Source organism: Streptomyces sp. NPDC002446 (assembly GCF_053595675.1).
In genome coordinates this window covers 1-55854 of the sequence record NZ_JBSFYC010000002.1, presented here as the reverse complement: position 1 = coordinate 55854, position 55854 = coordinate 1, and the positions used below count along the sequence as shown (strand labels likewise).

52 protein-coding genes (1 of these 52 only partly in view) are annotated in these 55854 nt (G+C 70.1%); 25 read left to right on the top strand and 27 right to left on the bottom strand.

The genetic code is table 11. The features are described 5' to 3' along the window. Window positions 1-1351, top strand: partial view of a glycoside hydrolase family 15 protein gene (locus tag ACWD6P_RS01940; RefSeq protein ID WP_451442025.1) — the 3' portion only. Its footprint begins 503 nt before the window's first position; 1351 of the gene's 1854 nt are visible here — the last part of the coding sequence; its start codon lies off the left edge, out of view; its stop codon occupies window positions 1349-1351. 12 nt (window positions 1352-1363) lie between these two features. Here the strand turns inward: ACWD6P_RS01940 and ACWD6P_RS01935 are convergent, their stop codons facing one another. The 7 genes from ACWD6P_RS01935 to ACWD6P_RS01905 all read right to left on the bottom strand — a co-directional run bounded on the left by ACWD6P_RS01935 (window position 1364) and on the right by ACWD6P_RS01905 (window position 10384). After that, complete coding sequence (locus ACWD6P_RS01935) at window positions 1364-3145, bottom strand: cation:proton antiporter (RefSeq protein WP_451442024.1); 1782 nt, start codon at window positions 3143-3145, stop codon at window positions 1364-1366. A 50-nt stretch (window positions 3146-3195) separates the two neighbouring features. Then, window positions 3196-4236: a cytochrome d ubiquinol oxidase subunit II gene (locus ACWD6P_RS01930; protein WP_451442023.1), complete on the bottom strand. Its 1041-nt coding sequence runs from the start codon at window positions 4234-4236 to the stop codon at window positions 3196-3198. Beyond that, window positions 4233-5699 carry a cytochrome ubiquinol oxidase subunit I gene (locus tag ACWD6P_RS01925; protein WP_451442255.1) on the bottom strand — a complete coding sequence of 489 codons (1467 nt, stop codon included), beginning with the start codon at window positions 5697-5699 and terminating at the stop codon, window positions 4233-4235. Before ACWD6P_RS01925 ends, ACWD6P_RS01930 begins: the two co-directional genes overlap by 4 nt. Window positions 5700-5777: 78 nt before the next feature. Continuing rightward, window positions 5778-6620, bottom strand: a complete 843-nt coding sequence (locus ACWD6P_RS01920) for an SDR family oxidoreductase (protein ID WP_451442022.1) — start codon at window positions 6618-6620, stop codon at window positions 5778-5780. Between the two features lie 162 nt (window positions 6621-6782). Then, complete coding sequence (locus tag ACWD6P_RS01915) at window positions 6783-8372, bottom strand: GMC oxidoreductase (RefSeq protein WP_451442021.1); 1590 nt, start codon at window positions 8370-8372, stop codon at window positions 6783-6785. Window positions 8373-8492: 120 nt separating this feature from the next. Continuing rightward, entirely contained in the window at window positions 8493-9404 is a 912-nt protein-coding gene (locus tag ACWD6P_RS01910; RefSeq protein WP_451442020.1) for a cyclase family protein, read from the bottom strand. 614 nt (window positions 9405-10018) lie between these two features. Continuing rightward, on the bottom strand, window positions 10019-10384 hold the full coding sequence (locus tag ACWD6P_RS01905) for a hypothetical protein (RefSeq protein WP_451442019.1): 366 nt from the start codon (window positions 10382-10384) through the stop codon (window positions 10019-10021). 300 nt (window positions 10385-10684) lie between these two features. Here ACWD6P_RS01905 and ACWD6P_RS01900 point away from each other — a divergent pair, with 300 nt between their 5' ends. After that, window positions 10685-11290, top strand: coding sequence for a GNAT family N-acetyltransferase (locus ACWD6P_RS01900; RefSeq protein ID WP_451442018.1), 606 nt, complete (start codon window positions 10685-10687; stop codon window positions 11288-11290). A gap of 153 nt (window positions 11291-11443) precedes the next feature. Continuing rightward, on the top strand, window positions 11444-11710 hold the full coding sequence (locus ACWD6P_RS01895; protein WP_451442017.1) for a hypothetical protein: 267 nt from the start codon (window positions 11444-11446) through the stop codon (window positions 11708-11710). A gap of 120 nt (window positions 11711-11830) precedes the next feature. On the opposite strand, the gene ACWD6P_RS01890 is transcribed toward ACWD6P_RS01895, so the two are convergent. The 3 genes from ACWD6P_RS01890 to ACWD6P_RS01880 all read right to left on the bottom strand — a co-directional run bounded on the left by ACWD6P_RS01890 (window position 11831) and on the right by ACWD6P_RS01880 (window position 15337). Beyond that, window positions 11831-13237, bottom strand: a complete 1407-nt coding sequence (locus tag ACWD6P_RS01890; RefSeq protein WP_451442016.1) for a cellulase family glycosylhydrolase — start codon at window positions 13235-13237, stop codon at window positions 11831-11833. Window positions 13238-13331: 94 nt separating this feature from the next. Beyond that, window positions 13332-14708 carry a sensor histidine kinase gene (locus ACWD6P_RS01885; RefSeq protein ID WP_451442015.1) on the bottom strand — a complete coding sequence of 459 codons (1377 nt, stop codon included), beginning with the start codon at window positions 14706-14708 and terminating at the stop codon, window positions 13332-13334. Continuing rightward, complete coding sequence (locus tag ACWD6P_RS01880; protein ID WP_451442014.1) at window positions 14612-15337, bottom strand: hypothetical protein; 726 nt, start codon at window positions 15335-15337, stop codon at window positions 14612-14614. The genes ACWD6P_RS01885 and ACWD6P_RS01880 overlap by 97 nt, the downstream gene beginning before the upstream one ends. Before the next feature lie 597 nt (window positions 15338-15934). Between ACWD6P_RS01880 and ACWD6P_RS01875 the strand changes: the two genes are divergently transcribed. Both ACWD6P_RS01875 and ACWD6P_RS01870 read left to right on the top strand, forming a co-directional pair. Continuing rightward, a complete protein-coding gene (locus tag ACWD6P_RS01875) occupies window positions 15935-17266 on the top strand; it encodes an alpha/beta fold hydrolase (RefSeq protein ID WP_451442013.1) in 1332 nt (443 codons plus the stop codon). A gap of 297 nt (window positions 17267-17563) precedes the next feature. Continuing rightward, window positions 17564-18727, top strand: a complete 1164-nt coding sequence (locus tag ACWD6P_RS01870; protein ID WP_451442012.1) for an NAD-dependent formate dehydrogenase — start codon at window positions 17564-17566, stop codon at window positions 18725-18727. A gap of 55 nt (window positions 18728-18782) precedes the next feature. Here ACWD6P_RS01870 and ACWD6P_RS01865 read toward each other — a convergent pair whose 3' ends face one another. Next, complete coding sequence (locus tag ACWD6P_RS01865) at window positions 18783-21218, bottom strand: SpoIIE family protein phosphatase (protein ID WP_451442011.1); 2436 nt, start codon at window positions 21216-21218, stop codon at window positions 18783-18785. Window positions 21219-21444: 226 nt separating this feature from the next. On the opposite strand from ACWD6P_RS01865, the gene ACWD6P_RS01860 reads away from it, so the two are divergent. Then, complete coding sequence (locus ACWD6P_RS01860) at window positions 21445-21960, top strand: hypothetical protein (RefSeq protein WP_451442010.1); 516 nt, start codon at window positions 21445-21447, stop codon at window positions 21958-21960. Window positions 21961-21982: 22 nt separating this feature from the next. Here the strand turns inward: ACWD6P_RS01860 and ACWD6P_RS01855 are convergent, their stop codons facing one another. Continuing rightward, window positions 21983-22579: an NADPH-dependent FMN reductase gene (locus ACWD6P_RS01855; RefSeq protein ID WP_451442009.1), complete on the bottom strand. Its 597-nt coding sequence runs from the start codon at window positions 22577-22579 to the stop codon at window positions 21983-21985. A gap of 112 nt (window positions 22580-22691) precedes the next feature. Here ACWD6P_RS01855 and ACWD6P_RS01850 point away from each other — a divergent pair, with 112 nt between their 5' ends. After that, window positions 22692-23528: a helix-turn-helix domain-containing protein gene (locus ACWD6P_RS01850; protein ID WP_451442008.1), complete on the top strand. Its 837-nt coding sequence runs from the start codon at window positions 22692-22694 to the stop codon at window positions 23526-23528. Window positions 23529-23701: 173 nt separating this feature from the next. Then, window positions 23702-24805 (top strand): PP2C family protein-serine/threonine phosphatase, encoded by a 1104-nt coding sequence (locus ACWD6P_RS01845; RefSeq protein ID WP_451442007.1) that lies wholly within the window; start codon window positions 23702-23704, stop codon window positions 24803-24805. Window positions 24806-24818: 13 nt separating this feature from the next. On the opposite strand, the gene ACWD6P_RS01840 is transcribed toward ACWD6P_RS01845, so the two are convergent. The 6 genes from ACWD6P_RS01840 to ACWD6P_RS01815 all read right to left on the bottom strand — a co-directional run bounded on the left by ACWD6P_RS01840 (window position 24819) and on the right by ACWD6P_RS01815 (window position 30112). Continuing rightward, window positions 24819-25667: a hypothetical protein gene (locus ACWD6P_RS01840; RefSeq protein WP_451442006.1), complete on the bottom strand. Its 849-nt coding sequence runs from the start codon at window positions 25665-25667 to the stop codon at window positions 24819-24821. Then, on the bottom strand, window positions 25654-26001 hold the full coding sequence (locus tag ACWD6P_RS01835; RefSeq protein WP_451442005.1) for a hypothetical protein: 348 nt from the start codon (window positions 25999-26001) through the stop codon (window positions 25654-25656). The genes ACWD6P_RS01840 and ACWD6P_RS01835 overlap by 14 nt, the downstream gene beginning before the upstream one ends. A gap of 4 nt (window positions 26002-26005) precedes the next feature. Then, a complete protein-coding gene (locus tag ACWD6P_RS01830; RefSeq protein WP_451442004.1) occupies window positions 26006-26686 on the bottom strand; it encodes a hypothetical protein in 681 nt (226 codons plus the stop codon). Window positions 26687-26734: 48 nt separating this feature from the next. Further along, entirely contained in the window at window positions 26735-27505 is a 771-nt protein-coding gene (locus tag ACWD6P_RS01825; protein ID WP_451442003.1) for a class I SAM-dependent methyltransferase, read from the bottom strand. Between the two features lie 8 nt (window positions 27506-27513). Next, a complete protein-coding gene (locus ACWD6P_RS01820) occupies window positions 27514-28713 on the bottom strand; it encodes a cytochrome P450 (RefSeq protein ID WP_451442002.1) in 1200 nt (399 codons plus the stop codon). 88 nt (window positions 28714-28801) lie between these two features. Next, on the bottom strand, window positions 28802-30112 hold the full coding sequence (locus ACWD6P_RS01815) for an MFS transporter (protein WP_451442001.1): 1311 nt from the start codon (window positions 30110-30112) through the stop codon (window positions 28802-28804). Between the two features lie 196 nt (window positions 30113-30308). Here ACWD6P_RS01815 and ACWD6P_RS01810 point away from each other — a divergent pair, with 196 nt between their 5' ends. Beyond that, on the top strand, window positions 30309-30560 hold the full coding sequence (locus tag ACWD6P_RS01810; RefSeq protein ID WP_451442000.1) for a hypothetical protein: 252 nt from the start codon (window positions 30309-30311) through the stop codon (window positions 30558-30560). 411 nt (window positions 30561-30971) lie between these two features. Here ACWD6P_RS01810 and ACWD6P_RS01805 read toward each other — a convergent pair whose 3' ends face one another. Then, a complete protein-coding gene (locus ACWD6P_RS01805) occupies window positions 30972-31715 on the bottom strand; it encodes a class I SAM-dependent methyltransferase (RefSeq protein WP_451442254.1) in 744 nt (247 codons plus the stop codon). Window positions 31716-31995: 280 nt separating this feature from the next. Here ACWD6P_RS01805 and ACWD6P_RS01800 point away from each other — a divergent pair, with 280 nt between their 5' ends. The 4 genes from ACWD6P_RS01800 (at window position 31996) to ACWD6P_RS01785 (ending at window position 35287) form a co-directional block, all read left to right on the top strand. Next, window positions 31996-32817, top strand: coding sequence for a MerR family transcriptional regulator (locus ACWD6P_RS01800; protein WP_451442253.1), 822 nt, complete (start codon window positions 31996-31998; stop codon window positions 32815-32817). A gap of 334 nt (window positions 32818-33151) precedes the next feature. Then, entirely contained in the window at window positions 33152-34033 is an 882-nt protein-coding gene (locus ACWD6P_RS01795; RefSeq protein WP_451441999.1) for a hypothetical protein, read from the top strand. Window positions 34034-34044: 11 nt separating this feature from the next. Beyond that, on the top strand, window positions 34045-34725 hold the full coding sequence (locus ACWD6P_RS01790; protein ID WP_451441998.1) for a hypothetical protein: 681 nt from the start codon (window positions 34045-34047) through the stop codon (window positions 34723-34725). A 16-nt stretch (window positions 34726-34741) separates the two neighbouring features. Further along, window positions 34742-35287 (top strand): Rv0361 family membrane protein, encoded by a 546-nt coding sequence (locus ACWD6P_RS01785; protein WP_451441997.1) that lies wholly within the window; start codon window positions 34742-34744, stop codon window positions 35285-35287. 70 nt (window positions 35288-35357) lie between these two features. Here ACWD6P_RS01785 and ACWD6P_RS01780 read toward each other — a convergent pair whose 3' ends face one another. After that, window positions 35358-37835, bottom strand: coding sequence for a helix-turn-helix domain-containing protein (locus tag ACWD6P_RS01780; protein ID WP_451441996.1), 2478 nt, complete (start codon window positions 37833-37835; stop codon window positions 35358-35360). A gap of 162 nt (window positions 37836-37997) precedes the next feature. On the opposite strand from ACWD6P_RS01780, the gene ACWD6P_RS01775 reads away from it, so the two are divergent. The 4 genes from ACWD6P_RS01775 (at window position 37998) to ACWD6P_RS01760 (ending at window position 43141) form a co-directional block, all read left to right on the top strand. Then, window positions 37998-39059: a BTAD domain-containing putative transcriptional regulator gene (locus ACWD6P_RS01775; protein WP_451441995.1), complete on the top strand. Its 1062-nt coding sequence runs from the start codon at window positions 37998-38000 to the stop codon at window positions 39057-39059. Further along, complete coding sequence (locus tag ACWD6P_RS01770) at window positions 39056-39799, top strand: DUF6585 family protein (RefSeq protein ID WP_451441994.1); 744 nt, start codon at window positions 39056-39058, stop codon at window positions 39797-39799. Before ACWD6P_RS01775 ends, ACWD6P_RS01770 begins: the two co-directional genes overlap by 4 nt. 178 nt (window positions 39800-39977) lie before the next feature. After that, window positions 39978-40754, top strand: coding sequence for a PE-PPE domain-containing protein (locus ACWD6P_RS01765; RefSeq protein ID WP_451441993.1), 777 nt, complete (start codon window positions 39978-39980; stop codon window positions 40752-40754). Between the two features lie 272 nt (window positions 40755-41026). Then, entirely contained in the window at window positions 41027-43141 is a 2115-nt protein-coding gene (locus tag ACWD6P_RS01760) for a SpoIIE family protein phosphatase (protein ID WP_451441992.1), read from the top strand. Here the strand turns inward: ACWD6P_RS01760 and ACWD6P_RS01755 are convergent. Continuing rightward, window positions 43098-43793 (bottom strand): TetR/AcrR family transcriptional regulator, encoded by a 696-nt coding sequence (locus tag ACWD6P_RS01755; protein ID WP_451441991.1) that lies wholly within the window; start codon window positions 43791-43793, stop codon window positions 43098-43100. The genes ACWD6P_RS01760 and ACWD6P_RS01755 overlap by 44 nt on opposite strands. Before the next feature lie 125 nt (window positions 43794-43918). Here ACWD6P_RS01755 and ACWD6P_RS01750 point away from each other — a divergent pair, with 125 nt between their 5' ends. From ACWD6P_RS01750 to ACWD6P_RS01740, 3 genes are all read left to right on the top strand, one after another. Continuing rightward, window positions 43919-44848, top strand: coding sequence for a hypothetical protein (locus tag ACWD6P_RS01750; RefSeq protein ID WP_451441990.1), 930 nt, complete (start codon window positions 43919-43921; stop codon window positions 44846-44848). After that, entirely contained in the window at window positions 44845-46167 is a 1323-nt protein-coding gene (locus ACWD6P_RS01745) for a methyltransferase family protein (protein WP_451441989.1), read from the top strand. The genes ACWD6P_RS01750 and ACWD6P_RS01745 overlap by 4 nt, the downstream gene beginning before the upstream one ends. A gap of 248 nt (window positions 46168-46415) precedes the next feature. Continuing rightward, entirely contained in the window at window positions 46416-47099 is a 684-nt protein-coding gene (locus ACWD6P_RS01740) for a DUF899 family protein (protein WP_451441988.1), read from the top strand. 163 nt (window positions 47100-47262) lie between these two features. Here the strand turns inward: ACWD6P_RS01740 and ACWD6P_RS01735 are convergent, their stop codons facing one another. Next, window positions 47263-47595 (bottom strand): DUF3574 domain-containing protein, encoded by a 333-nt coding sequence (locus ACWD6P_RS01735; protein ID WP_451441987.1) that lies wholly within the window; start codon window positions 47593-47595, stop codon window positions 47263-47265. 132 nt (window positions 47596-47727) lie between these two features. Between ACWD6P_RS01735 and ACWD6P_RS01730 the strand changes: the two genes are divergently transcribed. Then, complete coding sequence (locus ACWD6P_RS01730) at window positions 47728-48324, top strand: DinB family protein (protein WP_451441986.1); 597 nt, start codon at window positions 47728-47730, stop codon at window positions 48322-48324. 72 nt (window positions 48325-48396) lie between these two features. Here the strand turns inward: ACWD6P_RS01730 and ACWD6P_RS01725 are convergent, their stop codons facing one another. After that, the gene (locus tag ACWD6P_RS01725) at window positions 48397-49029 is read right to left on the bottom strand and encodes a DUF1266 domain-containing protein (protein WP_451441985.1); all 633 of its coding nucleotides are present in this window, start codon (window positions 49027-49029) and stop codon (window positions 48397-48399) included. 211 nt (window positions 49030-49240) lie between these two features. Then, window positions 49241-50239: a helix-turn-helix transcriptional regulator gene (locus ACWD6P_RS01720; RefSeq protein WP_451442252.1), complete on the bottom strand. Its 999-nt coding sequence runs from the start codon at window positions 50237-50239 to the stop codon at window positions 49241-49243. Between the two features lie 117 nt (window positions 50240-50356). Here ACWD6P_RS01720 and ACWD6P_RS01715 point away from each other — a divergent pair, with 117 nt between their 5' ends. Next, window positions 50357-50947 carry a DinB family protein gene (locus ACWD6P_RS01715; protein WP_451441984.1) on the top strand — a complete coding sequence of 197 codons (591 nt, stop codon included), beginning with the start codon at window positions 50357-50359 and terminating at the stop codon, window positions 50945-50947. Continuing rightward, window positions 50944-51444: a VOC family protein gene (locus ACWD6P_RS01710; protein ID WP_451441983.1), complete on the top strand. Its 501-nt coding sequence runs from the start codon at window positions 50944-50946 to the stop codon at window positions 51442-51444. The genes ACWD6P_RS01715 and ACWD6P_RS01710 overlap by 4 nt, the downstream gene beginning before the upstream one ends. A 57-nt stretch (window positions 51445-51501) precedes the next feature. Here the strand turns inward: ACWD6P_RS01710 and ACWD6P_RS01705 are convergent, their stop codons facing one another. Further along, complete coding sequence (locus tag ACWD6P_RS01705) at window positions 51502-52995, bottom strand: hypothetical protein (RefSeq protein ID WP_451441982.1); 1494 nt, start codon at window positions 52993-52995, stop codon at window positions 51502-51504. 59 nt (window positions 52996-53054) lie between these two features. Continuing rightward, entirely contained in the window at window positions 53055-53450 is a 396-nt protein-coding gene (locus ACWD6P_RS01700; protein ID WP_451441981.1) for a VOC family protein, read from the bottom strand. Between the two features lie 162 nt (window positions 53451-53612). Here ACWD6P_RS01700 and ACWD6P_RS01695 point away from each other — a divergent pair, with 162 nt between their 5' ends. Continuing rightward, complete coding sequence (locus ACWD6P_RS01695; RefSeq protein ID WP_451441980.1) at window positions 53613-54359, top strand: hypothetical protein; 747 nt, start codon at window positions 53613-53615, stop codon at window positions 54357-54359. Between the two features lie 23 nt (window positions 54360-54382). Here the strand turns inward: ACWD6P_RS01695 and ACWD6P_RS01690 are convergent, their stop codons facing one another. Continuing rightward, window positions 54383-54865 (bottom strand): MarR family winged helix-turn-helix transcriptional regulator, encoded by a 483-nt coding sequence (locus tag ACWD6P_RS01690; protein WP_451441979.1) that lies wholly within the window; start codon window positions 54863-54865, stop codon window positions 54383-54385. 108 nt (window positions 54866-54973) lie between these two features. Here ACWD6P_RS01690 and ACWD6P_RS01685 point away from each other — a divergent pair, with 108 nt between their 5' ends. Beyond that, on the top strand, window positions 54974-55720 hold the full coding sequence (locus tag ACWD6P_RS01685) for a dienelactone hydrolase family protein (protein ID WP_451441978.1): 747 nt from the start codon (window positions 54974-54976) through the stop codon (window positions 55718-55720). The last annotated feature ends 134 nt before the right edge of the window (window positions 55721-55854 follow it).

Here is a 55854-nt window from a genome sequence, read left to right as displayed (position 1 = left end):
CGCCCGGCTGGTGGACGCCCTCACGGACCGGCAGGACGATCTGCGCTTCGCGCTGACCCTGCGGGCGGGCCAGCAGCGCGGGCTGGTCCTGGAGTCGGCCGCCGACGGGCCGCCCAGGGCGATCCGACTCGCGGAATACCAGCAGCTCTTCGACGACACCGTGGCGTTCTGGCGCTCGTGGCTGGGCCAGTCACGCTACTCGGGGCGCTGGCGCGAGACGGTGGAGCGCTCCGCGATCACGCTGAAGCTCATGACCTACGCTCCCACCGGTGCCCTGGTGGCCGCCCCGACGGCGGCGCTCCCGGAGCAACTGGGCGGCGAGCGCAACTGGGACTACCGCTTCACCTGGGTCCGGGACGCCTCGTTCTCCGTGTACGCCCTGCTGGGACTGGGCTTCACCGACGAGGCCAGGGCGTTCATCGGATGGCTCGGCGACCGGGTCAAGGAGCGGGCCGGCAGCGACGGAGACTCCGGACCGCTCAACATCATGTACAAGGTCGACGGCTCCTCCGACCTGGAGGAGCAGACCCTCGACCACTGGGAAGGCTATGCGCGTTCGGCTCCGGTGCGCATCGGCAACGGTGCCGCCACACAGCTTCAGCTGGACATCTACGGCGAGGCCCTCGACAGCATCTACTTCGCGCACCGGCACGGGATCCAGGTGGGGCACCGGGGATGGACCTCGCTGCTGACGAACCTCGACTGGCTGGTCGACCACTGGGACCAGGCGGGCGAGGGCCTGTGGGAGACCCGCGGCGGCCGCAAGCACTTCACCTACGGCCGGGTGATGTCGTGGGTGGCGTTCGACCGCGCGCTGCGGCTCGCCGAGTCGAACGGCCGGCCGTCCGCGGCCACTCGCTGGCACAGCGCCCGGGACGAGATCTACGAGCAGGTCATGGCGAAGGGGTGGAGCGAGGGCCGTCAGGCGTTCGTCCAGCACTACGGCGGTGACGTACTCGACTCCTCGCTGCTGCGGATGTCGACGGTCGGGTTCATCACGTCCGACGACCCCATGTGGCGCTCCACCCTCGACGCCATGGAGCAGGAGCTGGTGAGCGACAGCCTGGTCTACCGCTACAACCCCGAGGCCTCGCCCGACGGCCTGCGCGGCTCCGAAGGCACCTTCTCCCTGTGCACGTTCATGTACGTCGATGCGCTGGCACGCGCGGGACGGCTGGACCGGTCGAGGCTGGTGTTCGAGAAGATGATGGGGTACGCCAACCATCTGGGCCTGTACTCCGAGGAGATCGAACTGACGGGACGTCAGTTGGGTAATTTTCCGCAGGCCTTCACGCATCTCGCGCTCATCGACGCGGCCATCACCCTGAACGCGGCGCTCGACCGCCGGTAGTCCGGCCCAGGTTCAGGTGCCCGGCCCCGTACGCGTCGCCGGCCCGGGTCCGAGCAGGACGAGCGTGTCGCCTTCCGCCGCGGTGACCGGCCGGGCCCCGGTGACCGGTTCCAGCCGGCCGTCGCGCCGTACGACGAACAGCGTCTCGTGTCCCGGCGGGCACGGGAGCGACGCGGGCTGTACGTGGCAGCGGGCGCCCTGCTCATGACGGGCCGCCAGGGCGTGGCGGACGAGGCCCGGGCCGAAGACGGTGTCACCGGCGGTGTAGGGGGCGACGACGCCCTGGCTGTCGGGTGGCGGGCCGACGCGGTAGACCGGGCCGTCGACGCTGTCCTGCATGACGATCGACGCCAGTGCGTTGAAGTCGTCGTCGGCGGTGAGCAGGTAGACCGAGGTCACCCCCTCCAGCCGTGCCTGCGGATCGGCGGCCACGGCCATGAGCTCCCCCACGGCCAGTTCGATTCCCGCTTCCGCGATCCGGTCCCGCTCCGCTGCGCGCCCCGCCCACATCAGCACGTCGAGTCCGGCGGTCCGCAGCGACCGGGCCAGATCGATGACCCAGGGATCGCCGCCCACCAGGAGCGGGCGGGCGCGCGTGGGGCGGGCGACGCCCAGCCTGACGGCCACCGGCCTCGCCGTCAGTGCGTAGACCACGACCGTGGCGACGATCACCAGGAAGGTGACGGGAAGGATCCTGTCGGCGCCACGCAGGCCCGCGGCGGTGAGCGAGGCGGAGAACGTCGTGGCGGTGGACGCGGCGACGATGCCGCGCGGCGCCATCCAGCCGATGAAGGCGCGTTCGCGGGCGGCGAGATCCGACCTGGTGGTGGACAGCAGGGCGACCAGGGGCCTGACCAGCAGGACGAGGACCGCGACGAGCGCGAGGGTGGGCAGCAGCACCGGGACGACGGACGTGGGCGTCACCGTCGCCGAGATGGAGATGAACAGCAGGCCGGTGATGAGCTGCACGAGCGTCTCGAAGAACGGCCGGCGTGCGGGCATGTCGAAGCCGGGCAGGTTCGCGACGGTCAGCCCGGTGACGATCGCGGCGATCAGCCCGGTGTCGTCGAAGACCATGTCGCAGCCCGCGGCCACCGCGACGACGGTGGCCAGTTGGGCCAGCGTGCCGAGCGTCTCGCCCAGTCTGAGCAGCCGGAGGGTGACCCACAGCAGCCCGGCGCCGACCGCGCCGCCCACCAGCCCGACGGCGAGGGCGGCGACGAAGGAGGCGGCCCGGAATCCGTGGCCGGTCTGGAATCCGCCGGAGACGATGGAGTGGAAGACGACGGCGCCGAGGATGGCGCCGACGGGATCGATCAGCGACCCTTCCCACAGCAGGGCCCGGCGCACCTGGTCCGACGGCCTGACGTGGTCGAGCAGCGGACCGACGACGGTCGGCCCGGACACGACGAGGATCACGCCGGTCATGGCGGCCGCGGCGAACGGCACATGGAACAGGGCCGGCCCCAGGCCCACGACGGCACCGCAGGTCAGCAGCACACCGAGCACGATGAGCCGGACGACGACATGCCGCATCGCGCCCTTGAGGTGGCGCAGGTCCAGTCCCAGCCCGGCGTCGTAGAGGATGAGCGCCACCGCCAGCGACACCAAAGGGGGGAAGGCCGGTCCCACGAGCCTGTCGGGGTGGACGGCGTCGGTGACGGCTCCGGCGGCGAAGCCTGCCGGGAGCAGGACGATCAGGGCCGGGATCCGCAGTCGGCTCGCGAGGATCTGGGCACCGACGGCCAGGGCCACGGTCAGCCCGATGCCCAGCAGGATCTCGTCCTCGGTCACCGCTCCCTCACCCTTCGGCGTGCGCCCTGTGCTCCGTGCCCGCCACCGGGTCAGTCCTCGTCACCGGCGGCACCGCGCCGCAGGTCGGCGTCGGTGAGGCCCTCCAGCTCGCCGTGGGTGTCCAGCCAGTAGAGCAGCGCGACCGCGGGGACGATCAGCACGACCGCCACCAGCGTGACGACCGCCAGCCAGCGGAGCGTGGTGTGCGCGCCCGCGCCCTCGGCCACGGTCAGCGAGGTCGGGACGAGGTACGGGCGCTGCGCCATGCCCCAGGCCAGGACGGCGGAGGCGACCACACCGGCCGCGGTGACCCGGGACCAGGCCCCGGAGGGGCGGATCAGCGACCAGGCGGTGGCGAGCGTGCCCAGTGCCGCCACGACGACGAGGACGAGCCCCACGCCGTGCGTCAGCCCGTGCCATACGTGCGGCGCGTCCCCATGGGTGACGAACAGCGTGGTCACGGCGAGCACGGCGACGACGGCCAGGGCGCCCAGCGCCCGCCGCCGGAAGTAGCCGTCGAGATCCGGCGCGGCGAAGCGCCGGGCGTCGGCTGCCAGGAACACCGCGCCGAGCAACGCCGTGGTCGCGACGGCGAGCAGGCCGAAGAGGACCGAGGTGGGGTTGGACCAGGCCTCCGTCGATGCCGTCGTCGCCGGTGTCACCCGGCCCGAGGCCACTCCCCCGGCCGCGGCGCCGAGGAAGAACGGCGTCAGCAGCGAGGAGACGGCGAACATCGCTCCGTACAGGCGCCGGCCGGCCAGCCGTCTGACGGGCTTGCGCAGGGCGAAGCCGGCGCCGCGCAGGACGATGCCGACGGTGGCCAGTGCCAGGGGCAGCCACATGGCCGTGAACACCCGCTGGAAGAAGACGGGGAAGCCCGTCCACATGATGACCAGCACGAAGATCAGCCAGACGTTGTTGACCTCCCATACGGGAGCCATCGCATGGTCGATCAGCCAGCGGGGACGCTTGCCGCGCTCCGCTCCGCCCGCGGTCAGGTCCCAGAAGCCGGCTCCGTAGTCGGTGCCGCCGGCACAGGCATAGGCGGCGACCGCGAGCAGCAGCACAACGGCGATGACGCCGGCGATCATCCTCGTCCCCCCGTGGACGAGGAGGTTCCGTTGCCGCCCGGCCGGGACGTGTCCGCGGACGGGACGGCGGTGCGCGGCCCGTACGGGGTGTCCGTCTCCGGTGTCTCCGACGGGGTCCCCGACGGTGTCCCCGAAGGGGTCCCCCTCCCGCCCGTCGCGTCGGCGAGCCGCCAGCGGGTGCGCATCCTCAGCAGCACCGCAAGGAACGAGCCGAAGACGACGACGTACACCACGATGACCAGGCCGAACATGATCCACAGGCTGGTGGAACGCGTCGCCGTCACCGCTTCGGCGACCCGCATGTTCTCGTAGACGATCCACGGCTGGCGGCCCACCTCGGTGGTGATCCAGCCGCATTCGACGGCGACGACGGAGGCCAGGCCGGCCACGGCGGCGCACCGGAAGAACCACGGTGAGGCGGGCAGCCTGCGGCGGCGCAGCCAGACCAGGGCGTACCACAGGGCGAGCAGCACCAGCGCGGAGCCGATGCCGACCATGATGTCGAAGGCCCAGTGGGCGATGGTGGCCTGAGTGGCCGTCGGCCGCTCGCTCGCGGGGACGGAGGTCAGCCCGGTCACCTTGGTGTCCGGGTGGAAGCCGGCGAGGATGGAGTCGAGCTGCGGGATCCGGATGCCGCCGGAGATGGTCCCGTCCGGATGCAGCCGGCCGAACAGGTACTCCGGCACATGGGTGTCGGTCTTCCAGACGATCTCCATCGCGGCGAACTTCACCGGCTGCTTGTGGAAGACCTGCCGGGCGATGGAGTCGCCCAGCACGAACTGCACCGGTGTGAACACCGCGGCCAGTGTGAAGGGGATGGTGAATCCGAGCCGGTGGTAGCGGTCCCGGCGGCCGCGCAGCCAGCCGGCGGCGTAGACGCCGGCCACGACGTATCCCGCCGTCACCAGCATCGCCACGACGAAGTGCCAGTACTGCGGGCCGAACATGGGCGTGAAGATCGCGTTCCAGATCTTCACGTCGACGGGGTTGCCCGCGGAGTCGAGGGAGAAGCCCCGCGGGGTGTTCATCCAGGAGTTGGCGGCCAGGATCCCGAAGGCACCGAGCAGGGCCGCGGCGGGCAGGGGCAGTCCGAGCAGGAAGTGGGTCCGGGACGGCAGCCTCCGCCAGCCGTACAAGTAGATGGCGATCAGGACGGCTTCCAGGAAGAAGGCCCAGGCCTCGACGCCGAATCCGATGCCGAAGACATCGCCCCACCTGCCCATCATGCCCGGCCACAGCAGCCCGAACTCGAAGGACAGCACGGTGCCGGTGACGACCCCGATCGCGAACTGGACCGCCATGACAGCCGACCACCGCCGCGCCAGCAGCAGGGCGGTCGGGTCGCCGCGCCGCAGACCGTAGCCGTGCAGGATGAGCGTGATCAGCGGCAGGGCCACGCCCAGGGGCACCAGAATGATGTGGGAGGCGAGGGTGAAGGCCATCAGCGATCTGGCCGGGAGCATCTGCGCGGGCGCGTCCGCCAGCAACGAAACCGTGGTCTGCAAGTGAGTCTCCCCGGAGGCCGACGCGAGTGAGGTGGGTCAGCCGCCGGTGGCGAAGCCGGGGAAGAGGGTCATCCCGCCGTCCACGTAGACGGTGGTGCCCACGACGTAGTCCATGAGGTCGGAGGCGAGGCCGACGGCCGCGTGGGCGATGTCCTCGGGGTCGCCGATGCGGTCGTAGGGGATCAGCCGCAGGAGATCCTGCCGGGCCTCCGGGGTGTCCCAGGCGTCGCGGTTGATGGGGGTCTTGATGGCTCCCGGGGCGATGGCGTTCACGCGGATCTTCTGCGGGGCGAGTTCCTGGGCCAGCGTCTCCATCATCATCTGTACGCCGCCCTTGGACGCCGCGTAGTTGACGTGCCCGGCCCACGGGATGATCTGGTGCACCGAGCTCATACAGATGATCTTCCCGGCCGCGCGCGACACCTCGGGGACGACCCCGCGTCGCAGGAACTCCTTGGTCGCCTCGCGGGCGCAGAGGAACTGCCCGGTGAGGTTCACGTCGAGGACCTTCTGCCACTGGGCGAGGGTCATCTCGGCGAACGGGGCGTCCCGCTGCAGTCCGGCGTTGGCGACGAGGATGTCGATCGTGCCGAATTCCCGGACCATCCGGTCCGTCATGGCGACGACCTGGTCCTCGTCGGACACATCCGCCTCGTAGGCCGCCGCCCGCACCCCGAAGGACGCGATCTCCTCGACCACCTTGTCGGCTTCCGCACGGCCCGCCACGTAGTTCACGACCACATCGGCTCCGGCCCGGCCGAGCGCGACGGCCGTCGCCCTGCCGATTCCCGAGTTCGCGCCGGTGACCAGCGCCTTCTGCCCCTTCAGCAGATGCGCGGGGATCACGTCCTGAGGTACGCCCTCGGGGGAACTCACCATGACTCTCTCCTCCACCGGGCGAGCCGGGTCAGCCGGACCGTGGCCCGGAAGTGCAGCCGTCACACAATCACCGTGGCGGGGCGGGGCCGCGTCGCAATGACCGGCTTTGCGCTGCCCGGCTGACGATCTTCCCCCGGTCGGAGGTGCGCCGCCGCACACCGGTCAGCCGAGCCGCGCCAGGAGGTGGTCGCCCACCCGAAGGGCGTTCGCGATGGCCGTCAAGGACGGATTGACGGCGCCGATGCTCGGGAAGAAGCTCGTGTCGACGACGTACAGGTTGTCCAGGTCATGGGCCTTGCAGTCGACGTCCAGGGCCGAGGACGCCGGGTCGTCGCCGAACCGCACCGTGCCCGCCTGGTGCGCGGTGGCGCCGATCGGCATGCCCTTGTGCAGGTAGATGCTGCGGGACAGCAGATGGTGCTCGTGCATGCCCAGGTGGCCGAGCATCTGCTGGAGCTTGTGCCGCAGACGGTTGAGGCCGGCGATGTTGTTGGTCTCGTCGAGCGTGAGGTGAATGCGGCCGTCGCCGTCCAGCGTGACCCGGTTGCCGGGCTGCGGGAGGTCCTCTCCGCACAGCCAGAAGTCGACGGCGTGATGGGCCAGGACCTCGAAGGGCATGTCCGGTACCACCGCTCCGGCCCAGCGCGGGGCCTCGCCGTGGATCTGCTCGGCATCCGACTTGCCGAGCATCTGGATCCCACCGAGGGGGTGGTCCCAGTCGTCCGCACCCAGGTACCAGTCGTGCAGGGCGAGGGTCTTCTGGAACTGGGTGTCGTTGGGCTCCTTCGAAATGGCCATCAGCGCGAGGTTGTTGTGCCGCATGTAGTGCCGGCCGACCACGTCCGAGCTGTTCGCCAGGCCTCGGGGGTGCCGGTCGTTCGCCGAAGCGAGCAGCAGGGCGGCGGAGTTGACCGCCCCGCAGGCCACGACCACGATGTCCGCGGAGAACCGGGCCTCCTCCTCGCCCGGGAGCCGGGCGACGACCGCCGTGACGCTGCGCCCCGTGGGATCGGTCTCCAGCCTCGTCACCCGGGCGTGCAGGACGAGTTCGACATTGGGGTGCCGCAGTGCCGGTTCCACACAGATCACCTGGGCGTCGGACTTGCCGCGGACCAGGCACGGGAAGCCGTCCACCCGGTTGCAGCGGATGCAGACACTGGAGTGGGTCGCCTGCCCGTGCTCGTCCTGGTCGAGGTTGACCCCGATGGGCAGGTGGAAGGGGTGCAGTCCCTGCTTCTCCAGGTCGTCGCTCAACTGCTGGATGCGCGGCTCGTGTTCGACCGGCGGGTAGGCGTACGGTCCGCTGCAGGGCCCTTCCCAGGGGTCCTCGCCGTGCCGGCCGTGCACCAGATAGAGGTGTTCCGCCTGGGTGTAGTACGGCTCCAGGTCCTCGTAGCGGATCGGCCAGGCGGGAGACACCCCGTCGTGGTGGCGTAGTTCGCCGAAGTCCTCGGGGCGCAGCCGGAACAGCGCCGCGCCGTAGAACTTGGTGTTGCCGCCGACGTAGTAGTTGACCTCGGGCGGGAACTCGTTGCCGTGTTTGTCGAGCCAGAACTCCGGAGCCCGGTACTTCGCCCTGACGAACACGGCGGTGGAGTCCCAGTTGTCGCGTTCACGCGGCAGGAAGCCACCGCGTTCGAGGATGAGCACCCGCTTGCCCGAGGGGGCGAGCCGGTGGGCGAGCGTGCCACCGCCGGCGCCGCTGCCGATGATGATGACGTCGTAGTGGGAGGAGCCGCCCACGGCGACCACCGTCCTTGCCTTTGCGGTCCTCGTCCGTTGCCGGGACTGCCGGGACCTGCCAGCGCACTTTCCCTCTTCGAACGTATACGCCCGGCGGCAGCGCGGCACCTGGAACGGCGCCCGGCGCGGTCACAGGACGGCGATCGGGTTCACCGGAGAGCCGGTGGCCGCCGGGAGCCGCAGGGGGGCGACCACGCACAGGAAGTGCCAACGGCGCAGCTGTTCGCACGCCGGGACCAGTTCCTCGAAGTCCAGGTAGTCCATCAGGTGCACCCCCATGGCGTGCATGGCCAGCACATGCACCGGAAAGGCGACCCCGGTCACCACACTGGGGGCCGTGTCGTTGTTGCCGTCCGAGCCCAGGACGGCCACCCGCCGCTCGGCCAGGAAGCGCATCGCTGCCGGATGCAGGCCCGCGCGGGCCTGCGCCGCGTTCCAGGCGCCGAGGCTGCGGCGCCGACGACGGTGCCCGACCCGCACGAAGAGCAGATCGCCCGGTCCGACCGTGACGTCCTGGGCGTTCTCGGCCGCCACGAGATCGTCGGCGGTCACACAGTCGCCGGGTTCGAGCCACGGCACTCGGCGCAGCCGCGGGATGTCCAGGAGGACGCCGCGGCCGACGATGCCGTCTCGGACCAGGTCCAGCGTGAGCGCGCCGGCGCCGTCCGGTGTCACGCTGCTCGCCGGGAGACCGCCGTAGAGTTCGCCGTCGAACATCACGTGGCACAGCGCGTCGAGGTGGCTGTCGGCGTCCCCGTGCACGTTCATGGCGAACCGGTCGAGGGCGAACCGCAGCCCGTGGGCAGCGGCCTCCCGCTGCGCCGGTGCGGTCATCCGGTGGGACGCCGGCTGCGGATTGTCCGGACCCGGACGGGTCTCGATGGTGGCGGCAAGCGAGACCGTACGTCCGCACCGGACCTCGGCGGCGGCCACCACACGCTCGGGAGTGAGCCGGCTCAGCGCTCCGCGCCGGCGGTCCGTGCCGTCCAGGGCCTCGTCACGCAGCTGACGGTACAGGGACCGGAAGGCCGCCTCGGGCATGACGGGCGGCGCCGCGGGAGGCGACGGTGGGCGACGCGGGTGCGAGCTGACGGTGACCACCCTGTCCGGGCCGGAGACGGAGCGCCGCGGCTCACCGGGACGGGATACGGAACGCCGGTTCGTCTCCGTTCGTACGCTCCGTCACGTGAGCTCCTCCTCATGCGGCGCGGGGCTCTGGTTCCACTGTCGGCCTCCACTGGGCGCCACGCATCCCGGGCCTTGCGCGAGGCGCCGTCCAGCGGCGGAACCAGTGACCGCCGTGCACGCCCGCTACTGCTCCGGCGGCCTCACCACGGTCGGCGGAACGTGATGCCGAGGTGCTGGCAGAGCCCTTCGCGCTGGTCGGCTGTGGCAAGGACCATGACGTCGTCGATGGAGACGGTGACTCTGCCGCCGGTGAGGGCTGCGGCCTCGTTGGAGATCTTCCCCGGGGCGGCTCAGCCGAAGTGCTCGCTTGCGCAGGCGGGTTCACCTGACAGGTGCGGGCCTCCAGGCGTGGTACCGGGCTTCCCCGAGAGCCCGGTACCACGGCCTTTCAGCTCAACCGCAAGACGAGAAGGGGCAATGCCGGGTCCCGGCGGCCGGCCTGTGGCTCGGACACCGGGACCCGTTTCTCAGTCCTTGTCTTCCTTCTCGTCCATGTCCCCCTTACCTTCCATGTCCCCGTGGTCTTCCTTGCCTCCCTTGTCGTCCTTGCCGCCGTTGCTGAAGCTGTTGTTGCAGCCCATGGACGAGCCGATCTTGGTGTCCTGAGCACCCGGGGCACCCTCGCCGCCGAGCGCGTTGCCCAGCAGGCCGTTGAGGATCCCGACCTCGCCGAGGACGTCGACGTTCAGGTCGTGCGACCGACAGGAGCTGCCCTGCTTGATGTCGTACCGGCTGCCACCCTTGCCGCCGTCGGCGTGGGCAGTGCCTGCGCCGAGGATGGCGATGCTGCCGAGTGCGGCGGCCACGACGGCAGCCCTGCGAAGCTTGCGCATTACATCTCCGATAGATTGAGCGGATACGATCAGTAAATGATCGACTTCGTACAGTAATCAAAGGGTAATGTGCTATATCCCGCACTGTTCGGCGACGCGCCGGTGCCAGGAGCAGGTAACTCGCCCAGGGTTTCGGCCAGGAGCTCGCCGCCGGGGCGGGCGAACGCGGCGAGTCCCGCACCCCGGTACGGGCCGGTCTCCTCACGCCAACCGGCCTGACTGCCGGTGCGGTTCGGCTCGCCGCGAGCAGACCGGGACCCCGCGCCGCCACCCAAGATCACCGGGTGCAGAATGACCCGTATGTCGATAGCAAACATTCCGAAGGCGACGACGATCGACGATGCTCCGCTGATCAGCCGCATACTGGCCCGCGCCTTCGACGACGACCCGATGATGCGCCGTTTCTTCCCCGACGACGCCTCGCGCGCGGCAGGGCTGGGCCGCTACTTCACCACGATCTTCACCCGGCAGTACGTCCACCACGCCATCTGCGAGAACACGGAGGCCGCGGCCGCGTTCTGGGTACCGCCGGAGGCGCAGGCCAAGACCGTTCCCGACGCGGAGACCATTGCCGAGCTCCAGGACATCCTCGGCGACCGGGCACCCCTGTTCAGGGACACCGTCGAGGCGGCGGCCAAGCACACGCCGCAGGAGCCGCACTGGTACCTGGCGCTGATCGGCGCCGACCCGGCCGCCCAGGGGCAGGGGCACGGGGCCGCCCTGCTGCGCTCGGGGCTGGCCAAGGCCGATGCGGCGGGCCTCCCCGCCTATCTGGAGTCCTCCAAACCGTCCAACCTCCCCTTCTACGAGCACTTCGGCTTCACCGTGCGTCAGGAGCTGCGGCCGGAGGACGGGCCGGTGCTGTGGGCGATGTGGCGCGAGCCGCGCCACCCGGCCGACGCCTGAGCCCCACTCATGCCCGGGAACCGTCCGTGAAGTTCCACTCCCGGCAGGGCCGTCACCACGACGGAGTAACGCAGCGTGATCAACCTGTTGCTGCTTCGTTATGGCGGTGATCCCGGTGCACGACCGGGACCAGGACAGGAAGGAAGTTCCGTCGTGGGTAAGGCAATGCGGATGTTCGCGGGCGCTCTCGGGGCCGGTGCGCTGCTGCTGTCGGCAGCCGGCACGGCCAGCGCAAAGGGCTGGGTTGACGAGATCTTCGAGCAGGACATTCGGTGCGCGGCGTCGTTCAGCCTCCTGCTCCCCCCGGACGGTTGCGTCACGAACGTCTTCATCGACAACCACAAGAGGGTCGACATCGTCAAGCAGCGTGCCGGGGGCGACATCGACGACACCGTCGTCACCCGGCGAGGCGGCCGCTGACACCGGCGCCGCACCCCGGGGCGGAATGCTCCGGGGTGCGGCGTCGCGCCCCGCACCGTCGCGACTCGTATGCCTGCCCGCCAGTTCCGCTGGCGGGCAGTTCGCGTCCGCCGCGCGCGCCTACCCCCGTGGCGAGACCGTCACCGTGACCCTGCCGGAGGCACCGGGATTGGTCCACACCCGTACCGTTCCCCGCTCCCCCGCCGGCACGGTACGCGGCCAGGCCACCGCCGGGCCCTGGACCGACACCCGCCATCCCACGGCCGTGGGCGGGGTCGACAGCTCGCTGACGCCGGGCCGCCCCGGGGAGTCGTAGACCAGGCGGAGGGCGCGCGCCGCAGGATCATAGGCCTGCTCGCGCACCGTGCCTGCGACGGCAGGGGCGTAAGGGCGCGCGGTCTGCTCCTTGTTGGGGCGGAAGCGGCCGTCCTCGCCGACGGCGCAGTATCCGCCGCCGTAGCACCACACATAGCCCGCCCAGCCGGAGCTGTAGCGGTCGAGGGAGGCGAGGGCATCGCCGTAGAAGCGCGCCATGTGGGGCAGCGAGCTGTCCCGGGGGCCCCACTCGCCCACGACGACCGGTATGTGCTGGGCACTCGGGTAGCGGGTGACGGTGTTCTCGTAGGCCTCGATCCAGCGCGCCGAGGGGTCGTAGTCGCCGCCCGCTTCCATGGCGGCGTTGTAGAAGTGCGGCGCGTAGACGACCTTGGGGTCGTGGATGCGGCCGAGGCCGGTGGGCAGGCCCTCGCCGACGATCGGGGTCGGTTCGACGAACAGCCTGCTGTGGCGGTCGACCGTGCGGATGGCGTCCGCGATCCGGTTGTACATCGGCGTCAACTGCTCGGACTCGATGCGGTGGGCGGCCGCCGGAAGGTCCTCGCCCTCGCGGAGCCGCCCCATGGGCTCGTTGATCAGGTCGTAGCCGTACACGGCGGGGTGGTCGGCCAGGCGCCGGGCGAGCACCTGCCACATACGGGCCTGCGCCCGCTGGAGGTCGCGGTCCTCGTAGAGGTGCTCGAAGGCGGCCTGCACCGCCGGTTCGAAGTACTCCGCGAACCAGTCCCCCGGGTGCGGGGTGAAGGGCAGCCCGTCGGTGCGGGTCGCCCACTCGGGAATGCCGCGGTGGCCGAACTCCGGCCCGAAGACGTCCTGGTGGGCGTCGATGACGACCTGGATGCGCCAGCGGTGGGCCCAGTCCAGGATCCGTTCGATCTTCCGGAGGTAGCGCGCGCTGTAGTGTCCGGGCCGCGGTTCCAGGTCGTCCCAGAAGACCAGCAGACGCGCGAAGTTGAAACCCTGGTCGTGCATGTCACGGAAGTGCCGCTCCGTGACGGCGCTGAGCGCATCGGCGCCGCGGTGCGTCTTGTCCTCGACGTTCCAGCCGCGCAGGGTGAGCGTGCGCCCGCGGTCGTCGGTGAGCGGGGCCGGTGCAGGCGGCGCATCCGCCCGTGCCGTGCCCGGTGACAGCAGCGCGAGGACGACCGCCAGGGTCACTCCCGCCTTGAACGCGAATCCGCAACCGGTCATGGCCCCCACGCTTCACACCGACACCGACATGCCCTCCCGAACAGATGACCGTCAGCCCTTCCGCTGAAACCCGAGGCGGCCTCGGGGGCTCGTTTCACACTTCGTTCGGGAGGCGGAGCGTGGCGACGGCTCCGCCCTCGGGGGAATTGGAGAAGTGCAGGGTGGCGCCGAGGACGTGCGCTTGGCCGGCGGCGATCGTCAGGCCCAGGCCGTGTCCGGTCTTCTTGCCGCCGTCGTGCCCCGACTGGCTCCTGAACCGCTGGGGGCCCTGCTCCAGGAGGTACGGGGGGTACCCGTCGCCGTGGTCCCGTACGGTGATCACCGGGCCGTCGAGGGATACCACCACCGGCGGAGCGCCGTGCTTGTGGGCGTTGGCGACGAGGTTGCCCAGTACGCGCTCCAGCCTGCGCCGGTCGGTCTCCACGCGCGCGTCCTTGACGACGCGGACCTCGGTCGTCGTCCCCGTGGCACGCACCGCGCGCTCCACCAGCCGGCCGAGCTGGTGGACGTCCAGGTCTGCCTGTTCGACCTGCGCGTCGAGCCGCGAGATCTCCAGCAGGTCCTCGGTCAGCCGGCGCATGGTCCCGACGCGGTCACGCACCATGTCCGTGGGTCGGCCGGGCGGCAGCAGCTCGGCCGCGGCGTGGAGTCCGGCGAGCGGGGTGCGCAGTTCGTGGGAGACGTCGGCGGTGAAGCGCTGTTCGCTGTGGAGTTTGCCCTGCAGGGTGGCGGCCATCGCGTCGAGTGCGGCCGCCACGGCGGCCGGCTCGTCCTGGGCCTGGTCGGGGCACCGGGCGCGGGGGTCGTTCACTCGTGCGTCGAGATCGCCGGCGCTGATGCGTCGGGCGACCAGGGCGGTGCGGTGCAGGCGGCGGGTGACGCGGGAGACCGCGATCAGTCCGACGACGAGGGTGACGGCGATCGCGGCGGCCGAGGAGCCGATGATTGCCTGGTCCAGCCCACGGAGGGCAGCGGCCCGGGCGCTGTAGTCCAGGCGCACGGCCAGGACCTTGCCCCCGTCGGCGGGGGTGCTGGCCCACATCGTCGGGCGGCCGTCGTGGTCGGCGAGTTCGGTGCCGCGCTCCTGGCGGCGCACGGCCATCTCGCGGAGCGGCGCGGGCAGGTCCGGCGGGTCCACCGCGGCGTTGCGGCCGAGGGGTTCCCCGGCGACGTACGCGGTCACCGCCCTGTCCAGTTCGTCCAGGGCCGCGCTCCTGGCCCGGTCCTCGGTCTGCCTGCCGACCAGCACGTGCACGAGGATGCCGAGCAGCGCCGCGAGCAGGCAGCACATGACGGTGATGAAGACGGCGGACCTGCCGTAGAGGGTCGCGGCCCAGGTGGGCAGGAGCCGCGGTGGCCGCGGCCGTCGGGGGCTCACCGGGTTCGCTCCGACTTCGGCGCGGCGGAGGAGGTCGTCCGCCGGTCGAACTCCGTGGCCCGGAGCACCATGATCTGGTATCGCGCGTCCCATGAGTGCACCGTGCGGATCTCGTACCCGGGCGAGTCCGTGGGCTCCCGCATGATCAGGTCACCGTTCGCCACGTCCACCGACGTCGGAGTTCCGGCGGTGTCCAGGATCCGGTTCACCACCCCGCGCTTGAGCACATAGACCCACACGGCCAGGATGTGCTCCTCGCCCTCGACGCCGACGATCAGCTCGTCCTTCCCGTCGCCCGTCAGATCGTGGTACTGCGGGGCCCGTACGGGACAGGGCTTGGGCTTGGCGGCGCACTGGGCGATCTTGCGCTCGGTGGCCTTGCTGAAGGCCGGCGCGTGGCGGCGGGCGTCCTCGGCGATCTGTGCCTGGACGACGGAGAGCGCGGACACCCTGCGGATGTCGCCGGACCGTACCGGGGGCAGTGCGCGGAGGGGCATCGGCCCGGCCTCGCCGCCACTGTCCGGTGAGGGCGGCGGCGCGGGCGGGCGCTCGGGCCACAGGGGCGCCGGAGCGGCGGCGACACGCGTGTGACCTGCGCTCTTGGGCGCCCCGGTCGCCGCACACCCGCCCAGGAGCGCCGCCGTACTCACCGCCGCGACTGCCAGGGCCGTCGCCCGTGCGGGACCGGGGGCGGGCAGGGAGCGGAGGAGCGGCACGGTCATTCCAGACAGCGGGAGGCGGCGGTGGCGTACAGGACCGATCATGTTCGTTGCCCCGCGTTGCGGCAACCCGACGATTGTGTGACGGTTCCCCATCCATGTGACGGAAGCGGGGCGGCCGCCACGGCTGTGGGCCCTCGCCCTGCGGAGCCGCGCCAAGTCCGGGCAGAACTCAGGGGTCCGAGGGCAATCCCTTAGGCGCTGCCCCTAGGGCAACCCTGGGCACGTCCCGGTGACTTCCCTGAATCCCGTCTCGCACAGTTGTGCCCACGATCGGCTCGCTGTCACCGTCGACTAGGGACAACTCCCGCGATCCATTTCGTCAGACTTCGCAGGCCTTGGAAAGACTTCGCAGGCCTTGGAAAGGACTTCATGCAACCGCTCTTCAGGGCGCTCTCCGGAGTGCTCACCGCCGGATTACTCGCCGGAGCGTCGACGCCGGGCGTGCGGGCGGCGGATGCCGGCCCTCCCGGCAGAAGCCCGACGACTCGGGACGCCATCGACTGGAAGCCGTGCCCCCAGGACGCCGCAGCGGAATGCGGGACCCTGCGGCTTCCCGTGGACTGGGCGCGCCCGGCCGGTGAAAAGTTTGGCCTTGCGGTGGCCCGTCGCAAGGCCGCTGATCCGGATCGCCGGGTCGGCGTACTGCTGGTCAACCCTGGCGGGCCGGGCGATTCAGGTGTGGACTTCGCCGTACGCCGTGCCAAGTCCCACTTCAGCGCGGAGGTCCGGGAGAAGTTCGACATCATCGGGTTCGATCCGCGGGGTGTCGGAGGCAGCCAACCGGTCAAGTGCCCGCAGAAGCTGCTGGACCAGCGTCCGTCGGCATACCCGCGCAACCAGGCGGAGTTCGACCAACTCGCCCGGTTCAACCGGACGTTACGTAAGGACTGCCGACGACACAGTGGCCCGGTCTTCGACCACGCCGACACCTTGAGCGTCGTCCGGGACATGGACGCGCTGCGCAGATCGCTGGGCGAGAAGAAGATCAATTACTTCGGCCACTCCTACGGCACGCTGATCGGCGAGCAGTACGCGGAGCAGTACGGCGACCGGATCCGGACCATGGCCCTCACCGCGAACGTCGACCACAGCCTGGGCGCCCGGGAGTTCATGGTCTCCTCAGCGGCCACCGCGGAGGACTCGTTCCAGCAGTTCGTGAAGTGGTGTGAGCGCACCGGCTCCTGTGCGCTGTACGGCCGGGACGTCACCGCCGTGTGGGACGGCTTGCTCGCCAGGGCGGACCGCGGGGAGATATCTGACCCGAAGAGCCCGGACCAGGTGCTCACCGCGAACGCGATCACACTCACCGCCTTCAAAGCGTTCTACGGCCCGGAGTGGGATGAGCTGGCCGCATACATAGCGGAGCTGGACGCACAGCGACCGAAGGAACCGCGGAATTCTCGGCATTATCGGCACTATCGGCATTCTCAGCGGACTCAGCGAACTCAGTCGCAGAGGTCACCGCAGATATCGGAGAACCCAGAACAGCGGACGACCGCGGAACCGTTTCACGCGGTGTTCTGCCAGGACTGGCGATTCCGGCCGAGGGACTTCCGGGAGTTCGCCGGCCTGACCGAAGCCGAGCTGCGGGCCGCACCGCATATGCGCGGCTCACCACGTGTGCACGCGGCGGTGGCCGGCTGCGTCGGCTGGCCGAACGAGGTGAACAATCCGCAGCACCGTCTGCGCATCACCGACGCACCCAAGATCCTGATGCTGCATTCGCTGCACGACCCGGCGAACCACTACGCGTGGGCGACCCGTATCCACCGGCAGACCCGCAGAACGACTGTCCTGCTGCCGTACGAGGGCGCGGGGCACAGCGTCTACGGCCGAAGTGACTGCACACGCGACGCCGTTGACGACTACCTCACCGAACTGAAGCCCCCGAGCGCCGGGAGCCGTTGCGCCCCCGCCGCCGAGAACTGATCACGAGAGGACCGCACACCGGCCGATCGAGGCCTGGGTGAAATCGAAACCATGCGCACGAAACGATGCGCACGCTACGGAGTAACGGAAGGAGACAGCCCGGACGAGACGGAGTCATAGGCAGAACGGAGTCATAGGCAGAGTCGTATCCCTATCCAGCGGCCATACTTGGCGCATTGTGCCGGGCATTGCAGCGCAGACACCCACTCGACTAAAATTCAAGATCATCGGTGTTCCATCGATCCACCGCGCACTGCCGGTTTTCCGGTGCAGTGGCCCCACTGATGGAGGGCGGCCATGGCAAAGATCCTTGCGGTGCTCTATCCGGATCCCGTGGGCGGCTATCCACCCGAATACGCCCGTGACGAGATTCCCACCATCGCCGGCTATCCGGGCGGTCAGACCGCGCCGACCCCGCAGGCCATCGCATTCACCCCAGGGCAGCTGCTCGGCTGCGTATCGGGAGAACTGGGGCTGCGCCGCTTCCTTCAGGAGCGCGGCCACACGTTCGTCGTCACGTCCGACAAGGAGGGAGCGGGCTCCACGCTGGACCGCGAGCTGCCCGACTCCGACGTGGTGATCTCTCAGCCCTTCTGGCCCGCCTATCTGACGTCCGAGCGCATCGCCGCGGCGCCCCGGCTCGGACTCGCGATCACCGCCGGGATCGGGTCGGACCACGTCGACCTGCCGAGCGCCATCTCCCACGGCATGACGGTGGCGGAGGTGACCTACAGCAACAGCATCAGCGTGTCCGAGCACGCCGTCATGCAGATCCTCACGCTGGTGCACAACTACATGCCCGCCCATGAGTGGGTGACCGCCAAGAAGGGCTGGAACATCGCGGACAGTGTGTCGCGCGCCTACGACCTCGAAGGTATGCACGTGGGCGTCCTCGGCTCCGGCCGTATCGGCCAGGCGGTGCTGCGGCGCCTCAAGCCGTTCGACGTCACCCTGCACTACTGCGACGTGCACCGGCTGCCCCGGGACGTCGAGGAGGAGCTGGAGCTCACCTACCACCCCGACGCCCGTTCGCTGGTCTCCTCGGTCGACGTGCTGTCCATCCACACTCCGCTGCATCCGCAGACGCAGAACCTCTTCGACGACGAACTGATCGGGGCCATGAAGCGCGGGTCGTACATCGTCAACACCGCACGCGCGCTCATCGTCAACCGGGACGCCGTGGTGCGGGCCCTCCACAGCGGCCAACTCGCCGGTTACGCCGGTGACGTCTGGTATCCGCAGCCGCCACCGCCCGACCATCCCTGGCGCACCATGCCGTACGAGGCGATGACGCCGCATGTGGCCGGTACGACGCTGTCGGCGCAGGCCCGCTACGCCGCCGGCACCCGGGAGATCCTGGAGTGCTGGCTCGACGGGCGTCCCATCCGCCCGGAGTACCTGATCGTCGACGGCGGTGGGCTCGCGGGGACCGGAGCGCGTTCGTACACGGTCGCCGGATGACGCACCACGACCGGCGGGCGCGTCGCCGCCGAGCTCATACGGTTCGCCGCCGAGCTCATGCGGTTCCCGCGGACGGCAGCGGCTGCTCCGTCCAGATGGTCTTGCCGTTGCGCACGTAGCGGGTGCCCCAGCGTTCGGTGAGTTGGGCGACCAGGAAGAGGCCGCGGCCGCCTTCGTCGGTGGTGGCGGCGTGGCGCAGATGGGGGGAGGTGCTGCTGGTGTCCGAGACCTCGCAGATGAGGTGGCGGTCCCGGATGAGCCGGAGGGTGACCGGGCCGCTGCTGTAGCGGTAGGCGTTGGTGACCAGCTCACTGACGATCAGCTCGGTCGTCAGGGCCACGTCCCCCAGCCCCCAGTCGTTGAGCTGAGCCACCGCGAGCGTCCGGCCCTCGGCCGCCGCGGTCGGCTCCGCCGAGAGTTCCCAGGTGGCCACCTTGTGTGCGGCCAGGCAGCGGGTGCGGGCGGTGAGCAGCGCGATGTCATCGCCGGGGCGGTCGGTCAGCAGCGTCTCTTCCACCGCCTTGCAGGTGTCTTCCAGCGAGCGGGCGGGATCGCTCAGCGCCCCGCGCAGGAGCGCCAGGCCCTCGTCGACGTCCCCGCGCCGGGCCGCGAGGAGTCCGTCGGTGTAGAGGGCGAGCAGGCTGCCTTCGGGCAGTTCCAGCTCGACGGCTTCGAACGGCAGCCCGCCGAGGCCGAGCGGCGGGCCGGCCGGCAGATCGGGGAATTCCACCCGTCCGTCCGGTGTCGCCACCGCAGGCGGCGGATGGCCGGCGCGGGCGAGGGCGCAGCGCCGGGAGACCGGGTCGTAGACGGCGTACAGGCAGGTCGCGCCGATGACCTGCGGGGCACGTTCGTCGGTCGCCTCCTGCTCGGCCGCCAGCCGGTCCACGAGGTCGTCCAGGTGGGAGAGGACCTCGTCCGGGGGCAGGTCGAGGTTGGCGAGTGTGTGGACGGCGGTACGCAGCCGGCCCATGGTGGCCGCCGCGTGGATGCCATGGCCGACCACGTCGCCGACGACGAGGGCGACCCGCAGCCCGGAGAGCGGGATGACGTCGAACCAGTCGCCGCCGACGCCGGTGGTGGCGTCGGCCGGCAGATACCGGTGGTCGACCTCGACCGCCGGGTGCTCGGGCACCTCGCGCGGGAGCAGGCTGCGCTGGAGCGCGAGCGCGGCCTGGTGCTGCTGGGTGTAGCGGCGGGCGTTGTCGATGCAGACGGCGGCCCGGGCGGCGAACTCCTCGGCCAGCGTGAGGTCGTCCTCCTCGAACGGCTCGGGCCGCTGCCACCGCCACAGGCTCACCACGCCCAGTACGAGGCCGCGTGCGACCAGCGGTACGACGATGAGCGAGTGGACGCCCAGTTCCAGGACCCGCTCGACCTTGTCGGGGTCGAGACAGGCCCACCCGGGCGGGAATTCCAGGACCGGTTCGAGGACGGGGCGCCGCTCGGCAAGGCATCTGGCCTGCGGGGCCTGCGGAGGGAAGTGCATCGTGTGGCCCACCGGAAACATCACGGGGGGCGCCTCGGGTGCGCTGCTCCGGACGGCCGTCCTGACCACGGGGGCCGACGCCTCCTGGTCCGGTTCCTCACCACGGGTGACCGGTTCGAGCAGGTCGACGGAGGCACAGTCGGCGAGGTCGGGCACCGCCACCTCGGCCAGCTCGCGCGCCGTACGCTCCACGTCGAGGGTGGTGCCGATCCGGGCACCGGCCTCGTTGAGGAGCGCCAGTCTCCGGCGGGCCCGGTAGCGGTCGGTGACGTCCTCCACCATCTGGGTGACGCCGAGGATCCGGCCCGAGGAGTCCTGCATCCGGAACGCCGAGACGGAGACGACCAGCTCCCGGTCGGGGTCGTGCCGCAGATGGCAGGGCTGCTCGGTGAAGATCAGCGGCTCGCCCGTTTCGAGCACCCGGCGCAGCCGTGCCTCCACCGTTTCCGCGTCCCGGCCGATGACGAAGTCACCGGTGCGCAGCCCCGGGTAGTACTCAGCCGGGACGCCACCGAACCGCGCGATCGCCCGGTTCACCCGCAGAATGCTCAGGTCGGGGGCGTGCACGGAAAGACCGATCGGGGACCGGCGGAACATTCCGTCCAGGACCGAGCGGTCCGTCTCCCACTGGATCACCTGCTCCGCGGGCGCGCCGACGACCATCCACTCGATACCGCCGTCCGCCCGCGCCACCGCCCGGACCCGGCAGCCCAGCTCCACCCGCTTGCCGTCGCGGTCTCGTACGGGGAGGGTCCCGAACCAGCCCCCAGCGCTCACGCAGGCCGCCACCGCGTCCATGACCACGTCTTCGTCGCGCGCATCGAGCAGGACCTCGCGCGCCGCCCGCCCCAGCACGTCCTCGGGCGCATGGCCGAGCAGCGCCTCGGCACGCTCGCTCCAGCCGACGACCCGCCCTTCGCCGTCCAGCACCGCGGAGGCCGAGCGACACACGGCGAACGGGTCGTTGGGGCCCTCGCTGAAAGTCGTCACCGGTGTGTCCATCGCCTGCCACTCTCGTACTGTCCCAGCGGGACCGCGCGTCGACACCCGGGGCACTGCTCGCTCTGCCCCGATCCGGCGTCTGGCTCGACTGGAACCCAGTATCGGCCTGGTAGCGGCACTCCGCGCGCTTCGCACGGCCCCTGCGCGGGCTCACCCCCGCGGGCACGGCCAGGCGCCGGGCGAGACGGCGGTGGCACGGCTCCCGCCCGTCGATAGCATCATGCGCATGTCACGCAGCTTCTACGACCTGTCCTTCGGCGTCGATCCAGGGGGAGCCAGGAAGGACACCCATTACATCCGAGGAAGCCTCGAAGAGGTGCAGCACGATCTGGCCGCGGAGCTCGCCGCGGAGATCAACCTGTACCTGCTCTGCTGGTACGGCGCCCGTCTGACCCTCGACGTCTATCAGCAGGGGAAGCAGACCGACTCGATCGACCTGCATCCGTTTCTCACGCTCTCGATAGCGGGCTATCCGGACATCACGTTCACCGGCCCCGACGAGCCGGTGGGCTACGACTTCGCGGCGGACGAGGAGGCAGCGGACGAGACGCAGACGCTGTCCCACCGCATGTTCGCCGGAGACCTCGGGGACGCGGTCACCGTCACCGTCCACTGGGACCGCATCGAAGTGCCGCCCCTGTCCGGGGAGGTCGTGCGCGAGGGCGACCTGGTCGCGCTCCACCCGCTCCCCGGACACTTCGAGCACACCGCCGCGTACGGCTACCAGGACTTCGAGTCCTGAATTCCCACAGGAGGCCCTGCGCTCAAGCCGGGTAGGGAGCGGCGGCGCGCGCGGACCGGAGTGCGCCCGCCCACCAGGCCAATTGGTCGAGCAGGGTCTTGGCGTAGCCGGAGGTCTCGGGGTCGAGGGGACGGCCGTCCTGCCACGCGGTGAAGTAGTTCGGGAAGGCGAGGCCGTCGCGGATGGTCACCGCGTGCAGCTCAGTCAGCACGTTCTCCAGGTGCAGCACCGCGTGCCGGCCGCCCGCCGCGCCGCCGTAGCTGACGAAGGCGACGGGCTTGGCCGTCCACTGGGTGAAGTGCCAGTCGATGGCCGCCTTCAGCGACGCGGGATAGCTGTGGTTGTACTCCGGCGTGACCACGATGAAGGCGTCCGCGTCCGCCAGCGCCGACGTCAGTGCCGCCATCCCGGCCGGACGGGGGTAACCGTCGCCGGCGAACTTGGGCGGTGCCGCCGGCAGCGCCAGCGGGATGTCGATGTCGGCCAGATCGACGGTGTCCACCTCGAAACCACCGTGCAGGGCGGCCTGTTCGGCGACCCACGAGGCCACTACCGGGCCGAACCGTCCTTCCCGGACGCTTCCGACGATGATGAGCAGCTTGGGCTTGTCGTTGTCCATGCCCACCACGATCAGGCCGCGCCACGGCCGCAGCCAGACCGTGCTGAGGCTGGCCCCCGCAGGGCCACCCTCAGCACTCCGCCGCCCACGGGCAGCGCCCTATGCTCGCCTCATGGGTACGCCGTTGGGGGACTTCATCCGGGCCAAACGCGACAGCATCCAGCCGGAATCGCTGGGCCTGCCGGATCGCGGCCGCCGCCGGTCACCGGGTCTGCGCCGCCTGGATCTTGCCGCGCGGGCCGGCATCAGCGTCGAATATCTGACCCGCATGGAACAGGGCCGTGACCGCAACCCCTCGATCGCCGTGATCAACGCGCTCGCCGACGCACTCAGCCTCGACCCCTCGGAGCGCAACCATCTGCGCTACCTCGCGAAGATCACCGGCGGGGAGTGTTCCGCGCACACCCGGCCCACGCCACCGTCCCGCGAGGTCCGCCCGCCCGTCCTGGAGACACTCCGCCTCCTTGAACCGGGCATCGCCGTGGTGACCAACCGGCTAGGCGACATCCTGGCCCGTACCAGCGGCTATGAGTCGGTGACGAGCGGAACCGGACTGCTGGACACCGACGCCCCGAACCTCACCCGCTATGTCTTCACCGACCCCCGCGCCCGGACGTTCTTCGCCGACTGGGACGACGTCGCGGACGAGCAGGCCTTCGACCTGTGGCTCGGACCGTCCGTCGAGAACTCCGAGTGGCTCACCGCGGAGCTCGCCCCCGTCGCCGGCCCCGACTTCACGCGCCGTCTGAACCGTCATGTGGTTCCGCGACGCGGTGCTCTCCGCCTCAACCACCCCTCCGGCTGCGAGCTTCGGCTGCTCCGCGAGACGCTCGAACTCTCCTCGGAGGCGCAACAGCTGGTCGTCTTCCTCCCCGCGGACGAGAGCACGGCCAAGGCGGTCGACGAGCTCGGCCGCCGGCCCCACGGCGGGCTGCGGGCCATCTCGTAACACACGACGGCAATCTCGTAACACACGGCAGCCTTCCCTGCGAGACGGGTCGTATCGTCTCGATTCTTCGACGGGAGCCGTCCTGATCGACCGCTCCGGGGCGGCCGACTCGTCAGCCGCCCCCGGAGCGGTGCACTGTGGAAGACGTGGGCCTCAGGGAACGCTTTGCAGGAGTGCGGGAGCCATGGCGGCCGGGCCATACGCTGCTGGCGATTCCCCTGCTGCTCATCATCGTGATCACCGTGGTGGACATCCTGGTGCCGGAGGACGTCCACCTGGGGCCGCTGCTGGTCATCGCGCCCGCGATCACCGCCTCCTTCGCCGGGCCCGTGCTGACCGGGCTGATCGGGCTCCTTGCCGTGGCGGCACAGGCGTTCATCGGCCTGCACTTCGGCGTGCTGGCCTCCCGCAATGTCATCGTGCAGATCGTGGCCCTCGCCGCGCTCTCCGCGCTGGTGGTGTTCTACTGCGTGCTGCGCGACCGGCGCAGACGGGAGCTGGCCCAGGTGCGGTCGGTGGCCGAGGCCGCGCAGCATGTGCTGCTGTGGCCGCTACCGGAGCGGATCGGCCCGCTGCGCGTCGCCTCGCTGTATCTGGCCGCCGAGGACGAGGCGCAGATCGGCGGTGACCTGTACGCGGCCACCCGAGTCAACGACGGTACCCGGGTGATGATCGGCGACGTACGGGGCAAGGGCCTGGCCGCGATCGGAGAGGCCGCCCTCCTGCTCGGCGCCTTCCGCGAGGCCGCCCACCAGCACACCGCCCTGCCGGCCCTGGCCGCCGCCCTGGAAGAGAGCATCTCCCGCTACCAGGCCGACTTCGAACCGGCCGAAGAGGCCGGGGAGCGCTTCGTCACCGCACTGCTGTTGGAGATCCCCGACCAGGGCCACATCACCCACATGACCAGCTGCGGACACCCGGCACCGCTGCTGCTGAGCCCCGCCCACGCCGTCACCGCCCCGAGCCTGCACCCCGCGCCCCCGCTGGGGGTCGACACCACAGGACCGACGGACTACACGGTCGACGTGGTCACCTTCGAGGCCGGCGACACCCTCCTGGTCTACACCGACGGCATCATCGAAGCGCGCGACCGCGACGGCAACTTCTACCCCTTCACGGAACGCGCCGCCCAGTGGACCGACAGCTCCCCGGAAGCACTCCTGCACCACATCCGGCGTGACCTCCTCGCCCACACCGGCGGACGCCTCGATGACGACGCGGCCCTCATCGCCATCCACCGTCCGCCCAGCAGGTCGACGCACAAAGCGACCCCGTGAACCGTACGGCGTGTCACGGCACGAACAGCACATAGCTGGCGACCGAGCCCAGTGAGAAGCCGACGAGGGTGACCGGGAGCAGGCCCCAGAAGCACAGATGCATGATGATGCCGGCCGCGATGCCATAGGGACGGGTGGGCGGAAAGAGGAGGGCGACGGGTATCGCCACCTCCAGGAAGATGACGAAGAGCGACACCGGGCGCCAGGTGCGCAGTGCGGCCGGCGAGCTGTTCCCCAGATGGCGGACGAGAAATGCGGGGTAGTGATATTCACGGCGGGGAAGTCTGGGCCCCAGCGCGGCACCGGACTCCAGCCATTGCGCCATACGCAGCCCGGAGCGGAACTGGGCGGATCTCACCTTGATCCATGCGCTGTTCCAGTACATATCAAGGGTGATGAGCACGATCAGGAACTGGCTCCATGTGTTCGCATCGGTCCGGGCGTACGAGAGCGCGAAGCCGTTTCCGGGTGCGCCCGCGAAGACCAGGCAGGCGACGGTGAGCATCAGGTAGATGGTGTTGAAGCGGTAGAGGTAGGACAGTTCGAAGGCGAGTCCCAGAGCGACGAGGACGGCCGCGACCCGCGGCAGGACACCGGCGGTGAGCATCAGCGCCGCGACCAGCCGGGCGATGACGACGGGGCGGTACAAGGCACAGACGAGCAGTTCCGCGTCGGCGCCGCGCAACTTCCGCAGTTCGAAGCGCGAATAGGAACCGTGGGCGAGGAAATTCCATGTTCCCTGGGTCAGTTCACCCAGGAACTTCAGGGTGCACGCAGCACCGACCAGCATGCGGAAGATCTGGATGCGGGACTCGTCGGTCGGCAGGCGGAACAGTTCCGCGACGGCGTCAGACAACCACACGGCCCGAGACCACCTTCACGGGGGCTTCCCCTTCCGGATACAGCATCCGGCCTTCCCCGTCGACGCTGTCGTACGTCTCCATCAGGTAGTCGCACACGGTCTGGAGATCGGTGGTGGTGATCGCCAGCGTGTCACCGGTCGGAAAGAGGTCGAAGAGGTTGACCGGTTCCCGCTTTCCGTCCTTCTCCACGGTGAGTTCGATGAGCACGGAGCAGCCGTGGCTGAACATGGGCCAGCTGAAGATCTTGCCCGGCCGGCGCCGGAATCCGGCGACGACCATGCGGGCGACGAGGGCTCCGGTGACGATGAGTTCGACGGCTCCGGTCCATGGCATAGGGCTACTCCGCCTTCGCCGAGGGTGCCGTGGACCGTGCGCCGGCCGGGTCGTCGGCGCTGACGACGGACCAGTCGAACAGCCGCACTCCGTGGAGCTTGACGACCACCTGGGTCGCGAGTACTCCGGCGGTCGCCGGGTCGCGGTAGGAGATGTGCCGTGCCACGCCGTCGTCCGCCGGACGGACGCCGCGCCAGGCGGGTCTGAACCGCATCCCCCGCACCCCGAACGGGCTGACGGAGCGTACTTTCAGGATGGCGAACCCGCGGCGCAGGGCGGGACATCTCCGGGTGGACAGGACCAGGCAGGGTGCGCAGATCGGCGGATAGCTGGTGGTGACCCAGTCCTGCCGGAAGCGTGTGAGGTCGGCGGCCTCCCGCAGGTCGACCAGCCACGTATAGCTGTCGTCCGTCGTCGTGACGGGCTGGTTGCACACCTGGCACCGCAGACCGGCCATGGCGGCTCGTTGCCGGCCGGTGTGGACCCGGCCGAAGGTGGGCCGTGTCTGCCCCTGGGCGTCGGTGTGGCGGGCCCAGAGGATGCCGTGGTCGTCGCGGTCCTGTGGTTTCTCGTCGGTGAAGCCGAGACGGCCGTGCTTCCACCGGAGGGTGACCGCCGGAGCGACCTCACTGCTCCAGGCGGTCATGTGAGGGACAGCGATGTCCTTCCCGTGCTGCTCGCTCATGGCATCCTTCGGGCGGTCGCTGGCGTGTGGGCGGGTCAACCGCGGGTGTCAGCAAGGCGGTTCGGTGAGGGTGATCTCCATGGCGTATCCGCCGTCGCCCTCCTGCACCCGGCTGGTTTTCCAGCCGGTGCCCTCGACGAGCTCCTCGGCCTCGCGCGGGGAGAAGGAGAGGTAGTCGAACCAGGGGGAAGCGGCGGCCTGGAAACGCACCCGGATGCGGTCCTGGCCCGGCATGCGTCCCGCGCGGACGTTGTCCTGGGCGTAGGCGAGGTGCACGGGGTTGGAGGTGGCCAGCGGGTCGCTGGTGACGCCCAGGATGCGGGCCCCCGGGTTGGCGATGCGTTTGAGGCGTTCCAGCAGGTGGCGGCCGCGTTCACGGGTGCTGAAGAGGCCGAGGTTGGCGCCGCCGAACAGGAATGAGTCGTAGCGCGGGGCGTCCGGCGCGTTGACGTAGTCGAAGATGTCGGCCCGGTGGGCGTCGGCGCCGCGCAGCCGGGCGATGTCGACGGCGGTCTGCGAGGTGTCGATCCCGGTGGCCGCCAGTCCGCGGCCGGCGAGTTCCACGACGTGCCGTCCCGCTCCGCAGCCGACGTCGAGCACCCGGCCCCGGGCCCAGTCGGCGATGAGGCGTTCGGGCAGATCCCATTGGTCGTAGGGCGCGAAGTAGCGACTCGGGTCGGACCAGCCGATGAAGCCGTCCTCACGTTCGACGATCTCGGCAGCGGATCCGGGCGCCCCGCCCGCCTTCCAGCAGCGCAGCAGGATGCCGCCGAAGGCGTCATGGGGTGCCGGGGCGGGGAGTTGGGGTTCGTCGGGCATGTGGGAAGTCACTTCCGTGGAGTGGAGTGGAGGACGACGTCGAGTCTGTGCAGTTCTCGGTGGCGGTAGGTGCCGGTCCAGCGGACGGACGACGGGTCCGCGAGGCGGATGGCGAGGAACCGTTCGGCCAGGACGGCGAGCGTGGTCTCGATCTGCAGACGGGCCAGCGCGGCGCCCAGGCAGAAGTGGGCGCCCTTGCCGAAGCTGAGGTGGTCCTGGGCGTTGTCGCGCGGCGCGAGGGCGTCCGGTTCCCGGTAGCGCGCGACGTCCCGGTTGGCGGCGCCGAAGGCGAACATCAACCGTTCGCCGGGCTGGACCACATGGCCCGCCACCTCCACCGCTTCGGTGGCGACCCGTACGGAGGAGAGCGGTTCGGGCAGGCAGAGCCGGATGAGGTCCTCGAACAGCGGCTGGCGTTCCGCTTCGGCGGCCGCCACGTACCGTTCCCATTCACCGGGGCGCCGGGCGAGCCACAAGAGCGCGTTGGCGATGGTACGGCCGGTGTTCTCGAAGCCGGCGATGACGAGCATCCCGCACAGCGACACCAGGTCCGCCTCGCTCACCTCGCCGTTCTTGTCGGCCGCCGCGACGGCGGCGGAGACGATGTCGTCCCGTGGGTCGGCCCGGCGCGCCGAGACGAGCCGTGCCAAGTACGGCTCCAGGGCTTCCAGCGCCGTCTCGATGCCCAGCGTGCTGGTCCCGGGTGACAGCAGGGCCCGCACCCAGCGCTCGATATCGGCCCAGTCTTCCTCCGACACCCCCAGCACACTGCAGGTGGAGGCCAGGAGGGCGGGACGTATGAAGGCGGTGATCAGTTCCGTCGGCCGGTCGGGGGTGAGCGTGTCGGCCCGGCGCGCGATCAGCTGGTGTATCCCGGGCCGGCGCCGCTGCACGGCCCGCGCGGACAGGGCACCGGCAGCCAGCCGCCGGACGGCGGCGTGCTCATCCCCGTCGAGGTCGAGCAGGTTCCGGTCCAGCGCGTTCCGGGCCCCGGATGCTCCCGCCGCATAGGCACCGGTCATCACGATCCGCTCGTCACCCAGCAGCCGGCGTACGTCGGCGTCCCGGCTCACCAGCCACACCGGCATCCCGCTGCGCGTGCGCACCGGGCAGACCGGTGCGTCCCGCCGCAGCATCCGGAAGAACGCGTCGGGGTCGTCGATGAACTGCTGCGAATGCAGAAACTCGGTAGCCGTTTCCGCGGTCACGGGTTCCCCACGTTCCTTGGCGACCATCGGGATTCCCCTCTGTCGATGCTCCCTCTGCCCCAGTGCGGTTCGATCGCAGGGCGCGCGACTAGCTTGCGGCGTTCTCCGGGATTTCCTGGGAAACGGTGGTTCCATGGCGGCCGCGCAGTCCCACCAGGAGAATGAGCGGGGGGACGAGCAGACCGAGTACGGCGAGAAACATCGCGCTCCGTACGCTGATGAAAGAGCCTGCCAAGCCGCCGAAGAACGCCCCCACGGGACGCCCGCCCCAGGACAGCCAGCGGCTTGCCATCATCACACGACCGAGCATATGAAGCGGGCATGTCGTCTGCCGATACGCACGAGCTGCGGTGGTGTAGAGAAAGACGAAGAACATCACCACGATGAAAGACACCAGCACCGCGATCTGGCCGACGAGCCCCGGCGCGACGATCAGGGTCACCGCCTCACACGGAGCGGTGACGAAGGCGCTGACTATCAGAACCTTCGAGATCCCGAACTTCTTGGTCGCCCGCCGAGCGAGCAGGGAGCCCAGCACACCGCCGACGGCCCCGATACCGAGCACGAATCCTGCGGCCTGAGCGCTCCAGTGGAGATGCCGCACCACGTAGAGCAGCCACAGGGCATTCCATCCCGCCAGGAAGAACGAATCAACACCATTCGCCAGGGCGATCGATCTGAATTCCGTATGCGCGAAGAGATACTTGAGCCCCTCCCTCTGCGCGACGAAGAGGCCGGTTCCGCTGTCGACACCGCCTCCGGTCCCGCCGTCCACACCACCCCGCGTCTCGCCACCCTTATGCCGTGTCACTCGTATGCGAAGAAGCAGGAAGAAGCTGATGGCGTAGGAGGCGGCGTCGCCGATGATGGCGTTGGAGGCGTTCACGGAGGCGACCAGAACACCAGCCAGCGACGGTCCGATGAGCAGTGCGGCGGAGAAGGACGCATTCAGCTTGCCGAGCGCCTCCTCCAGCCTTCCGGAGTCCTGAAAAAGCTGAGGAGGATAACTCGAATAGGCGGCGTCGAAAAGGAGCGTGATGGCGGCTTCCCCCAGGGCCACCAGCAGTACCTGCAGGAACGTCAGCCGGTGCAGCAGAGCCGCGACGGGGACGGTCAGCACGAGCAGACACCGGACGGCATCGCTGTACAGCATCATCCTGCGCTTGTCGCCGCGGTCCGCGAGAGCGCCCGCCCAGAGGCTGAGGAACAGCTGCGGAAGTGCGGAGGCCGCACCCAGCACCCCGAGAAGAAGCGGAGTGGCGTGCAGCTGCGTGAGGGCAACGAGAGGAAGCGCAAGCGCGGAGACGGCCGTACCCGTATCGCTGACAAATTGCGCGACGATGAGACTTGAGAAGTTCCTGTCCCGAAAGAGGGATGCGGGTCTTGCAGCCCGAGCCACGTGCCGGCCTTCCTCGATATCACCTTCCGCTGAGGCAGCACAGCGGGCCGTGGTGGCCCCGGATGAGCCCGGATGAGTGCCACCACAGCCCGCCGGAAATCAGGACTTGTACTGGAAGGCGTGCGACGCCATCTTCTCCGGGTCCACCTTGGCCGAACTGGAGAAAGCGCCCTTAACGATCTCGATAATGCGCTTCATGAAGCTCTCCCTCGTTGGTGACGACTCGTGCCGCCGGAAAGAAAACCTAGAACGGGTCACCATGCATCGTCAATGGTTCAGAAAAAGATCTCATCAGACCTCACCAGATCTCACCATTCATAAATTTGACGAAGGCTCCGAGCATGAGAAACACCAAAACGCTCCGGCACCCACCCTTACGGCAACGGAGTCGGTCATGACGAGGAGATTTCCGCCAAGCCATCAATCCATCAAGACCATCGAGGTTTGATCACGTATCGTCGCATCATCAACGAATTCTCACCTCGACAGAGAGGTGGGAAGAAAGGTAAGCGAGCGCGGAGGGAGATGCACGTAAAGCGTTGGCAATGAATTGCCCCGTAAAGGCGAGAGCGGCGATTACCGGCCACGCCAAAGGGTCTCGATACCGACGGTCGAACGATTCGCAACGTGAAGGCTTAAGGCAGATTTGCGCCCAACATGCCGATTTACCTGCGGCCTGACGGCGGCGCAGGCACCGACGACGCTTCCTCCCATGGCGCGAAACAGTCACGGAAGGCGCTCCGACGTCGTCTCTTTATGGCGGTTCGCAACGACCTCCGGGGGGCGACCGGCGACCCGGCCCCGCCCCCCGGCCCGGGCGACTTCCAGAGGTCGGGCCGCCGGGATGTCCGATCGGTCGTCAGACGCGGCAGCGCAGCATCTCCAGTGGGGGGTTGGCGAGGAAGTCCGCCCAGAAGTCCGCACCGAACTTGCGCACGCCGGCGTCGGACACCTCCAGCGGGACCCAGGTCAGCTCGCCGAATCCGGCCGCCCGCATCGACTCTTCGTAGACCTCGCGGCGCGGGCGGTTGGTGACGAAGCTGATCGGATGCTGGTCGAGCAGCGCCGTGATCCTCACTCGCGGCCCGGTCTCGGCCTCCTCACCGGTCAGCTCGCTGCGAAAGCCGTACTTGTCCAGCGGCGGCCCGTCGAAGCGGAAGTCGGGCGACTGGTTGAGTACGAAGAACTCGCCGCCCGGCTTCAGACTCCGGTGCACATTGCGGCACATCCGCTCGAAGGTGGCGATGTCATCGGCGTAGTTGAGCAGTTGGACCGCCACGCCGACGTCGAACTTCCGCTCAACGGGCCGCAATTCGGCCACATCACCCACCTCGTAGCGCACACCCAGCGGATTGCTCTCCTCCAACCGCTGTGCCACGGCGACCATTTCACCCGAGATATCGACTCCGAGCACCTCCGTGGCGCCGCGCCGCTTGAACTCCCGGCTGTAGAAGCCGGTGCCGGACGCCAGGTCGAGGACCGACTTGCCGCGCACGTCCCCCACCATGGCCAGGAAGCTCGACACCTCCCCGTACTGCGCCAGCGGCAGTGCCTTGAAGCCCTCGAACGCCTCACCTATCTCGTCATACAGCTGCACGCTCATCGCGCCGTCCTCCCTGTGGTTCGTCATGTCCTCGGCCTCGGCCACCGTCCCGCGGGACACGCCGCGGCCTCTGGCGGGCAGTCTTGCCGCACCCCGGCAGACCGTCGTACTGGCAGAAGCAACAAAGATCCGGACATCGTCTCGGCCTCGTGTACGGGCGGGCGTACGGGTTCGAGCGGATGATGGACGACCTCGGTGCGGGCTTCGGCCCGCTCCTCGCGCTCGGGCGAGGTGGGTTGTTGACCCTGACACCGTGTCAGGCGCTGAACTCGGAGACGTCATGTTCACCATCGGAGACTTCGCCCGACACGGCCGCGTCTCGGTCCGGATGCTGCGTCACTACGACGCGACCGGACTACTGCGCCCGGCCCATGTCGACTCTGCCAGCGGCTATCGCTACTACACGGCCGCCCAACTCACGCGCCTCAACCGCGTCATCGCGCTCAAGGACCTCGGTTTCACCCTCCAACAGGTGCAGGACATCGTGGACGAGAGGATCAGCACCGAGGAACTGCGCGGCATGCTGCGGCTGCGGCGGGCAGAGCTGGAGGCCACGATGACCGCTGCGGCGGCACGGCTGGTCCAGGTCGAGGCGAGGCTCCGGTCGATCGAGAGCGAGGGGCATATGCCCACGAACGACGTCATCATCAAGAGCGTCCCGGCGATCCGGGTGGCGGAGCTGACCGCGATCGCCGCCAGCTTCGAGCCGGAGGACATCGGCCCGGTCATCGGACCGCTCTACGACGAGCTGTTCTCACGCCTGCGCGCGGCGGGCGTGCAGCCCGCGGGACTTGGTGTCGCCTACTACGAGGACGCCCCGGAGGGCGGCGGCAGGATCAGTGTCCACGCCGCCGTCCAGGTCTCGGCCCCCGTCCAGGACGGCGCCTTCCGGGTGCTCGATCTGCCGCCCGTCGACGAGGCGGCGACGATCGTGCACCACGGCTCGATGGACACCGTGCTGCCGACGGCCCAGGCCCTGGCCCGCTGGATCGACGGCAACGGGTACCGGTCGACCGGATACCCGCGGGAGATCAGCCTGGAGTGCCCGGAGAACCACGATGACTGGGTGACCGAGCTGCAGGTGCCGGTGGTCACGTCCTGACACCTGGCAACTGACAAGATACGGCCGGGCAGCCGGCGGTGGCAGTGACCGCCGGGCTGCCCGGCCACCATCGGGCACTGCGTGCAGCGCGACGGCCATCGCTATGCCCATCGCCATGCCCATCGCTACGTCCATCGCGAGTCCGCTGATCCCGACCATCGAGATTTCATGGGCATTTCAGTGCCTCCTGCGACGGTGGGCGAGTTGCCGCCGAGAACCACCCGGAAGCGAGAAGTACGGCGCTGGGTGGAAGGCGCCCGGGGCGCGGGGAAATCACCACGCCGGTAGGCGCCGTCGGGGAATGCGCAGCACGGTCGACGGGCGAGGCGAGGGCATGCGTAAATCACTCAGATTCAAGCGACTCCTGGTCGCGCTGGTGGTGCTGGTCGCACTACTCGGGTTCATTTCCCCGGCGGAGGCCAAGCCGGTCTCACCCGTTGATCTGTGCTCGACGCAGATCGCGGCGGCCCGGCAGCTCGGGGCGGAGATCCGCGCGCACAACGCCAAACCCCATGTGTTCCCGCCGCAGCAGTCCGGTGCCGCGGCGGCGTACAACGCGGAGAAGGCGTCACTAGAGGCGCGCCGGGCCACGGTCGTCGCCCAGCTGCGGGCCTGTATGCAGGCGATGAGGGCGCTCCAGGACGAGGGGGCAGGCCCCTTGGGCCTCAAGGCCCCTACTCCGCGGACCTTGGCCAAGCTTGAGCAGGCGAAGAAGCTGGCTCCGGCGAACTGGACCGCACCCGCACCGCCCCCGAGCGGCAAGAACTGGGTAGTCCCCAAAAGCTCCCCGATACGTCCGGTGTTCGACGCCCTGCGAAAGGGCAACCCCGGCAGAGTGGGCAACATCAACCTCCGTGGAGTCGCCCGGCCGCAGGCCACGGACAGGGATACGGCATATCCGGCGGCGTCCGGCCGTACGATCGGGGCCTATAACTCCGGGAGGTCGAAGGTCTCGCCGGACCACATAGTCCCCTTGGCCGAACTCATCCATATGCGGGGCTTCATGCAGCTCACGCCCCGGAACATGTACGTGGTCTCGCGGGCCAACCTGAACTTTCAGTGGCTGTCGAAGGCGGCGAACGAATCGAAGCAGTCAAGGAGCGCGGCCTACGTTTCGGGGGCGGATCCCCAGTGGATAAAAAACCAGATTGCCCTGGAGAATGAGACTCGCCGCAAGTTGCAGGACATCATCGATCAGCTGCTCAAGAGCCAGTAAGGAGGCCGGATATGGGCCCGACCGAAATCGCCGCCACGGTGGAGGATTGGTCACTGACGTTCGTCGGGGAAGGATCCGTTGAATTCTCCCGGATCCCCGAGAAGTGGCGGCCGATCGTCCTGTCGGACGACGCGGAATCCCGTCGCCGAACGGCGTTGTCGCTGTGGAACCAGAGCTTCCGTGAGCTTGTTCCCGAGTTCGCCGAGGTGCTGGACGCGCACTGCGTCGACGTACGGGCCTGCATCACCGATGACTCTCCCGCACTGGTTTACGTTCTGGAGACGGACGACGGCGAGCTGGTCTCCTGGGTCGGCTACGATCCCGGCACCTTCGAGGAGCCGGATTTCTGGGAGTGCTTCCCCGAACCCGTGCAGGTGTTCCTGCGTGACGTTCATGCGGGGTTCGTCTCGGCGAGCAGGGACGGGTTCGGTGTGGCGCGGCCCAGCGACATGGGCACCATCGCCGCGCTGGCCGACTTCCCTGACGGTGTCCCCGGCTGGGAGAACGAAGCCGGTATCGCCTCTACGCGCCTGCTGCAGATCACGACAGACGGCGGCATCCTCAGGTACTGCCTTTCCCCGGACCTCGCGGTGGGGAAGGTCGCCCTGGTCTACGAAGGGGACGTCGATCCCAAGGACTTCGGTCAGGAGCTGGACGAGCTCCTGATGTCGCGCTACGAGGAACCGTCCTGAGCAGAGAGGCATCGATGTGTCACACCAGCCCGGCCAGGGGACTCCTCCCTGGCCTCCACAGGGGAGTCAGCCGCCGGCGGTTCCGCCGGGGGACCCGCGGTTTCCCCGTCAGTCGGCCGGCCGGCGGAAGAAGTGGTGGTACCTCGGAGCGGCGGCCGCCCTGCTCGCCGCTGCCGGAGGCGTCACGGCATATCTGCTCGTGGACCGGGGCGAGAGCGAGCAGTCGCGGATCGAGAAGGTGGTCGCGGACTTCGCCCTCGCGGTCGACCGGGGGGACACCCCCAAAATGATCAGCCTGCTCTGCCAGGAGGAGGCCAGCGGGATCGCCGACAACGACGGTGACCCGGGCGACGACGACCGCGATACCCAGTCGAAGCCGATACCGATCACGACGTCGGAGGTCAGGATCACGGGGGACACGGCCAGCGCCGTGGTGACCAGGCCCGCCCTGAAGCCGGCCGCTGTCTACCTTCGCAAGGAAAAGGGCGCTTGGCGGATGTGCGCCCCCGCTGCGAAGTCCCACCGAGAGCCGTCCGGGCGGGCCTCCGCCTCGTCAGGCTGACCCGTGCCCCGTGCCCCATGAACCACGCCCCGTGCCCCGTGCCCGGGGCCCCTGACCGCGACGGTCGCTGCTATCCGGTGCGCGTGGGGCTGGGGCTTCCTGCCCCGGACGGCTGTTGTGGGGCGCGGGGTGAGCGGTAGGCGCGGGCGAGGTGGTGTTGCAGGCGGGCGTGGCGGAACTGGTAGACCGCACCGGCCTGGCGCAGCACGCCCCGCTGGTAGGCGTCTTCGAGGAAGGCGACGACGGACCAGGGCAGCCGGCCGGTCAGCGGCAGCCAGATCCGGGCGAAGACCGCCCACTGCCCCCAGGCGGTCAGGCTGAGCGCATAGCCGAGGGCGCCGCCGAGCCCGCTGATGACGCCCAGCTTGACCGCGGCCGTCAGATGCCAGACGACCGGGCCCAGGATCGCCTGCATGGGCGGGATCGCCACCATGGATCCGAAGCCGACCAGGAGCCCGAAGGCGGGGGCCCAGACGAGGAGTTGGCCGGCGACCGTCCGGCAGTTCGTGCGCAGCAGGCTGACCGGATTGACGGCGGACCGGATGTCGAGAGGGGTTTCGAAGAGGGCCAGGAGACCGAAGGCGGGGCCGGCTGCCAGCGCGAACACCAGGCCGTAGACGAGACCGTCGCCGAGGCCGATCTCCAGGACGGTCGGGAGGCTCGCGTGGACGAGGACGCCGTTGAGCGCTCCGCGTACGAAGCCGTAGCCGACGCCGAACACCAGCCCGCACAGCAATCCGATCGCCAGCCGGGGGAGCGCTCTCCGTCTCGTCCTCCGTTCCTTGCCAAACAGCTTCATGCGCACGCCGGACGGCTGCACGGCCGTGTCCTTGGCCGCGACCATGAACCAGTACGCGATCCCGAACAGGAGCCCGGCGAGGACCCCCGCCACCAGCCCGTCCGCGAGCTGGTATTCGAGGGGGTCGAAGAGGGTGCCGACGGCACCGTCGACGATCCCGATGGCCAGACAGATCACCAGCGCGCTGACCAGCGTGCGCGTGCTGCGGCGCAGCACGCAACCGAGCCGCCACCACTCCAGGTTGGGGGTGTCGAGCCGGGTCAGGTGATGGGCCAGGTAGCCGAGCCAGTACTGGGCGCGTTCCGGGTCGAAGGTGCGGCGGGGCCGACTGCCGGTGTGGTGCTCGGGGCGGGGGCGGTAGACGGTGGCGGTGAAGTTGTCGAGGAGGTGGTCCTCCAGCTCCTCGGGGCTGCCGAAGCGCCGAGTGTCCAGGAGGGAGGCCGGGGCATGGTCGGGGGTGTCGCTGTAGACGGCGCGGGCGAGCGTGACCATCAGCGGAGTGGTCAGCACCGCAGCGAGGTTGGCACCGGCCTGGCTGAGCGGCCGCTTGCGCAGCTCGCTCAGCACGGGATCCCAGGCGGTGGACGAGAGGGCCCCGCCACGTGCCTTGCGCGTGGTGCGCGGCAGATAGTCGGCGAGGTCGCTCAGGGTGAGATCGGTCAGCTCCACCGCTGCGGCGGAGGTGAGCACGTCGGTCTCCGCCACCGCGGCGGCGTACTCGGCCGGACGGCTCGTCAGCAGCAGGGGCAGGGTGGTGGCGTTGAGCGCCTCCAGCGCGGGACGGCGCAGGCCGCCGGCGATCTCGTCGAAGCCGTCCAGTACGGGGAGCACCCGGCCGGTCTCGACCAGTGCGGCGGCCAGGCTCGACCCGCCGGGCCCCTTGCCGGCGAGACCGGGGTGATCGCGCGTCAGCTGCGCCGCCAGCCAGTCCCGGAAGGTGATGGCGGTCGGATCCCACGAGCCGATGCTGAAGATCACGGGTACGGCTTCGGCGCGGCGTCTCGACTTCAGGTGGTCCAGGACGAACCGCACGGCGAGAATCGTCTTCCCGGAGCCGGACCGGCCCAGCACCACCAGCCGCCCGGACGGGATCCGCCGGTACACCTCCACGATCCGGTCCAGTTGCCCGCTCAGATCCAGCGGGCCGTGCGTGCCCCCGGCGGGCAGCCGGCGGATGTTGGCCCAGTGGTCGGTGAGCTCCTCGGCGACCGGCCGCCACTGCACCGGCAGCGGATAGGGATCGTGGACCTGCCGCTGCTCCTCCTCGCGCCGCCAGCGGGCGGCCACCGTCTGCGCGAGCTGCTCGGCGATGTCGGCCAGGGTTTCGTGCAACGCGGACCCGGGCTGGTCGCCTGCGAGCGGTTCGGCGCGGCCGGTCGCCTCGTCCGCCCGGCTCCCGTCCCCGGCGGAGTCCTCCGCACGGCTCCCCTCCCCCGCCGAGTACTCGGGCCCGCTCCCCTCCCCCGCCGAGTGCTCGGGACCGCTCCTTTCCCCGGCCGAGTCGTCCGGCCGACTTCCCTCCCCGGTCCGGCGGATGGCAGCCGTCAGCAGCCCCTCGCGTTCCTCGGGGCGCAGCCCGAGCGCATCGGCCAGCAGCCGCACCGTGGTCACCCTGGGGTCGGCGCGCTCGCCCGTCTCCAACCCTCGGATGGTGCGTACGCCCACTCCGGCGCGCTCCGCCAAGGCCTCCTGAGTCATCCCCGCCTCGCGCCGCAGCCGCCGCAACAGCGCGCTGAACTCACTCGTCACAGGTCCCGCACTCTCCCCCGGCACATCGATTCCCCCAGGTGAGGGACTCTAGCGCGGCCACCGGCCGGATACGGCCGGTCTGCTGGCCTGTCCGTTTCCCGGTGCCGGGGCCAGCGTCGACGTCATCCGCCAGACCGATACCCGGAGCCAGGGGAGCCCGCGATGCCGACGACCGCAACCACCGGCCAGCCAACCGTCACCACGCTCACGCATCAGGAGCGCGAGGTGCTCTACGCGGTCGGCTGTGGCCTGAGAGACGCCGAGGTCGCCTCCACCCTCGCCCTCCCCAAGGACGACGTGGCCGGGCACCTCGCCCGGATCCTCGCCAAACTCGGGTTGCGCGACCGGGCTGCCGCCATCGTCCACGCCTTCGACTGCGGGCTGGTCGTCCCCGGCCACGGCCCCCGCAAGGCGGCAGGCCCGGTGCCGCGGACCGTCGTCCGCCAGACGCACGGCCCGCGGGTGCGGATCTCGCTGCTCGGACCGCTGCAGGCGTGGCGCGACGGACAGCCCGTGGACCTGGGACACCTGCGTCAGCAAGCCGTACTGGCAGCGCTGGCGCTGTGCCCGGACCGGACGGTCAGCCAACAGGAACTGCTCGGCGGAGTGTGGGGGATGGAGCCGCCGCTCACGAACGTGGTGCCGGTGTACATCCACCGCCTACGGAAGGTCCTGCGCATAGGGGACAGCCCGGACTCGGTGATCCAGCGCGATCGGTGTGGCTACCGGCTGGTTCCCGGCGCGGTCGAGGTGGATGTGGCACGCATGGAGGAGCTGGTCACCGCAGCCGGGACGGCCGAGCGAGCGGGCGAACTGACCGAGGCGGTCCGCTTCTGCTCCCAGGCGGTGGCCCTGTTCCGCGGCGAGCTCCTGGCCGGCCTGCCCGGGCCGTTCGCCGAATTGGAGCGACTGCGGCTCAGCGAGCGCAGGGTCGCCCTCGTGCAGCGGAAGGCGGGCTGGCTGTTGCAGCTGGGCCGGCACTCCGAGGCGACCGCAGACCTGTGGGCGCTGGCCGTGGCGCAGCCCCTGAACGAGCCGGTCGCCGCGATGCTGATGCGTGCGCTGCACCGCAGCGGCCGGCAGGCCGACGCGTTGACCGTGTTCGACCGGACCCGTCGCCGTCTTGCCGATGACCTGGGGGTGCCACCGGGCCAACTGCTGAGGCGGACACACCAGATGATCCTGCGCGGGCACGACGCCGACCTCACCCGTACCGCGCCGTGACCCGACCGACGCCGCGTACGCGCGGTGAGGAGCTGCTGCTGGCGAGGATCTCCGCCGCGGCCGGCCGTGCGTGCCTCGGCAGACGACGTGCCACCTATGCGGGGGCCGCGCACCCGACCCGTACGCAGACCGGCCCGGCGCGGATGCTCCGGGGCCTGCTGGCCTTCGCCCGGTACGGCCGGTCCGCCGCGACGAGGCGTACGGACGCGCGGCTGGACATGTACGAGCACGGGATGACGATTGCGGTGAAGGGACGGATCCACGTCGTCCGCTACGACACCACCTCGGTGTTCGAGAAGAGCACCCGCCATCCGCACGGCCCGACCCGCAGCGGCAGCGGCAGCGGCAGCACCACTCGTACCTACACGCTCACCGATGTCGACGGAAAGCGGGTGGTGCTGCAGTGCGGGCCGGAGAGCGGCGATGCGGAGGCGTGGACGCTTGAGGTCCGACGGGCCGTCATCCGGGCCCAGTTACCGCGGGCGCTGGCCGCGCTCCACAACGGCGAGCGGCTGGCCTTCGGGGGCATCTGGCTGACCGGGGAGGAGGTCGGGGCCGGGGAGGTGTCCGCGCGGTGGTCGCAGGTGCGGGGGTTCGCCATCGAGGAGGCGGCCCTCAGGCTCGACATCGACGGGAGTTGGCACAGGTGGGGGCCTGCGGTGTCCAAGATCCCGAATCTCTTCGTCCTCTGCGCGCTCTTCGAGCGCCTTCGGGCAGCCGACGCGGGCTCGGGAGGATGAGCCGGTCCTGAGCGCATCCGCCGATGCGGGAGCCCGAAGGCGCACCCCGGTCGTGGCTGCGGACCCGGCGTCGGCAGCGCACTCATCGGCGCTTCATCGCGATTCCAACGGCCGCGGATAACTTCAGGTCCGCGCACAGACGTTGTGCGCACCTCAACGTGTCGAGGAGAAGCAGAGCATGTCCCTGTCCAGCAGATGGAAGCGGGCGATCGGTGTGGCCGGTACGGCGGCAGCGATGGTGGGCGTCAGCGCCGTCGCACCCACCGCTGCCCACGCCGCCCCGGTGCACCACTACTACCTGGAGGTCGGCGGTACGGGTTCGGCGGCGTCCGAGCCCGACTGCACCTCCACCTACGCAATCGCCAACAAGCACCTCGACGGCGGTATCCCGGTGCCGGTCTGCTATCCGGCGAGCGCCGGACCCTGGCTCAACGGCCACAACGTTCCCGACCCCGGCGCACCGAGCTTCGACGCCAGCGTGGGCGAGGGGTACCGCAAGCTGCTGGCCACGGCCGAGGAGACCTACCGTCGCGATCCGGGCGCCCGCTTCACGATCGTCGGCTACTCCCAGGGCGCGCAAGTGGCCGACCTGGTCCTGCAGAAGATCTCCAAGGGCGAGACCGAGATACCCCGCTCGCAGGTGAACGGCATGCTGTACTCCGACCCCCTGCAGCCCGACACCGGCATCTGGTCCCGGGTTCCGAAGGGCTGGAGCGCCCTGGGATTCACTTCCACCGGCGCCGGTCCGGCGAAGTTCGACGGCGTCCCGGTGCAGCGCTTCTGCATCCGCACCGACCTGGCCTGCGACGCCACCTCGCTCCGGTCCATCCCCGGCTTCCTGTTCCAGCACCCCAAGTACTGGCAGGAGGGCAACGTCATGGCGCAGACCATCGGCAACGACGGCGGTGACGGCGTCGTCTGGTACGAGCCCGACGGACGCGTCAGGTCTTCGTAACGGGGGCAACGGGATTGCGGGCAACGGTCCGGCCGGCACGGCCCGGTCGGACCGTTCGCGCGCGGTCGGGCTCGCCTCACCGGTCGCCGCAACAGCCCGAGCACCCAAACCGTTGCCTCAGGCGACGGCTCCCCGTCGTCCCCTCTGGATGGTGCGGTCAACCGATCCGGGGAGACCATGGAAGCCGAAGCGCCTACAGGCACAGGAGGCAGGCCAGGGCCGTCGCCGGCAGACGGCCCGTGCGATGCCGGCAGGCGGAAGGAGAGCCTGCGATGAGCGCAGCCGAGGGGCGTCGGGCTGGCGCCGGTCAGCCGGAGGGAAGGCCGCGGCAGCCGAGCGGGCTGATGGACCTCCTCGGTGTCGCCGCGGTGCTGCTGGACGCCGAGGGGCGGATCGTCCTGTGGAGCCCGCAGGCCGAGGACCTGTACGGCTACACCGCCGACGAGGCGCTCGGGCAGTACGCGGCGCCACTGCTCGTCCACGAACAGCACTGGGATCTGGTGGTCAAGAAGTTCGCCGAGGTGATGGCGACCGGCCAGAGCTGGGCCGGAGCGTTCCCCGTACGGCACAAGGACGGCACCTCGCGGCTGGTGGAACTGCGCAACATGCGGCTGCTGGACGACCGCGGCGACTTCTACGCTCTCGGGCTCGCCACCGACTCACCGACGCTTCGCGAGGTCGAATGGGACGTCGCGCTGTCCACCCGGCTGATCTCCCAGTCCCCCATCGGCGTGGCGATCCTCGACACCGACCTGCGCTATGTGGCGGTCAACCCCGCCCTGGAGCGGATGCACGGCATACCCGCGAAGGATCACCTCGGCCGGCACTACCGCGAGATCATGACCGCCACGAAGTTCGAGGTGCCCGAGGCCGCGATGCGGGAGGTCCTGGCGACCGGGATCCCCATGGTCGACCAGGCCACCATCGTCGGTCACACCCCCGCTGACCTGGACGAACACGCCTGGTCGATCTCGCTGTACCGGCTGGATGACCCCCAGGGGCGGATTCTCGGGGTCGCCGACCTGGTGGTGGACGTCACCGACCGGTACCAGGCGGCCCAGGAAGCTGCCGAGGCCCGGAGGCGGCTGGCCCTGATCGCCGACGGCTCCGCCCGGATCGGCACCACATTGGAGGTGTCACAGACCGCCCGGGAGCTGGCCGAGGTAGTGGTTCCCGAGCTCGCCGACGTGGTCGCGGTGGACGTACTCGACTCCGTCCTGGACGAGCACCGCCCGGCCCCCTCGGACGGGCCTGCGCTCTTCCGCGCCCTGGCGTTGAAGGCCGCCCACCCCACCGAAGCGCTCCAGGCCGCCGATCAGCCCGGCCACATCGCCGCCTACGCCGCCGACCGCGTGGCCACCGAGACCGTACGCACCGGCCGGCCGCTTCTGATCTCCCACACGGACGCCCACGACCTGGCACGCATCGCCCGCGACGACCACGCCGCGACCCTGCTGGCGCGTGCCGGTGTGCACTCGTACATGTCGGTCCCGCTCTCCGCCCGCGGCCACGTCCTCGGCTTCCTGGGCCTGATGCGGACCCGCAACCCGGTGTCCTTCGCCGAGGACGACCTCGCCCTCGCCGGTGAGCTGGCCTCCCGCGCCGCCGTGTGCATCGACAACGCCCGCTCCCACCAGAGCGTGCGCAACGCCGCCGAGACCCTGCAGCGCAGCCTGCTCCCCAGCCACCCGCCGCACCTTCCCGGTCTGCAGATCGCCTCTCGTTACCGGCCCGCGCAGGCCACCTACGAGATCGGCGGCGACTGGTACGACGTCCTCCCCCTCGACGGCGACAAGACCGCACTCGTCGTGGGCGACGTCATGGGCAGCGGCATCGACGCCGCCGCCACCATGGGCCGGCTGCGGACCGCCACCAGCGCCTTCGCCGACCTCGACCTCGCGCCCGACGAGGTCCTCCAGCACCTCGACAAGATCACCTCAGGGCTGGAGCACTACATCGCCACCTGCGTCTACGCGGTCTACGATCCCCACCGCGCCGAATGCCACATCGCCAACGCCGGCCACCTCCCGCCCGCCCTCGTACGCAGCGGCAACCGCCCCGAGCTCCTCGACCTGCCCACCGGCGCCCCGCTCGGAGTCGGCGGCATCCCCTTCGAGACCACCACCTTCGGCGTCGGCCCCGGCGACCAGCTGATCCTGTACACCGACGGGCTGGTCGAGACCCGCCACCACGCCATCGACGAACGCCTCGAAACCCTCCTCCGCCTGCTCGACGTGCCCGATCACTCCCTGGAGGAGACCTGCGACCGGCTCCTTCGCGAGCTCCGGCGTCCCGACGACCCGGACGACGTCGCCCTGCTCGTCTGCCGCGCACAGCCCTTCGTCAGGCATCGCCCCGAGGCCGACGCCGCGGCATCCGCAGGGTGAGCAGCTTGGCGCGTGGGGCGAGCCGCCGGGCCATCGCGAACACCGAGTCCGTACGCGACCGGTCGGCGTCCAGCACCGTGAAGAGGTTCACGCCCAGGTAGAAGGTGATCGCCGCGTTCGCCAGGTCGCGGGGCGGAGTCAGCCGCGCCAGCGGGGTGCCGCCGAGCACGCGGTCGAGGGTCGCCTCGATGAACGCGAGCCACGGCTCGGCCCGCTGCGACACCGGCTCGCGCAGCTCGGGCTTGGCCACGGCGGCGGCCACCAGCTCCGAGAAGAGCGTGATGTGACCGCCGTCGAGGTCGTCCCGGTAGATGCGGGTGGCGGCGTCGGCCAGCTCCTCCAGGGTGCGGACCTCGGCGACCGTGGCGCTGTGCTGCGCCATCCGCTCGGCTGAGGAGCGGTCCAGCGCCGCGAGCAGCAGCTGGTCGACGCCGCCGAAGTGGTAGAAGACCAGCGCCGAGTTGACTCCCGCCTCCTTGGCGATGGTACGGGCGCTGGTACCGGCATAGCCCTGGCTCTTGAGGACGGTTGTCGCCGCCTCGATGAGCCGGCCCTTGGTGTCCTCGGCTCCTGTGCTCTTGCCCGGCCTCTTCGCGCCTCCGGAGCCCTTCGCGCCCTCGGTGCCCTCGCCGCCCTTGGTGTCCGCCGTCATTTGACCATCCTCTCGCAGAGCCTTCATCATACGGTTTAATCAAGTGGTTAAATCGGTTGGTGAAGAACGGAAGGCAGGGTGGGATGAAGGACGGGACAAGCGGCGAGACAAGCGGTGGCCGGTCCATGACGCGGGCACGCCGACAGCTGGTCGGCGTACTGGTGGCGCTGTTCACGGCGATGCTGCTCTACAAGGTGCTGCACGCCGGACACCTGGAGCAGACAGCGCTCTTCTACGTGGGCCTGCCCGCGTTCATCGCGCTCACGGTGGCCATCGGCGCCCGGCCCAAGAGCGCCGTCGGCACGGGCCTGGCCGCCGTGACCATCGGGCTGGCGCTCGCCGGGCCGCTGCTCAACGAGGGCGTGATCTGCCTGGTCATGGCGGCGCCGCTGTTCTATCTCCTCGCCGTGATCATCGGCCTGTGCGCGGACTCCTCCGCACGCAAGAGGCGCCAAGGCCAGAGCGGACGCGCGCACGCCTTCGTGACCGTGCCGCTGATGGCGGTCCTCGCCCTGGAGGGCACCGGAGCGTACGAACTCCCGCGCGACGGCACCGCCTCCGTCACCCGGACCGTCGCGATGAGCCCCGCGCAGTTCGAGCACGCCCTCGCCGCGCCGCCCCGCTTCGCCGCGCCCGAACCCGTGTTCCTGCAGATTCCCTTCCCGCGTCCGCAGAAGTCCGTGGGCTCGGGCCTCGAACCCGGCGACCACCGGGAGATCACCTTCAACCCCCGCAAATCGCTGGGCATAGGGGCCCGCCCCACCCCGCGCTCCATGCGCCTCGTCATCACCGCACACACGCCCGGCCGCGTCGTCTTCGACGTCGCGCGCGACACCACGCTGGCCCGCTGGCTCGACCTCGGATCGGCCGAGGTGACCTGGCGGCCGGCCGCCGAAGGGCGCACCCAGGTCACCTGGACCCTGCACTACCGCCGCACATACGACCCCGGCTGGTACTTCGGACCGATCCAGCAGTACGGCATGGAGCAGGCGGCGGCCTACCTCTCGGACACGTTCTCCCACACCGGCCCGACCACGGGCACGAGCGCGCGATGACCGGCCTGCCCGCCGCCGACCCCGCGCTCATCCGCGCCGCCTGCCTGTTCGGCCCGCTCCTCGCCACCGGGGCCGTCGTGGCCAGGCGGCCGCCGGACCGGCAGACGATCGCCGCCGCGATCCTGGCAACCGCCTGGAACGCCGTCTGGCTCCCCGCCGTCAACCTTCTCGCCGCCCAGTGCGCCTGGTGGACCTTCCACGCCGACGGCGGCACCGCCGCAGGACTCCCCGTCGACCTGCTGCTCGGCTGGGCCCTGCTGTGGGGTGCGCTGCCCGCCCTGTCCGGCGCGGACCGGATCCCGCTGCCGCTGCTCGCGGCGGCGCTGGCCTGGTTCGACCTCGCGGCGATGCCCCTCGCCCACCCCGTCGTACAGCTCGGCGACAGCTGGCTCGTCGGCGAGGCGGTCGCCGTGGCAGTCGTCCTCGTCCCCGCGCTGTTGCTCGCCCGCTGGACGGTGCGCGGGCAGCGCCTGATGGTCCGCGCGGGCGCCCAGATGCTGCTCGGCGGCGCTCTGATGCTCGCGCTGCCCCTCGCGCTCATCAGGCCCGAGCTGCCCGGCGGTACGGCGGGCCGGGCACTCACCGTGCAGCTCCTCGCCCTGCCGCTGCTGCTCGGGGCCGTCGCCGTACGCGAGTTCGCGCAGCGCGGTGGCGGGACACCGCTGCCCTACGACCCGCCGCGCCGGCTCGTCACCAGCGGCCCGTACGCGTATGTCCGCAACCCGATGCAGCTGTCGATCGTGCTCTGCCACGCGCTGCTCGGCGTGCTGGCGCTGGACGGACGGCTGCTCGCCGCGGCCGCCGCGGCCTTCGCCTACGGTGCCGGGCTCGCCAACTGGCACGAGGGCAGGGGGATGCAGGAGACCCACGGCGAACGCTGGACCGCCTACCGGGCCGCTGTACCCGCCTGGCTGCCCAGGTTCCGGCCCTGGAGCGGCAGCGCCCGCGCACGGCTGTACGTCTCGGAGAGCTGCGGCCCGTGCAGCGAGTTCGGGCGCTGGGTCGCGCGCAGACGGCCGGTGGCGCTGGAACTCGTACCGGCCGAGCGGCACCCCCAGCGCCTGCGCCGGATGACGTACGAGACGGACGACGGCGCCGTCCGGGCCGAGGGCATCGCAGCCCTCGGCCGGATGCTCAGCCATCTCCACCTGGGCTGGGCGGTGTTGGGCTGGCTGCTCGCGATCCCGGGACTGCGATGGTTCGTCCAGCTGTGCGCCGACTCGCTCGGGGCCGGCCCCCGCGACATCCCGCAACTGCCTGATGCCGCTTCGCGGTCTGTTGACGAACGGCCGGGCACGGAAACCGCACGGCTTGGTTGACGACCGGCTCCGCAGCCCCCGCCGGGCCGAACCACACGGCCGTACACACCGGCCGTCACGGATTCCGCCGTACCGCTGGTAGCCCACTGAACGCTCACCGCTCACCACCTCACCAGCAGGTCTGCGGCTCAACTGTCGTCGCCCCTTGAAGCCGCCATAGAATTCAAGGACCGGTGCGGGCACACGGTGACGGGGAGCGCGGGACCCGAGCCGGGAACCCGGGGGGATGGCCACCCCAGGAGGACGCGATGTTGCGGCACACCAGACTGGCCGGGGAATCAGCGGAGTACCTCTCCGCCCGCGAAGAGCTGCGCCTGGCCGAGATCGACCTCATGCACCAACGCGAGAAGGTCGCGGCCCAGCGCCGGGCGCTCCCGCAGGGGCCGCCCGTCGACGACTATGTCTTCATCGAGGGACCCGCCGACCTCGACGCCGGCGACACACCGGTCCGCGAGGTCACTCTGAGCGGGCTGTTCACCGCCCCGGAACGGCCGCTGATCGTCTACCACCTCATGTACGGCAAGCTGCAGACCGCCCCCTGCCCGATGTGCACCCTGTGGATCGACGGCTTCAACGGCATCGCCCACCACATCGCCCGCAACGCAGACTTCGCCGTCGCCGCGGCCGCCGAGCCGCCCGCCCTGCGGCAGCACGCCCGCAACCGCGGCTGGCACCGGCTACGGCTCCTGAGCTGCGGCGACAGCACGTTCAAGTACGACCTGGGCAGCGAGGACAAGGACGGCGAGCAGGACTCCACCATCTCCGTCTTCACCCGCGACGGCGACGGCACGGTCCGTCACTCCTACTCCACCCACCCGCGCATGGCCGACGACATCGACGAGCGCGGCATCGACCTGCTGGCCCCCGTCTGGCACCTCCTCGACCTGACCCCGCAGGGCCGCGGCGACTGGTACCCGAACCTCGAATACTGACCCGTCACCGCAAGAGCACGGCGGGTGACTCAGCGGAGCCCGGCTACTCGGAAGTGTCGAACGGCGGTGTCGAAGGAGCGCAGCGCAGCACACCGCGGTCACATATGGTCACCAGCAGGCCGTCGCCTCGACACGTACCGGCATGCCCGGGACGCCGGGGTGGTCAGAAATCGACGCTGGCGCGGTCGTCGACGCGCGCCACGGACTCCTGCCCGAAGCGCCTTTCGTACGCGGAGCGGATCTCCTCGATCTTGCGGCCGCTGGTCGCCGCCTGGCCCGTGGGATACAGCAGGGTCAGCTCGTAGGAGCGCTCACGCTCGATGGTCCCGTGCGCGTCCCGGTACTGGCCTTGGCCCTGCTGGACGGTCAGCCCGTCCGGAAAACGCGGCGTGACGAACCGATCCACGAAGCGTCGGAACTGCTTGGCGGGCGCGGCGGCGCCGAGCAGGGCGGTGGACAGCACCAGGACTGCCAGACGCCAACGGGACTGAGACATCGTTACCAACGGGCTTCCTCTCGTGGGGGCTCGGCCGATGACAACCCTTAGGGGCCGAGGGGCGGCAGACGGCGGTAGATGGCGAGGGAAAAAGGCTGTGGACCGGGATCGCACGAACGGCACACTGGCCCCATGACTACCGCATCGGATCCCAAGGCTGACCTTCACTTCTATCTGCAGTCCGCCCGCGACGCCCTGCTGTGGAAGCTCGAAGGGCTCTCCGAGTACGACATCCGCCGCCCGCTGACGCCGACCGGCACCAACCTCCTGGGCCTGGTGAAGCACGTGGCCAGTGTGGAGTTGGGCTACCTCGGCGACACCTTCGGACGGCCGTCCGGCGAGCCGCTGCCCTGGCTCGAAGACGGTGCTGAGCCCAACGCGGACATGTGGGCCACCGCCGACGAGTCACGCGAGCAGATGGTGGAGCTCTACCGCCGCGCGTGGAAACACGCGGACGCGACGATCGACGCTCTTGCGCTGGACACGGTCGGCAGGGTGCCGTGGTGGCCGAGCGGCAGGGACGAGGTGACGTTGCATCATGCCGTGGTGCGCGTGATCGCCGATACCCACCGGCACGCCGGGCACGCCGACATCCTCCGGGAACTCATGGACGGTGCCGTGGGGATGAACAAGACCAACACCAGCATGGCGCCGGGCGACTCAGCATGGTGGGAGGACTATCGAGGCCGACTGGAGCGTGCTGCCCAGGAGGCCGGCGGAGACGCGTAACCCGGACCACCAGAGGCCACGGGGCTCGCGGTGGGGGCGACGGTGGCGGTGCCGCCCGGTCCGTGGGTGGAGCTACGGCGCTACGTGGTCAGGCCGATAGATGCTCTCCCACGCCACCTGTCGCCAAGGGCTGCCGGGGTTCGTCGGGTCCATCAGCCGGCGGACGGCCTGCACCGTGTCGTCCTGGGAGCCGGCCCACTCGCTGCCGGCGCCCTGCATCCACAGCTGGCGTCCGGCGACGAAGTCCTGGGCGAAAGCCTGCCAGGATCCGTACGTCTGCGCCACCGGCGCCACCGCGCCGGCGAGGAGCTGCCAGGCGCCGGGTTCGTCGACGTATCCGGCGCCGAAACCCTGCCTGACGACCGTGACATAGCGGCCGAAGTCCCAGGCCACCGGCGGGTGCCCGAGGACCGGAGCCATCTGCACGCGATGCCCTTCCGTGGCCAGCCAGTGCAGGGTCGAACGGAGGCTCTCCGGCGAGGTGACGTCCCAGCTCTGCTCCAGGCTCACCCTGCAGTTCGTGGGATTGATCCGCTTCAGCGGGTACAGCATCAGGTGGCTGTGGCCCCACATCCGCTCCGCGAGAATCGCATCCAGCGAAACCATCCACTGCTGATGCACCGTCAGCGGAGTCGGGTAGCGCTTCTTGGCCGACCGCCCGAACGCCATCTTCAGCAAGGCTGAGGCAAGTATCCAACCGCTCATGATCAGCGATCTTCACAGGGCGTCGACCAGCAAGTCAATCGAAGCGCAACGGGCCGCTCTGCCACGGCTCCGCAACCTACGGGACTGCGCGATCCCGCTGCGAAGAGCGTAGAGACAGCCCCCGAACGAAGCGAGCCGATTCCGTGGGGTCGATTACTGGCGAGCCGATCCTGGAGCGGCCCGTTGCGAACTGCCGCCTCCTGGGCGCGGCTCATGGCTCGTCCGCGTCCGGCACCGGGGCGATCGACGCACCGGCCGACAGCAGCCTCTCCGCCAGCGCGCGACAGCGCGTCCCGAGTTCCGGAGGGTCGAGTACCTCGAAGTCGTGCCCCAGCAGGAGCACATGCATAAGGACGAAGTCGAGGCTGCCGGCGCCGCTGAGCACCTCGCAGCGTTCGCTCCCCCGCTGCCGTACGACGGCCGCCGATGCCGGGATCTGCGCGCGCACCGTGTCGGCTGAGGCGTGCACGAGGAAACGCGCCTGGTGCGGGTAGACCCGACTCGCCACGCCCTCCTGCACATACGTCGCCGCGTCGGGCGCCGCGCGTGGGCGAAAGCGCCAGGTCCGCGCGGCCACCTCGGTCATCCGGTCGACGCGGAAGTTGCGCCAGTCGTCACGATCGAGGTCATAGGCGAGGAGGTACCAGCGCCGGTCGGAGGCGACCAGGCGGTAGGGCTCGACCCGTCGGCGTCGCACCTCGCCCCCGGAGGGGTAGGCGAAACCGGCCTCGACCTCGTCGCGGCAGGCTCTGGCCAGCGTCATGAGCACCTCGGGGTCGACCGGCGTACGGCCGCCGCCGAAGGACTCCACCGAGCCGGAGAGCGCGCGCACCTCGTGCCGCAGCCGAGTGGGCAGCACCCGGTCGAGCTTGGTCAGCGCGCGGAGTGCCGCGTCGCCGGCGCCCGCGACCGCGCCACCCGCCCCGGCGAGCAGCGAGACCGCGGTGGCGATCGCCTCCTCGTCGTCGAGCAGCAGCGGCGGCAGGTCCTGTCCCGGGCCGAGCTGGTAGCCGCCGCCGACACCCTGACTGGCATGCACCGGATAGCCGAGCGTGCGCAACCGCTCGACATCACGCCGTACCGTACGCGGCGTGACACCGAGCCGGTCGGCGAGCTCCGGGCCGGTCCAGACGCGGCGCTGCTGCAGCAGCCCGAGCAGGGTGAGCACCCGCTCGGTCGTCCCCCTCTCGTCACCGCTCGCCACGTCCATGCCACCTATGCCGCCCATGTCATCTATGCCATCGATGCCACCCATGTCGGCCAGCCTGCCAGACACAGCGGCCAATAGCGGACCGATTCTGTCCGCTAGCAGTGTCAGGCTGGCTCCATGAACGACGCAGACGAATTCGACTGGAACCGGACACTGCGCGAGCAGTGGGAGTTCCACTGGAACCACCAGATCCGGCCCCGCCTCGACGGCCTCACCGACGACGAGTACTTCTGGTCGCCGGTACCGGACGCCTGGAGCGTGCGGCCGCGCGGTACCTCGAACGCGCCGGTGCAGGCCGGTGCCGGGGACTTCACGATCGACTACGCCTTCCCCGAGCCGGTCCCCACCCCCTTCACCACGATCGCCTGGCGACTCGGTCACGTCATCGTCGGCGTGCTCGCCGCCCGCAACGCGGCGCACTTCGGCGCACCGGCGGCGTCGTACGAGAGCTGGGAGTACGCAGGCAGCGCGGCCACCGCGCTCGACCAGCTGGAGGCCCAGCTCGACAGCTGGCTGACCGGGGTGCGCGGCCTCGACGAGGCCGGGCTCCGCGCCCCGGTCGGCGCGAAGGAGCCCTACCCCGAGGTGCCCATGGCCGATCTGGTGCTGCACATCCACCGCGAGCTGATCCACCACCTGTCCGAGGTCTGCCTGCTGCGCGACCTCTACCTGCACACGAATCCCGCTACGAACGGAGCGACCCGATGAGCCGCCAGATCCAGATCACCTTCGACGCCCATGACCCGCGGGCGCTGTCGTTCTTCTGGCGCGACGCACTGGGCTACGTCCACCCCGCCCCGCCCGGAGTCGACCTGCCCGAGAACACCGACCCATCCGCAGGCTCCCGGCTTCCCTCGGGCGGGGAGGACCCCCTTGCCGCGTGGGACGACTTCCTCGCGCGGATCGGCGTACCGGAGGAGCAGCGCAACACGATGTCGGCCATCGAGGACCCGGACGGGCACGGCCCACGGCTGTTGTTCCAGCAGGTCCCGGAGGGCAAGGTCGCCAAGAACCGCGTCCACCTCGACGTCCGTGCGGCTCCCGGACTGGAGGGAGAGGAGCGGATGGCGGCGCTGGAGGCCGAGTGCGACCGGCTCGTCGCGCTGGGAGCGACGCGGGTACGTCGCTTCGAGCCCGCTCCCCCGCTGGGCTCCGGCTTCATCGTGATGACCGACCCCGAGGGCAACGAGTTCTGCCTGGACTGACGCGACTCGGCTGTGGCCGCCCGGGTGGCGCTGCTCGCCGCCTCCTCTACTCGTCCTCTACTCGTCCTCGTCGAACGCGCTGTTCAGCTCCTCCAGCGCCTCCTGGGCTCGTGCGGCCAGGTGGCGCGGGCACAGCCACATGTCCGGAGCGATGTCGTCGTCAGGTGCGGGGAACTCGTCCGGTGCGTAGAGGTGGCCGAGGAGGGACGTCAGGCGGTCGCCGGTCTCGGGGTGGGCGTCGCCGTGCGGGCACGGGTCGTCGAGAGGGGAAGCATCCACGGAGCGCAGGACGTCGCGCAGTTCCGTCCCCGCGTTGTAGGGCACGTCGTACGGGTCTTCCGCGTACCAGAGCATCACCAACAGCAGCACGGCTCGCTCGCGAGGATCGGACATGCCATCGCTCCGGTACCGACGGGCCGCCCACACCGCGAGGTCATCGACGTCGATGGAGGGATCCTCGTCGTCCATCAAGCGGGCCAGGCGGTCGACGGCCAAGCGGCCATCCGCGCCCAGGAACTCCTCGTCGAGGTGATCCGTCTCCCGTGGCGCGAACAACTCCTCCCGTCCGTCACGCAGTTCGTCGAGCGCCTCGTCGGCGAGGGAATGGAGGAAGGCGGGGCACAGCCAGCCCTGGAGGTCGTCCCGGCGGCCCCTGAACCTGACCAGCTCGGCGCGTCCTCCGGGGCTGCGCAGATGGAAGCCGTGCTGAGCCGCACCGGCGGGGTCGGAGTGCGGGGTGGGATGCTCGGCCGGGGTGTGGGCGCAGGTGCTTCCCGCAAGCTGGGTGAGTACCTTCTCCAGCCCCTGGATCATGTCGTCAAGGGCGTCGGGAACGGTGATCCGGCCCGAGACCGCATACCACTGACTGGCGTGCATGGCCGCTACGTAGCCGGCCCGGACGCCCTTCGTGGGGTGGTCGGGCAGCGAGAGTGCCAGGCTGGACAGATCCAGGGCAGGGTCCCCGTAGGGGTAGTCGCAGAGTGTCGAGGAGAGCCACCTGAGGGCTTCTCTGTCGCGGCGGGGGATGACGGGTGGGATGTCGTTCGTACTGAAGGGCGCCAGGACATCGGCCGTGATCCGCGCACAGGCCGCGACGTTGACGGGACACCACCAGGCGTCGGCATCGGCGTCGACGTCCCGACGAGGGTCGGCGGCCGCGCGCCGGCCGCCGACCAGGATGTCGCGGAGCTCGGGGACCAGGACATCAAGCGCGTCATTCTCCATACGGTCCAGTGCGGCGCGGAAAGGGTGCACCTCATGCGCGCAACCGCGTCCGCCGAGCGCACGGTCGGCGGCGAGCAATGCCGCCACGACCGTGCCCTCCACGCCCTCCCCTGGCTTCCACGCCACATACGACGCCATCGACACCAATCCGAACGTCCACAACGGCGCCCCTTCACCACCGGGGTCGGCGGCCAGGCGGCGCGCACAGTCCAGCACGAGCGGGTCCGCGTCGGCGCGCTCGGACCGGGGGTCCACACCGTTCCAGGCCGTGATCAGTTCGTCGAGCGGGAGTGAGTGAGGGGATGCGGGGAAATCGATCATGCTCATGATGACGAGGGAGCGGCCGTGTCAGTTCCCCCGCCCGCCGCCCCCGCACACGGGCATCGTCAGCCACCGGACGCGGTCCGGCCGCCTTCGCCCACCATCTCCAGGTAGTGCGGGTTGTGCATCACACCGAGGATGTTGCCGAACGGATCGAGCACGGCTCCGGCCCGGAAATCGCCGTAGTCCCGCAGCGGCTCATGCTCCTTCGCGCCCAGCGTCAGCAGGCGCGCCATCACCGCGTCGACGTCCTCCACGTGCCAGTACGCGACCACACCGGCCGGGGCAGAGCGAGTACGCGAGATGCCGAACTCCTGCAGATGGTCGCCGAGCCGGAACTCGATGTACTCAGCGCGCTCGAAGTACGGCTCCAGGCCCAGCACTTCGGAGTACCAGGCACGCGCAGCGGCCAGATCGTCGGCGTGGTAGCGGATGGTGGCGAGGCCACGGAATGTCGTCATGCGGCAAGTGTGCAACGGATGTAGGTCAGTTACTGTCCTCCATCGGGCGTGCGCGCCCATCTAGCTCAAGGCATCGAACGTCACCTCAGCAGTCAGCCTGATGCGAAACCGTCCCCCCTCCGTGATCGTCTTCCCCCGAGTAATAACCGACGGGGGGAAGTCATGGATTTGCTGGCGTTCTTCGGCATGCCGCTGATCAGCGTTCTCTTGTTCGCGGTCGGATACGTGCCCTACGCGTTGTGGGTGGCCGGGCGCCGTCCGTCTGCGCAGGCCCGGTGGGCTGCCATCGGCGCGTATGCGGCGGCAGTGGGGTACGCCGGTGCCGTCCTGTACGGGCTCGCCTTCACGCACCCGCGTCAGGTGTGCGGGAAGAGGACCCTCGACGACGACTTCCCGCTGAGGCAGGTGACCGTCGACTGGTTCCCGCCGGACATCGCCTGCTACTGGAGCGACTCGGGAACGTACGGACCGTCGCATCCCACTGCCCTGGGAACGTGGGTGATGTGGGCAGGAGTCGCTGTCGTCGTGGTGGCCGTCTCCAGCATTCTGGTCAACAGGGAGTCACGGGCCTCCCGTTGGGCACGTGCCGGGGCGATCGGGGCACCGGTTGCGGCCGCGGTGGTCTGGGCGGTCGGGATCAACCCCGTGATGGCGCTGTCGCGCGTCGATCTGGCCAACGCGTGCCTCGACTGGCAGGTGAAGCACCTCTCGTCGGCTCCCGGTGGCGAAGTTCTGGGAGCCGATCACAGCGTGTTCCCGCTGTCCGCCACCTGCACGTACACCGAGGGGAAGGTCAACCTCATCGCAGCCGAGTCGGCTCTGGTGTACCTGTGTGCCGTCGTCTTCGCCGTGTGTGTCGGGGCGATCGTTCACCAGGTCAGGCTCAAGAGGCCCGGACGCCAGGCGTGATGGAGGCGGTCCGGCCGTCGGGGTCAGGAGGTCCGGGTGTGATGGTCCAGCAGGCGGGTGAGCGACTGCACGAACTGGTCGCGTTCGGCCGGACTCAGCGGTGCGAGCAGTTCGTCGTGGAGGTCGTCCAGGACCTTGTCGAGGCGGCGTAGCCGACGGCGGCCCTGGGCGGAGATCGTGATGATGTTGCGGCGCCGGTCGTCGGGATCCGGCGCACGCTCGACGAGGTCACGCTCGGCCAGTTCGTTGAGCACGCCGACCATGTCGCTGCGGTAGATGCCGGTGCGCCCGCTCAGCGCCGCTTGACTGCCCGGCCCGAAATCCTGCAGTGAGGCGAGCACGGCGTAGTGCCACTTGCGGGCGTCGATCTGGGCCAGCCCCTCGTTGATCAGCCGGTCCGACCGCACGGTCAGCTGCGACAGCAGTCGGCTCGCCCGTCGACGCAGCCTGTCGGGCGTCTTGAGGGCGCCGTCGTCGGGGATGTCCGCGGCCTCAGCTCTGGTCATGGCGCCCATCCTACTCATTGCGTTAGTCCGACTAACGATGTACGTTCACGCACACCGAAAACGTTAGTGCAACAAACGTTTTCCGGTGAACCTCAAGAAAGGAAGATCTTGCCCGCCAAGACACTGCAGATTCCCACCACGGACGGCCACGCCGACGCCTTCGCCGCCTTCCCCGACGACGGCGAGCGGCACCCAGGGGTGCTGATGTACGCGGACGCCTTCGGCATCCGGCCCGTGCTGCGGGAGATGGCCCGCGAACTGGCCGGGCACGGGTACTACGTGCTCGTCCCCAATTTCTTCTACCGGCATGGCCCGACACCGGTGATCGAACTTCCCGAGCACATCGGAGAAGACGTCCGGCCCGCGCTCGTCGCGCAGCTGATGCCCTTGATCGAGGCGCACACCGCCGAACGTGTCCTGAGCGACGCCGACGCCTACCTCGGGTTCCTCACCGCCCAGCCCGAGGTCGACGCCGGACCGGTCGCGGTGACCGGCTACTGCATAGGCGGCCTCCTGGCCATGCAGACCGCCGCGGCCCACCCCGGCCAGGTGGCCGCCGTCGCCGGATTCCACGGCCCCGTGAGCGCCGGCGGGCCCGACAGCCTGCACCGCCTTCTCTCCCAGCTCACCGCCCGGGTCCACCTCGGCCACGCCGCAACCGATATGACGCCCGAGGCCCTCAGCGAGCTCAACCAGGCCCTGGACACCGCAGGTGTCGACCACACCTCCGAGATCTACCCCGGCACCGTGCACGGCTTCACCATGTCCGACACCGACGCCTTCAACGCCGCCGGGCTGCAGCGCCACTGGGACCGTCTGCTCCCCCTGCTCGACCGCACCCTGACCCACAGCTGACGCTCCGGCCAGAGACGTCGTCCCCGGTCTCGCACCGGGGTGGGTCACCCTGCACCCGCAGTGGTTCCACCACCGCCCGGACGGCTCGATCGCGTACGCGGAGAACCCCCCGAAGAAGTACCAGGACATCTACC

What these genes read in the sequence shown, in the direction of transcription:
- ACWD6P_RS01930 (WP_451442023.1), bottom strand. Translation starts at nt 4,236, where the DNA reads ATGATCGCCGGCGTCATCGCCGTTGTGCTGCTGCTCGCGGTCGCCGCC.
- ACWD6P_RS01925 (WP_451442255.1), bottom strand. Translation starts at nt 5,699, where the DNA reads ATGCTCCCGGCCAGATCGCTGATGGCCTTCACCCTCGCCTCCCACATC.
- ACWD6P_RS01920 (WP_451442022.1), bottom strand. Translation starts at nt 6,620, where the DNA reads ATGGTGAGTTCCCCCGAGGGCGTACCTCAGGACGTGATCCCCGCGCAT.
- ACWD6P_RS01910 (WP_451442020.1), bottom strand. Translation starts at nt 9,404, where the DNA reads ATGCCCGAGGCGGCCTTCCGGTCCCTGTACCGTCAGCTGCGTGACGAG.
- ACWD6P_RS01905 (WP_451442019.1), bottom strand. Translation starts at nt 10,384, where the DNA reads ATGCGCAAGCTTCGCAGGGCTGCCGTCGTGGCCGCCGCACTCGGCAGC.
- ACWD6P_RS01900 (WP_451442018.1), top strand. Translation starts at nt 10,685, where the DNA reads ATGTCGATAGCAAACATTCCGAAGGCGACGACGATCGACGATGCTCCG.
- ACWD6P_RS01890 (WP_451442016.1), bottom strand. Translation starts at nt 13,237, where the DNA reads ATGACCGGTTGCGGATTCGCGTTCAAGGCGGGAGTGACCCTGGCGGTC.
- ACWD6P_RS01885 (WP_451442015.1), bottom strand. Translation starts at nt 14,708, where the DNA reads ATGGGACGCGCGATACCAGATCATGGTGCTCCGGGCCACGGAGTTCGA.
- ACWD6P_RS01880 (WP_451442014.1), bottom strand. Translation starts at nt 15,337, where the DNA reads ATGACCGTGCCGCTCCTCCGCTCCCTGCCCGCCCCCGGTCCCGCACGG.
- ACWD6P_RS01870 (WP_451442012.1), top strand. Translation starts at nt 17,564, where the DNA reads ATGGCAAAGATCCTTGCGGTGCTCTATCCGGATCCCGTGGGCGGCTAT.
- ACWD6P_RS01865 (WP_451442011.1), bottom strand. Translation starts at nt 21,218, where the DNA reads ATGGACACACCGGTGACGACTTTCAGCGAGGGCCCCAACGACCCGTTC.
- ACWD6P_RS01860 (WP_451442010.1), top strand. Translation starts at nt 21,445, where the DNA reads ATGTCACGCAGCTTCTACGACCTGTCCTTCGGCGTCGATCCAGGGGGA.
- ACWD6P_RS01855 (WP_451442009.1), bottom strand. Translation starts at nt 22,579, where the DNA reads ATGGACAACGACAAGCCCAAGCTGCTCATCATCGTCGGAAGCGTCCGG.
- ACWD6P_RS01850 (WP_451442008.1), top strand. Translation starts at nt 22,692, where the DNA reads ATGGGTACGCCGTTGGGGGACTTCATCCGGGCCAAACGCGACAGCATC.
- ACWD6P_RS01835 (WP_451442005.1), bottom strand. Translation starts at nt 26,001, where the DNA reads ATGCCATGGACCGGAGCCGTCGAACTCATCGTCACCGGAGCCCTCGTC.
- ACWD6P_RS01830 (WP_451442004.1), bottom strand. Translation starts at nt 26,686, where the DNA reads ATGAGCGAGCAGCACGGGAAGGACATCGCTGTCCCTCACATGACCGCC.
- ACWD6P_RS01825 (WP_451442003.1), bottom strand. Translation starts at nt 27,505, where the DNA reads ATGCCCGACGAACCCCAACTCCCCGCCCCGGCACCCCATGACGCCTTC.
- ACWD6P_RS01810 (WP_451442000.1), top strand. Translation starts at nt 30,309, where the DNA reads ATGAAGCTCTCCCTCGTTGGTGACGACTCGTGCCGCCGGAAAGAAAAC.
- ACWD6P_RS01805 (WP_451442254.1), bottom strand. Translation starts at nt 31,715, where the DNA reads ATGAGCGTGCAGCTGTATGACGAGATAGGTGAGGCGTTCGAGGGCTTC.
- ACWD6P_RS01800 (WP_451442253.1), top strand. Translation starts at nt 31,996, where the DNA reads ATGTTCACCATCGGAGACTTCGCCCGACACGGCCGCGTCTCGGTCCGG.
- ACWD6P_RS01795 (WP_451441999.1), top strand. Translation starts at nt 33,152, where the DNA reads ATGCGTAAATCACTCAGATTCAAGCGACTCCTGGTCGCGCTGGTGGTG.
- ACWD6P_RS01790 (WP_451441998.1), top strand. Translation starts at nt 34,045, where the DNA reads ATGGGCCCGACCGAAATCGCCGCCACGGTGGAGGATTGGTCACTGACG.
- ACWD6P_RS01775 (WP_451441995.1), top strand. Translation starts at nt 37,998, where the DNA reads ATGCCGACGACCGCAACCACCGGCCAGCCAACCGTCACCACGCTCACG.
- ACWD6P_RS01765 (WP_451441993.1), top strand. Translation starts at nt 39,978, where the DNA reads ATGTCCCTGTCCAGCAGATGGAAGCGGGCGATCGGTGTGGCCGGTACG.
- ACWD6P_RS01760 (WP_451441992.1), top strand. Translation starts at nt 41,027, where the DNA reads ATGAGCGCAGCCGAGGGGCGTCGGGCTGGCGCCGGTCAGCCGGAGGGA.
- ACWD6P_RS01755 (WP_451441991.1), bottom strand. Translation starts at nt 43,793, where the DNA reads ATGACGGCGGACACCAAGGGCGGCGAGGGCACCGAGGGCGCGAAGGGC.
- ACWD6P_RS01750 (WP_451441990.1), top strand. Translation starts at nt 43,919, where the DNA reads ATGACGCGGGCACGCCGACAGCTGGTCGGCGTACTGGTGGCGCTGTTC.
- ACWD6P_RS01745 (WP_451441989.1), top strand. Translation starts at nt 44,845, where the DNA reads ATGACCGGCCTGCCCGCCGCCGACCCCGCGCTCATCCGCGCCGCCTGC.
- ACWD6P_RS01740 (WP_451441988.1), top strand. Translation starts at nt 46,416, where the DNA reads ATGTTGCGGCACACCAGACTGGCCGGGGAATCAGCGGAGTACCTCTCC.
- ACWD6P_RS01735 (WP_451441987.1), bottom strand. Translation starts at nt 47,595, where the DNA reads ATGTCTCAGTCCCGTTGGCGTCTGGCAGTCCTGGTGCTGTCCACCGCC.
- ACWD6P_RS01730 (WP_451441986.1), top strand. Translation starts at nt 47,728, where the DNA reads ATGACTACCGCATCGGATCCCAAGGCTGACCTTCACTTCTATCTGCAG.
- ACWD6P_RS01725 (WP_451441985.1), bottom strand. Translation starts at nt 49,029, where the DNA reads ATGAGCGGTTGGATACTTGCCTCAGCCTTGCTGAAGATGGCGTTCGGG.
- ACWD6P_RS01720 (WP_451442252.1), bottom strand. Translation starts at nt 50,239, where the DNA reads ATGGACGTGGCGAGCGGTGACGAGAGGGGGACGACCGAGCGGGTGCTC.
- ACWD6P_RS01715 (WP_451441984.1), top strand. Translation starts at nt 50,357, where the DNA reads ATGAACGACGCAGACGAATTCGACTGGAACCGGACACTGCGCGAGCAG.
- ACWD6P_RS01710 (WP_451441983.1), top strand. Translation starts at nt 50,944, where the DNA reads ATGAGCCGCCAGATCCAGATCACCTTCGACGCCCATGACCCGCGGGCG.
- ACWD6P_RS01705 (WP_451441982.1), bottom strand. Translation starts at nt 52,995, where the DNA reads ATGAGCATGATCGATTTCCCCGCATCCCCTCACTCACTCCCGCTCGAC.
- ACWD6P_RS01700 (WP_451441981.1), bottom strand. Translation starts at nt 53,450, where the DNA reads ATGACGACATTCCGTGGCCTCGCCACCATCCGCTACCACGCCGACGAT.
- ACWD6P_RS01695 (WP_451441980.1), top strand. Translation starts at nt 53,613, where the DNA reads ATGGATTTGCTGGCGTTCTTCGGCATGCCGCTGATCAGCGTTCTCTTG.
- ACWD6P_RS01690 (WP_451441979.1), bottom strand. Translation starts at nt 54,865, where the DNA reads ATGACCAGAGCTGAGGCCGCGGACATCCCCGACGACGGCGCCCTCAAG.